The sequence below is a fragment of the Blautia sp. AF34-10 genome, assembly GCF_003477865.1.
In the GTDB taxonomy this organism is placed as follows: domain Bacteria; phylum Bacillota; class Clostridia; order Lachnospirales; family Lachnospiraceae; genus Fusicatenibacter; species Fusicatenibacter saccharivorans.
In genome coordinates, this window is record NZ_QUED01000021.1 from 1 (window position 1) to 57,671 (window position 57,671).

Below are 57,671 nucleotides of genomic sequence, written 5' to 3' on the forward strand. Positions count from 1 at the left end.
GTCCAATACCTTAATGAGTGGACGGGGACACTTTCTTGCGGATGGCCTCTTCGTAGGCGGTGCATTCTTGAGGACAGTGCATTCGCGGGACGGGGTCACCTTTTAGGAAGTGGTAGCGGATGTAATAGAGGGTATCGTCTTCGCCGCGTTCCGAGAGCATGCGCAGCAGAAATTCGAGCTGCGAAAGTGTCTCGGGATGGACGAACCAGAGGTGGCCGATTCCTTTTTTGAGATACTGGTACGACGCCTGATCGGTATAAGCGTCTCCGAGGTAGACGCGGGACGCGCTGATGCGGTCCATAATCATCTCGGCGACGTAGCGGCGCGGCATTGGGACGCCTTTGATGATAGTGTCACAATTGATACCGTAATCAATCCAGTATTCAAAATGATGTTTGTTGCGCCCTTTATGGTGCATCCAGGATTTTGACATGCCGGTGTCTTCGCGCTCGGCGTTATTGGGACTCCGGTCGCCCTGATAGTATTTCATGCCGACCAGAAATTCCGTCGGCGAATATTTCGAGAGGTCGTGGGTCAGTCCCTGCCAGTACAGTCCTATTTTGAAGCAGTACCGCATGACCCACATTTTGTGTGTGGTAATGGTTTTAAAGTGCTGCCATGCTTTCATCATTCTGCCTCTTCTCCTGCTTTCCTGTTAAAATTATGATACTGCGCGGCGGCACGATGACCGTTTTTGCGCTGACTTTTTTCTGATTTTCTTCTGTCAGGAAGACTTCCGGTGTGTTGGTGTCGGCCGTCAGATACCAGACCTTCTGCTCCGGGAGGGACGGCAGTGCCAGCTCATGCGGATTCCAGTGCATGTTGTAGGCAATATAGAGGTCGTCGTCCTTGTTGCCGTCTTTATCCTGGAAATAGCTTCCGCAGTACATGACGCCGATAAAACGGCATGTGTTTTCCATCTGGGAGAACCAGGCTCTCTGGCTGTGGAAGGACATATCCGGGCAGCCGTAGGATTTGTAGTCGATGAGGCGCGGCTCGCGTTCGCCGTGCAGCGCCGGATGCGCCTTCCGGAAGGCGATTGCTGCTTTTACAAAGGCGGCAAACTCCGGATTCCGGGCGGCTGCTTTCCAGTCGATCCAGCCGGTTTTGTTGTCCTGGCACCAGGCGTTGTTGTTGCCCTTCTGGCTGTTGCCGAATTCATCGCCGCCGTAAATCAGCGGTGTTCCCTGGCTTGTCATCAGCATGAGAACGGCATTTTTCAGCTGGCGGAGACGCAGCGCGCGCACAGCCGGTTTCCGGGTCACGCCTTCTGCGCCGCAGTTCCAGGTCAGGTTTTCGTTGGAACCATCCATATTGTCTTCGCCGTTGTCCAGATTGTGTTTCTGTTCGTAGGAAACGCTGTCATACAGGGTAAAACCGTCGTGATCCGCAAGATAATTGATCACACCGTGTGTCTCCGGGCTTCTTCTCAGATAATAGGTGAAGTCGGAAAGGCTGCCCTCATCGCCTTTTAAGAAGCGGCGGATATGGTACTGGTAGCCCTGATTGTGTTCCCCTAAATTCCGGAACCAAGGGCGTTTTCCCTGATAGATCCGTGCGCCGTCAAAACCGAGGAAAATCAGTTTCGTCTTCCGAAGGAGTGCATCTTTGGACGCTTCTTCTGCCAGCGATGCATCGCCGACCAGATGGAAACCGTCGATCTGATAGCGGAGCTGCCAGTGGTGCAGAACCTGCAGGACAAAACCAGAAGGCGTTCCCGGGGCAAAACAGAATTCCATCAGGCATTCGATACCATTCTCATGCAGGGCATCGACCATCTCTGCGAACTCTGCGACGGCATCTGCGGATGCAGCATACGAAGCTTTCGGAGCAAAATACAGGGCCTTTGTGCCGTATCCCCAATAATTCACGCGCTTCTCTTCCGCCGGCGCCGGATATACATAGGCCGGCTCCGTAAGGGAGGTCCACTCAAAAAACTCGTAGGACGGCATCAGTTCTACTGCATTGATACCGAGTTCTTTTAAGTATGGAATTTTTTCGATCACGCCGCGGAACGTTCCCTTGTTCTTTACACGGGAGCTTCCGTCTTTGGTGAAGCCGCGCACATGGAGCTTATACAGAATCGTCTCCTCATACGGCCGGTGCAGTGAGGTGGTGCGCATTACCGGGTACTCCGGGAGAAGGCAGCAGCAGGCGCCCTCTTCTTTTTCCATCGGTGCACCGAAGGTTTCTCTTCCTTCTACTGCTCCCGCATACGGATCCAAGCAGAAAGCTTCGTCCATCCGGTAGGCATACGAAAACTTTCCTACCGTCAGGCCTGTGATTTCCACGGAACTGATCACGCCAGTGCGCTCCTCTTCCGGAAGCGGCACGGTAAGAAACGGTTTCTGGTGACCTTTCCGGTACAGCAGAAGCTCTGCTTTTTTTCCATCTGATACTTCTACGGCAAAATTGTATCCGTCTTTCGTCGCCGATGCGCCCATTTTCTCCGGATTTCCCGGTAAAATTCGATATTTTCCTCTGTTTTTTGTCTGTATCATAATTCCCGCCCTTATTTTTTATAATTTGTTGCAATTGTCATACTATTAATGTAAATCATTTGAATAAAATTGTCAATTGACCAATGTTACCAATTGTTATACCTCTAAATCCAGTTCCACCGGGCAATGGTCGGAACCGAGAATTTCGGTATGGATTTTGGCATCTGCAACTGCATCTTTTAAGGACTCTGATACCATAAAGTAATCAAGCCGCCATCCTGCATTCCGCTGGCGTGCCTGGAAGCGGTATGACCACCAGGAATACGTCACGGTGTCCGGATACAGCATACGGAAGGAATCAACAAAGCCTTTTTCTTTGATCACAGCAAATTTTTCACGCTCCTCTTTCGTAAAGCCGGCGTTTTTCTCATTTGCCTTTGCATTTTTGATATCCATCTCGGTCGCTGCGACGTTCAGATCTCCGCAGAAAATCACCGGTTTTTCCTGCTCCAGTCCTTTTAAGTAAGAAAGAAACGCATCCTCCCACTCCATCCGGTAGGCAAGGCGTTTTAATTCATCCTGCGAATTCGGTGTGTAGACGGTTACAACAAAGTATTCCGGAAACTCTGCCGTAATCACACGGCCTTCCATATCATGTTCTTCGATTCCGATACCATAGCGAACAGAAATCGGCTCCTCTTTGGTAAACAGGGCCGTGCCGGAATATCCTTTCTTTTCCGCATAATTCCAATACTGATGATAGCCGGGCAGCTCAAGGTCGATCTGTCCTTCCTGCAGCTTTGTCTCCTGCAGGCAGAAAATATCGGCATCTGCCGCCTCAAAGTATTCCTGAAAACCTTTTTTCATGCAGGCTCTCAGTCCATTTACGTTCCAGGATATCATTTTTTTCATACGCAATTCATCTCCTTTTCCTGACAGTCTGTTCTCTGCGGTTTCTGTTGCAAAACGCTTGGAACCGACTTCCGTTTTCTTTTATTCCTCTTTCAGAACATACAGCACTTCCAGCGACGCATCCGACGGTCCGTGAAATTCGCAGCCGTCTGCTTTATACTGGCGCATCAGTTCCAACATTTCTCTGCTGTACCGCTCGCCCGGGCAGATGAGCGGGATTCCCGGCGGATATGGGGCTGCCATCTCGGCTGCAATTCGTCCTTCCGCTTCTGCAAACGGAACGGCTTCCTTCTCCGCAAAATATGCCTCGCGCGGTGTCTTTACCATCTCCGGCAGGCTGCGGAACAGCCACTGCTTTTCTGTAAACTTCGTCCGCCCCGTCGTTTTCCCGCTCTCTGCTGCCGAAATTCCTGCCAGCGCATCGATCAGCCGTGTGATATCTTCCTCGCTGTTTGCCCAGGTAATAACGCAGACCACGTTCTCCTCGTCGGCAAGCTCTGTACTGACGCGGTATTCCTCGTACAGACGCACCTGCAGATCGTAGCCGGAAATACCAAGTTCTCTTGCCGAGAATACAAGACGCGTCGGGTCGATCTTCCATACGCCGCACGTTCCTTCCATCTCAGTCCCAAGAGCTTCGATTCCTTTGATCTTTGCAAGCTCCTGCCGCGCCCTCTGGCCGAGTTCCAGCGCGCGTTCCATTCGCTCTTTTCCGTGCAGCGCCATCCCGCGCCGCGCCGCATCGAGGGATGCCATCAGAAGGTAGGACGGCGATGTACTCTGTACCATCTGCAGATTGGCGGCCACTCTTGCCTCATCGAGACGGCCAGAACCGAGTGATAAGAAGGAGCTCTGTGTAAAGGAACCCGCCGTTTTGTGGATACTCTGCGCGCAGGCATCCGCACCACTTTCCAGTGCGCCGAGAGGAAGCTGTTCGGAAAAATAGAGGTGCGATCCATGTGCTTCATCGACAAGAAGCGCTGCGTTGTGGCAGTGACAGATTTCTGCGATCGCCTGCAGATCACTGCAAAGACCGTAGTACGTCGGGCTGACCAGAAGTACGGCTTTCGCATCCGGCGTTTCCGCGAAGGCTTTTTCGATCGTCTCCGGCGTTACGCCGCCCCACATCTGCCATTTCGTGCTGTACTCCGGCATCACATAAACCGGTGTGGCTCCGCTTAAAATCAGGCCCATCAGCACCGATTTGTGCACGTTTCGCGGAACAATGATTTTTTCGCCCTCTTTCACAGACGAAAGCACCATCGCCTCGTTGCCGCATGTTGTGCCGTTGACAAGAAAAAAAGTTTTTTTTGCCTTCCACGTTTCCGCCGCCAGTTTCTGCGCCTCTGCAATCACGCCCTCCGCGTGATGCAGATCGTCAAGCCCTTCTGCCTCCGAGAGGTCATACGCCGCAAGCGACGCTCCGTTTAACGTCTCATCCAGCCCGCGCTCAAACCGGTGTCCCGGAATACGGAAATAGGCCGGTGCTTCCTCCCGGAACTGTTGTAACGCCTCCACAAGAGGCATTCGATTCTGATCCATTCTGCTTTGTTTCCTTTCAAACGATTTCTGAATCTTTTTCTGAAGCGAAAGAATCCTCCCCGCACCGCTGTGCGGGAAGGACCCCCTTATCTGCATTTTTCTGTTTTATATGGTTTATTCTACCGGAGTAGTCCAGCCATATTTATCTTCCAGTTTACCCCACTGGATACCGGTCAGGGTATCGTACAGTTTCTGGGTCAGCTCACCGATCTTGAAGTCATTTACAACAACAGAATCGTCCTTGTATACAAATTCACCAACCGGAGATACAACTGCTGCTGTACCAGTACCAAATGCTTCTTCCAGTGTGCCGTCATGACCTGCTTTCATCAGATCGTCAACCGACAGATGTGTTTCGTTTACTTTATATCCCCAGTCTCTTAAGATATGGATCAGGGAATCACGGGTTACGCCCGGAAGTACGGTTCCTTCCAGCGGTGCGGTGTAGATTTCGCCGGCAATCTTGAACATGATGTTCATGGTTCCAACTTCCTCTACATATTTACGATGTACGCCGTCCAGCCACAGAACCTGGGTGCATCCCATCTTCTCTGCTTTTACCTGGCCTGCGATGGAACTTGCATAGTTACCGCCGCATTTTGTAAATCCTGTGCCACCTTTGACTGCACGAACATATTCATCCTCAACCAGGATCTTAACCGGGTTGATGCCCTCTGCATAGTATGCTCCAACCGGAGTGGTGATGATAACGAATTTGTAGGATTTTGCCATATGTACGCCAAGGCTTGCCTCAGTAGCGAACATGAACGGACGGATGTAAAGAGATGTACCTGGCTCAGACGGTACCCAGTCTTCCTGTGCTTTAACCAGTGCTTTGACAGCCTCTACAAACATCTCCTCCGGTACGCCCGGCATGCAGAGTCTCTCGTTGGATTTAATCATACGGCGTGCGTTCATTTCCGGACGGAACAGCTGGATCTTTCCTTCTGCTGTTCTGTAGGCTTTCAGTCCCTCGAACGTTTCCTGTGCATAGTGAAGTACCATGGTTGCAGGATCCATCGGGATTCCGCCGTACGGTACGATTGCTGCATCATGCCATCCCTGCTCTTTGTCCCAGTCCATGACAAACATATAGTCTGTAAAGTGTTTTCCGAATCCAAGATTTTTCTGATCCGGTTTTTCCTGTAAATGTTCTCTTTTTTCAAATCTGATATCCATTTTTTGCCTCCCCGGCAGTTGAGGATAAGTTTGTTCAGCTGCCTGTATATTTAGATTCAATAGTGATAGTATAAAACTGTACCCGAAAACAGTCAATAGAAAATACGACTAATTTTTCATTTTTTCGTTCTTATTTATTGTATCTTTTCCGTATTTTCCTGTATCAGCCGCATTTTTTCTGCTTTCCCGGCACAGCCATTGTGTTTTTTTTTATTATCTGTTAGAATGTCAGTCAAGAACCTGATAAGACTTGAACACGAAAAAGGAAGGTAATACAAATGAGTGAAGAATTATTCAACAGCGCATCCTGCAGCGGAGACTGCGCAGACTGCGGCAGCGACTGCCAGGATCTGGATCAGCCGACTGTTACCCTGACACTGGACGACGATACCGAAGTAAAATGTGCCGTACTGACCATTTTCCCGGCTCCGAACCAGAAAGAGTACATCGCTCTTCTGCCGCTCGATGAAAACGGCGAGAACGAAGACGGCGAAGTTTATCTGTATCGTTACTACGAAGAAAACGGCCAGCCGAACCTCGACAACATCGATTCCGATGAAGAGTACGAAATTGCAGCAGACGCATTCGACGAGCTGATGGATACCGAGCAGTTCAACGAGATGGAAGAAAATTCCACCGAAGAGTAAGAATCACAGACTTTGAAACGATTGCAGAACCCGGCGGGAAACCTTATTTTCCTGCCGGGTTTTTCTCTCTTTTTCTCTCAAATTCCCATTATTTCTTATTTGTACAGCTTTTCTGCATCTCTCTTTAAGATCTGTTTCTATTCTTTTACAGACGTATAATATATGTGAGTAGCAATTTTCATGCCGCTACATTACATAGGAATACGAGGTATCTTTTTATGAGAGATAAAGATGTGATACAGCACATTCAGGATTTATGCCGCGAGCGCTCCTGGACTTATTACCGTCTTGCAAAAGAGGCGGACATTCCCTATTCTACCTTAAATAATATGGTAAACCGCACCAATATTCCAACCATCCCTACCCTGCAGAAGCTCTGCGACGCTTTCGGCATCACACTTGCCGATTTCTTTCTCGACGAGCCGGATGCCCTGCAGCTTACCGAAGGACAGCAGGAAATCATTACGCTTTACAATAATCTTTCGCTGGAAAAAAAGAAAATCTTAAAGGCTTATATGAAAGGTCTTCTGATGGAAGTCTGACTTTTCCGGCATCATAAGTATCACAGATAAAGAAAGTTCCGTTTTTTGTTTTTCCGAAACAGAGGCGGAACTTTTTTTCTGTCGATAAACTTTTCTTAAATTTTTCTAAAGCCCGGGACTTTTCCCGTATTTCGTTGTAGAATAAAGGACAACTGTTCACATATTAATCACAGAAGGAGTTACCCTTTCATGCTACAGATTCAGCATATCAAAAAAGAATACCGGACCGGGACGCTGGTACAGAAAGCGCTCGACGATGTGTCCTTAAATTTGCGCGACAACGAGTTTGTCGCTATTTTAGGGCCGAGCGGTTCCGGAAAGACGACGCTTCTGAATATCATCGGCGGCCTCGACCGCTACGACAGCGGCGATCTGATCATCAACGGCATTTCCACGAAAAAGTATAAGGACCGCGACTGGGATTCCTACCGGAACCACACGATCGGCTTTGTCTTCCAGAGCTACAACCTGATCCCGCACCAGACCGTCCTTGCAAACGTAGAGCTGGCGCTTACCATTTCCGGTGTTTCCAAAGAGGTGCGGCGCAAAAAAGCAATCGCGGCACTTGAAAAGGTCGGTCTTGGAAAACAGCTCCACAAGCGGCCGAGCCAGATGTCCGGCGGTCAGATGCAGCGTGTCGCCATCGCCCGCGCTCTTGTCAATGACCCGGAAATTCTGCTTGCCGATGAGCCGACCGGCGCGCTCGATTCCGACACCAGTATTCAGGTCATGGACCTGCTGCAGGAAGTTGCCAAAGAACGCCTTGTCGTCATGGTCACACACAATCCGGAGCTCGCCGAGCTTTACGCCAACCGGATCGTCACCCTGCGCGACGGTGTGATCTGCTCCGACACGAACCCGTTTGAGCCGGATTCCGAAACCCTGCTTCCTCCCAAACACAAAAACATGGGCAAATCGTCGATGTCCTTTCTGACGGCGCTCTCCTTAAGTTTTAATAACCTGCGCACCAAGAAAGCGCGGACCTTGCTCACCTCGTTTGCCGGCTCAATCGGCATCATCGGCATTGCACTGATTCTGGCACTCTCCTCTGGTGTCAACGAGTATATTCAGAATATGGAAGAGGAAACTCTCTCCGAATATCCGCTTCAGATCCAGAGCACCGGCTTTGACCTCACTTCGATGATGGTCGGCTCACAGAATGCCGGCAAAGACTCAAAAGATTCCGGCAAAAAGAATGAAATCAAAGTCCAGGAAGTCGTGACCAACATGTTCTCCACCATGAACTCCAACGATCTCGCTTCCCTGAAAAAGTACCTTGACGGCGGTGCGGACGGCATTTCCGACTACACAAATGCCATCGAATATTCCTACTCCGTCACGCCGCAGATCTACCGCGAAGACGGCGATTCCATCCGCCAGGTGCACCCGGACCAGTCATTCCACTCGCTCGGCCTTGGCGCAAACTCCAACAGCATCATGTCATCCATGATGAGCACCAACGTCTTTTACGAGATGCCGGACACCGCTTCCCTGTACGAGAACCAGTACGACTTAAAAGCCGGACACTGGCCGGAAAACTATAACGAATGTGTGCTTGTCCTCACTTCCGACGGCGGAATGAGTGATTTTCTGCTCTACACCCTGGGGCTCCGCGATGCACTCGAGCTGGATGAGATGGTCCGCCAGTTTTTAAATGAAGAAACCGTCGAGACCCCTTCCTCCATCGGCACGTATTCCTACGATGATATCCTCGGCACCACGTTCCGTCTTGTGAACAGCGCCGACTGCTACGAATACGACAGTCAGTATCAGGTCTGGAAAGATAAAAGCGACAACGAAGACTATATGAAAAAGCTCGTTGCCAACGGCGAAAAGCTCACAATCACCGGTATTGTCCAGCCGTCCCCTGACTCTGCCGCCTCTGCCCTGACCGCCGGCATCAATTACCCGGCATCGCTGACCCGCCACGTTGTGGAGGAAGCAAAGAAATCCGAGATTGTGAAACAGCAGATGGCGGACTCCTCCATCGATGTCTTTACGAATCAGGAATTCGGCACCGTGGATCAGAACAGCGGTCTTGATATGGATTCCTTTATCACTGTCGATGAGGACAAGCTGCAGAACGCTTTCCAGTTCGACGATTCCGCACTCTCCGGTGCTTTTTCCGGTGATTCCATGAACCTTGATTTTTCCAGCGCCTTTGCGGACGCCGGAAGCAGCATGGATCTCGCGGGTGCGATTGACCTCAGTCAGATCTCTCTTAATTTCGACGGACTGCCGCAGCTTGATCTTGGCCAGATTTTATCCGGACTTACTCTCAATGTCAGCGAAGACGGCATGCAGGAACTGGTTTCCAGCCTCATGGAGGGCTATCAGGGCTACGCCTCGGAGCACCCGGAGGCGGATTATTCCCATTTACAGGAGGATTTCGTCTCCTACATCAATTCCACGGAAGCACAGGAAATCCTGCGGCGCCACATCCAGACCATCATTGCAGGCGGCGGTGTTTCCATTACACAGGAACAGATCCAGGAACTCATTCAGCGGATCTTCAAAGGGTATCAGGCATACCTGATCAAGATGGGCTACACCGATCCGGAACAGTTTGATGCTTATCTTGCGGAGTATCTGCAGACCGAAGAAGCTGTTCAGATCATCAACGACTGGATTTCCGAGGTGATGCAGAACAACGGCAATATCGAAATTACATCCGACCAGCTCACTGCGCTTGCGACGGAGCTTTCCAACGGTTATCTCGCTTACGTGAAGAAGAACGGCCTGCCGGATCCGACGGAGATGGGCCAGCACTTTATCGCCTATCTGAACACGGCGGACGGCCAGCAGCGGCTGAACAGCGGTATCACAAAAATCGTCGATCTCAACGGACTGCAGTCCCAGGTTTCTTCTGCGCTCACAAACTACATGGCAGGCGTTATGGGAAGCTACTCCGCTTCTGTCGCCTCGGTTCTGCAGACACAGATCACTTCCGCGATGGAACAGATGATGACGCAGATGGCCTCTGCAATTCAGTCCGAGATGGAGCGCGCCATGACGCAGGTCGGTAATTCTCTGCAGGATTCGATGGGCGATGCCATGAAGATTGACACCGATGCCTTTGCAAGTGCCTTCCAGATGAATATGACTGAGGATGATATGAAGGAGCTCTTCGCTTCTCTTAGTTCTTCCGGCTCTTCCACCTATGAGGGCAATCTGCAGAAACTGGGCTACGCTGATTTTGACGAACCCTCTTCGATCAGCATTTACCCGAAAAACTTTGAGAGCAAGGAACACGTTGTCTCCATCCTCGACGGCTACAATGACACGATGGAAAAAGAAGGCAAAAACGAGCAGGTAATCTCGTACACCGATGTGGTCGGCACTCTGATGTCCTCCGTCACGGATATCGTCAACATCATCAGCTACGTGCTGATCGCTTTTGTCGGCATTTCCCTTGTGGTTTCCTCGATTATGATCGGCGTCATCACCTATATCAGTGTTCTGGAACGTAAGAAAGAGATCGGTATCCTGCGCGCGATCGGTGCTTCGAAACGCAATATTTCGCAGGTCTTCAATGCCGAAACTTTCATCATCGGACTCTGTGCAGGACTGATCGGCATCGGGCTCTCGCTGCTTCTGATGATTCCGGGCAACCTTCTGATCCACCATCTGGCGGATACGACGAAGGTCAGTGCTTCTCTTCCGCTCGTCCCGGCGCTTGTTCTGATTGCACTCAGCGTCGTTCTGACCCTGATCGGCGGTCTGATTCCGTCGAAGAAAGCGGCAAAAAGCGATCCGGTTACGGCACTCCGGACAGAATAATCTGATCCTTAAAACACACTTTGCAAGTACGCAAAAAGCGGCCGGCAGAGGCTTTTCAAAAGTCCCGCCGGCCGCTTTTTTCTATCTTAAACTTTTATTTTTCTTCCAGAGAAAATCCATGCTCTGTCCGCACCAGTGTCGTCTCATAAAAGGTCTTTGCGAACTGCACCAGATAAGCAGTATCTTTGGCACCTGCCGTCTCATACGGGGAATGCATCGCAAGCTGAGCCATTCCGATATCCACACTTGTCACCGAGACAAGAGAGTTCAGAATTGCGCCGAGCGTGCTTCCGCCCGGAATGTCAGCGTGGTTTGCGAATACCTGGCACGGTACGCCGGCCTTCTCGCAAATCATCTTTGTTACGGCTTCCGAAACAGCATCGGTCGTGTATTTCTGGTTTGCACTCTGTTTGATGACAACGCCGCCGTTCATGTAGACGCGGCTCTTCGGATCGTATTTCTCCGCATGCGCCGGGTGGAAGGCATGTGCATTGTCAGCAGAAACAAGGAAGCTTCCCGCAAGATCTCTGTGATATGCAATCGTGTCTTTTCCACAGGCTGCATTGATATGCTGCAGTGTCTCTGTCAGGAACGAAGAATCCGCACCCTGCTTTGTGAGGCTTCCTACCTCCTCATTGTCAAAGATTGCGCAGACATTGACCTGGCCTGTTGCCTTTGCAACAAGAAAGCCCTTTAAGGAGCCAAACGCGCTCTGCAGGTCATCCAGACGCCCACTGGATAAAAACTCCCTGCCGGCACCCCAGATGGATCCTTCCACTCGGTTATACAGATAAAGCTCCATGGAGAGAATATCCTCTTTTGCGGTATCCGGCAGAAACAGCTCGTAAAAATGATCTTTCGCTGTCTCATCACCGAGAATCGGGAGCATGTCGGTCTGCACACTGTATTTGATTCCGTTGTTGATGTCACGATTCAGATGAATCGGCAGATTCGGGATCGTCACCAGATCTCGTCCGGCATCAACCAGCACGGATTTCACGCTGTTTCCGTCACGTACCACCATGCGGCCCGCCAGGGAAAGCGGACGGTCAAACCATGGGGAACGGATCATTCCGCCGTAGCCCTCCACGTTCAGGCGGGTGTAATGACCATCCGTCACGAATGGATCCTCTCCCTTTACTTTAAACGTCGGACAGTCGCTGTGGCTTGCGATGATCTGGTAGCTGGAAAATGCGCTCTCCGGGATCTGGAACGCAATCACCGAGGATTCATTTCTCGTCACATAATATTTTCCGCCCGGAACGAGACTCCATTCTTTTGTCTCCTCCAGTTTTGTATATCCATTTTCGTTCAGCAGATCGCCGGCTTCTTTTACCACATGAAACGGGCTTTTGCACCGCATGATAAAATCGAGCAGCTCCTGCGCTGTATTCAGGTATTCCATAGTTTTTCTCCTTTGCATATATTCAAACGCTTCTTCTATTTTATAAAATCCCGCTGTCTTTTTCAAGACCCAAAAACCTGTGGGAACTTACTGTATCACTCGCAATCATCATTTCGAAGCGGATATTCGCAATCCGCTTCGCTACTCGCACATAAAACCAGCCGCTGCTTCGCAAAAAAATCCCGCACAGACAGATTTTTATTTTCTGTCGTGCGGGACTTACTTTTTCCGTTTTTTCTGCTATGCGGAAACCTGATTTCCGGTATACAGCTGGTAATATTTTCCTTTCTGTTCCATCAGCTGATCATGGGTACCGCGTTCAATAATTTGTCCCTGCTCAAGAACCATGATACAATCGGCGTTTCGTACGGTAGACAGACGATGTGCGATAACAAAGGTTGTTCTTCCGCTCATCAGCTTATCCATACCATCCTGAACAATGCGCTCGGTACGGGTATCGATGGAGCTTGTCGCCTCATCGAGAATCAGTACCGGCGGATCTGCAATGGCTGCACGCGCGATCGCAAGAAGCTGCCGCTGACCCTGGGACAGATTCGCACCGTCTCCGGTCAGCATTGTGTCATAGCCCTGCGGCAGACGCATAATGAATCCGTGCGCATTCGCCAGTTTTGCTGCTGCTACAACCTCATCCTCCGTCGCATCGAGCTTTCCGAAGGCAATATTTTCTCTTACCGTTCCCGTAAACAGATGTGTATCCTGCAAAACAATGCCAAGCGATCTTCTCAGGTCATCTTTTTTGATCTTTCCAATGTTGATCTCATCGTAACGAATCTTACCTTTCTGAATATCATAGAAGCGGTTGATCAGATTGGTAATGGTTGTCTTTCCGGCTCCGGTAGAACCGACAAACGCGATCTTCTGACCCGGCTCTGCAAACAGCGATACATCGTGCAAAACAATTTTATCCGGGTTGTAGCCGAAATCAACATGTTCGAATACCACACGGCCCTGCAGCTCGCGGTAATCCACAGATCCATCTGCCTGGTGCGTATGCTTCCATGCCCATTTTCCGGTACGCTCTTTCGTCTCGGTGAGTTTTCCGTTTTCTTCCTTCGCATTGACAAGCGTTACATACCCCTCGTCCAGCTCCGGCTCTTCATCCATCAGTCGGAAAATACGTTCCGCTCCTGCAAGTGCCATAACAATTGCGTTCAGCTGCTGGCTGACCTGGTTGATCGGCATGTTAAAACTCTTGTTGAAGGTCAGAAAGCTTGCTAGACCACCGAGCGTAAAGCCACCGACGCTGCCAAGGGCAAGTGCACCGCCGACAATTGCACAGACAACATAGCTCATATTTCCAAGCTGTGCATTGATCGGTCCGATAACATTTGCAAACGCATTGGCATTGTAAGCACTCTCATACAGATTGTTATTAATTTCTTTGAATTTTTCGATATTCTCCTCTTCATGACAGAATACCTTGACAACCTTCTGGCCATCCATCATCTCTTCGATAAAGCCGTTGACTTTACCAAGATCCCTCTGCTGTTTTACAAAGAAATTTCCGGAAAATCCGGCCACCTTTTTTGTCACTCCCAGCATGATAGATACCATAACCAGCGTTGTAATCGTCAGCGGGATGTTCAGAATCAGCATACTGACAAAGACACTGACAATCGTGATTGCACTGTTGATGATCTGCGGGATACTCTGACTGATCATCTGACGCAGGGTATCAATATCATTTGTATAAATCGACATGATGTCGCCGTGCGCATGGGTATCAAAATATTTAATCGGCAGCTTTTCCATATTGCCGAACAGATCATTTCTCAGATTCCGCAGGGTTCCCTGGGATACATAAATCATGGTACGGTTCTGAACGAACGCAGCCACAATACCGATTCCGTAAAATCCGGCCACCCGCAAAATTGCGTGGAGCAGCGGGCCAAAATCCGGATCCGGCTGGGTCAGCATCGGCGTGATATAGCCGTCAATCAGCGTTTTCATAAACATCGTTCCCTGTACATTTGCCAGGACGTTGACAAAAATCGCAATGACAACAGCGATGCAGTGTACCGTATAATCCTTTAATACATATTTCATAATTCTGGTAAAGATCTTCATCGGATTCTTGACCTGCGGTTTCACCCCTCTTGGAGGTCTTGCTCCCGGCCCCTTTACCTGCTGTACTCTCTCTGCCATTCCTTACTCACCTCTCTTTTCGTCAAAGTCTCCGTCGCCACCGGTCTGAGACTCATATACTTCGCGGTAAATTTCATTGGTTTTCAGTAATTCCTCATGGCTTCCAAAACCATTTACTTTTCCGTTCTCCATGACAATGATGCGGTCTGCGTCCTGCACACTGGAAATACGCTGTGCAATGATCAGCTTTGTCGTTTCAGGGATCTCGGTCAGGAATGCCTTCCGGATTTTCGCGTCGGTTGCGGTATCGACAGCACTTGTACTGTCATCCAGAATCAGCACCTTTGGTTTTTTCAGCAGTGCTCTTGCGATACAGAGACGCTGTTTCTGACCGCCGGATACGTTCGATCCGCCCTGCTCTATGTAGGTGTTGTAGCCATCCGGCATCCGGTCGATAAATTCATCGGCGCAGGCAAGACGGCAGACACGCTTGCACTCTTCTTCCGAAGCATTTTTATCACCCCATCGGAGGTTGTCGAGAATAGTACCGGAAAACAGCACATTTTTCTGCAGAACAACGGCTACTTCATTTCGCAGAGTTTCCATATCGTAGGAACGGACATCCTTTCCGCCGACTTTGATGGAGCCATCTGTTACATCATACAGACGGCTGATCAGGTTGACAAGACTTGTTTTCGCACTTCCGGTTCCACCGATAATACCGATTGTCTCACCCGATTGGATGGAAAGATTGATATCCGAAAGAACCGGCTCGCCGGCTCCTTTTTTGTAGTTGAAATAGACATGATCGAAGGTAATGCTTCCATCCGGAATCGAAAAGTCCGGATTCTCCGGATTATCGAGATCACTCTTCTCATTCAGGACTTCTGAAATACGGCGCGCACTTGCAAGGCTCATTGTGATCATAACGAATACCATGGAAAGCATCATAAGGCTCATCAGAATGTTCATGCAATAGGTCAGAAGGCTCATCAGTTCTCCGGTCGAAAGACTGCTTCCGACAATCATTTTGGCGCCGAGCCAGCTGATCAGAAGAATACAGCTGTACACGGTCAGCTGCATCAGCGGTGCATTAAAGGAAAGATTTTCTTCTGCTTTACAGAAAATTTTATAAATATTTTCGGACGCTTTGTGAAATTTTCCTGTCTCATAATCTTCGCGCACATACGCTTTTACCACACGGATTGCGGATACGTTTTCCTGCACACTCGCATTTAATTCATCATATTTTGGAAATGCCTGCTCGAAATATTTGGTTGCAGACCGCATGATCAGAAACAGACACGTTCCAAGAAGAATAACGGCCACCAGATAAATGCTCGCAAGGCGTGCATTGATGTAAAACGACATAATCATTGCAATGATCATACTCGCCGGTGCACGCATGCACATACGAAGAATCATCTGATAGGCATTCTGCAGGTTGGTGACGTCTGTCGTCAGGCGGGTGACAAGACCTGCGGTGCTGAATTTGTCGATATTCGAAAATGAATATTCCTGAATGTTTTCAAACATGGCCTGACGCAGATTTCTTGCAAATCCGGCAGACGCTTTTGCTCCATATTTTCCGCCCATGATACCTGCAAACAGACCGATGGCTGCTGCTGCCACCATGAACGCTCCCACCACGTAGATGTGATGGAGATCGCCTTTTTCTACACCATCATCGATAATGGATGCCATCATAAGAGGAATGATCATCTCCATGATAACTTCCAGAATCATGAAAAGCGGAGTGGCAATGGAGGCTTTTTTAAACTCTTTTACCTGTGCTCCAAGTGTTTTTAACATGATGTCTCTCCTAACATATTTTTTACATTGCTTTTGAGCTGGTCGATGACACGATAGAAAGTCTCAAGATCTTCTTTTGAAATTCCCGCAACCGTCTGTTCTTCCAGAATATCGATCATATCTTTCGTCTTCTCGTGAAGCTCTCTTCCGGTATCGGTCAGCACCAGTTTCTTCAGACGCGCGTCATAGGGAACGGACTCCCGTCGGATGTAGCCCTTTTTCTCCATGAGCTTTAAAATATTCGTCACGGTGGACCGGCAGATCTTAAACTCCGCCTCGATATCCTTCTGGAAAATATCTTTGTCTTCGTTCCGGCACAGATACCCTAAAATCCATCCGTGCATGGCGGTCAGTTCATCGACCCCCCGCTCTCTGGCGGCTGCCATCAGGTTCCGTGACATCATATTGTCCAGCGTCCGCAGTTCGTGGCCGATTTTTCTTTTTTTACAACACACGCTGCTTTTTTCCTCCTTTCCCCTTTGCTGCCGTCCCCATCTGTTCGTTATAAAACTGTTTGAACAAGGACTGTTCTATAAGCAACTGTTCTATAGATGACTGTTTCATATTAAACAGTTCGCTATGGAACATTCTAGAAGGTTTTGTGAGAAATGTCAACCTGTTTGCGTAAAAAATTTGAAAAAAATGCTCCGGATAAAAGTTTTTCACTTTCCGCCCGGAGCATTCCGCTCATTTATTCTTCGATTTTTCTTCTTAAATAGCTTCCCACCATATGGGAAAAGTTGCGGATGTCGCGCGCATATGCGAAATCCTTGCCGAAAATCTTCTGCTCCGCCATAAGCTCCGTCTCCTCGCCTACAAAGACCCCAAGCACCGAGACACCCTGCTGCCTGAGGCGCCGCACCTCAGTTGCCGTGTCATGCAGCGCATAGTCATCCCGGTACGGCTTTGGATTTCTCGCATTCGGCCGGTTCACCAGCACATCGTACGGCTTTCCGTCGCTTAAGAGAATCAGCAGCTTCCGGTCCTCCTGGCGTTTTAAAAGATCCATCCCCGCCGCCTTGACAGCAAGCCCATCGCGGTTGTTTGAGGATGTGATATACTCAAAAATATTGCTGTTCTTCTCCCGCGGATCGTCGTAATCGCGCATCCGGTGCAGGATCGTGTAATCCCAGAACGTACAGAAGCTCATCACGCGGAACGGGATGTGCAGGCGGCTTAAGGTCTCCGCCAGAATGTACGTCTGCAGTGTCACATTCTCCTGGCGCGGCCGCTGGGAACCGCTCGCATCCACAAGAATATCCACGACAAAATCCAGCGAATTCCGCCGCTGCTCCAGCCGGAACAGATCCGCATTCTGGCTCCGTCCCACCTTCCACATCCGCGCGGGCTGTAAAATTCCGTGGTCTGCATCCGCAAACGACTGATCCTCCTGCAGCAGCATCGCTTTTTTCAGTTCCTGATACAGCAGCGAAATGTTCTGCCGCACCGCGCGGTGCTGGTCGTAATAGGCATGAAGATTTTTATCCTTCTGCTTCTGCGCGTAGGAGAGCTGATAATACTTTCCGACCGGATTTTTCAGCACACCCTCCGTGTAATAGAGGCTGCAGTCGCTGTGGATGCCGCGGCAGAGCTGGTAATTCCGGCTTTTCTCCTCACTCTCCGAGAGCCACGTTTTTCCGTAATTGCGCTGAATGTACTGATACATCCGTGCCAGCGCTTTCTCATCGACGACAACGACCTTTTTGGTATCGCTTCCCGCTGTTTTTTCTTTCTTCTCTTCCGCCTCTTTTGATGTGAAATTTGTCATATCAAGCGAAACTCGCTCCAGATATGTCTCGAGCCCGTCCTCGTACAGTTCCTCCGAAAGGAAATCCTTCCAGGAATACTCGGTGAGCTCCTCGATCGTTACCGCAAGAACCGAGGCAAGATCACCGTGCTTTTTCACAAATGCGGGATCGACGACCTTATTGTACAGCTCGTCCGTCACCCGAATCAGTTCCATTGTATCCGCTGTTTCGGATGCGTGCTTCAGCAGCTCCATCCACTCCCGCGTTTTTCCCGAGTATGAAGGGCTTTTCCCCTCGTCCTCTTCTCTTCTTCCGCGCAGATACTCCAGTTTCAGGCGGCCTGTCTCATTTCTGGATAGAGTTTCAAAAGAGTGGTCCAGTATTTCCTCCGCTGCTCTCCTTCGAAAGCCCTTGACACCGGGGCGCTCGCTTTCGAGCCGCTTCGATACGGCCTCCTCCGTCACCAGCTGGGCGAGCATCATCAGTTCTCCCTCCGCTGCGCCGCTGTAAACCTTCTTCACCAGATACAGGCTGTAGGCTTCCCGATCAAAGTAACACGAAAAGGCACCCTGGCGGATCGTATCGTACAGCACCGTATCCGGCTCTTTCGCATACCGCTCCACGTCCGGGTTCAGCTTCAGCGTATAGTCGCCGCTGACAGTCCAGACGAGATTGCGGATCCGGCTTTCCAGCTCCATCTCATGCGTTTTTAATGTTTCCTCTGTCACCATACGTATTTCCTCTAAAAAACATCCTGCGGCGTCCACTCTTCCGGAATCCGCGTGCGCACGACATCCCGCACGATCTCTTTTTCAAACAGGTCAAAGCATTTATTGACAATGCCGATCTGCACCGCAAGATACGGGGACAGCCCCTGGCGCATCGTGCCGATCGCTCCGAACAGGCCGCGGAGGTCGAGCGCGCGCGTGGTGATTTCCGCCTGTTTTGCCTTTTTCTGCAGATCGAGGTAAAGGCCGGCCAGCGCTTCGCGTGCCGCCGGTTTCAGATCCGGGAATTTTGACTGCATCAGATAAAACAGTGTCTCTTCTGTAAGCGGCGGCATGTCAATCACCAGAAAGCGGGACACCAGCGCTTCATTCAGCTCCCTCGTTCCCGCATAGCCGTAATTCATCGTTCCGATCATCCGCGCCGCCGGGTGAAGCGGAATTTTATCGTAGCCCGGCACATCGATGATGCGGCGGTAGTCGAGCGCGGCGTGAAGAACACTGACCGCATCGTTTTTCGCCATGTTGATCTCATCGAGAATACCAAAGCCGCCTTCCTCGGCACAACGGTAAATGCTGCCCTTCCGGAGTGTGACCTCCTGGTTCTGGAACGTATCGGTTCCGATCAGCTCGGCGCTTCCTGTGTTTACATGGAAGGAAACGTTGTACGTCGGTCTTCCGAAAACATACGCCAGTGTCTCTGCCAGCACGTTTTTTCCCGTTGCCTTCTCGCCGGTCAGCAGCAGATTTTCGCCCTGCAGCAGCGCGGCAATTGCCATCTCCAGAATCTCTTTTCCGAAAAACGGGATTTCCGGCGTGCTCATGCGGTTCTCTAAGCCCTCCGCCACCGGATAGCTCTCGCGGAATTTCTGCACACTCTCAATTAACGCCCCGCTTACGCCCTGTTCCTGTAAAAATGAATCGTTCATCTTCTATTTTTTAATCCTCTCTGTCGTTAAAATATCTTTTTGCTTCTACCAGTATACGGGATCTGCCTTTTTTCTGCAAGACCTGTCGGACTTAGATTGAATTGGATTGAAACATAAAGACACCGGAAAACAGGCTTTATCCCGTTTCCCGGCGTCTTATTTCTGTCATTGATTCAGTTCATGCATCGCATTATCCGCGGATTCCGGAAAGAATTTCCTCTGTGGAAGCTTTTGCCTCCTCGTCCAGGTTCTCTTTCTTATAGTTCTCATATCTCTGTTTGTGATGCGGATTCTCTGCCCACAGCTCGTCTGCGGCTTTTTTCCACTCTGCTGCATACAGGTCGCATTTTCCGCACAAATGCTCTGCGCTCTCCGGGGACTGCAGGTCGGTTGACTTCGCGCCGGTCTTCTCTACCATCTCACGCAGCAGTTCCGGATTTTCGAGCATCGGACATGGGCGCAGGTGGTTGCGGTTGAACGGCTGTCCATCGCGGTATGCCTGGAACAACGGCTGCTGCAGTGCTTCGATCAGGGAAACTTCGTTGATGTTGGCGCCGGAGTAATGGATGAAAACACACGGCTCCACATCGCCGTTTGCATTGATATGGCAGTAGTTTCTTCCTCCTGCGATACAGCCTCCGACGAACTCACCGTCGTTCTGGAAGTCCATAACAAAAATCTGTTTGTCGCTCTTATCGGAACGGATCTCACGCAGTCTGTGATAGATATATTTTCTCTGCTCAACCGTCGGCATCAGCTCCGGTGCTGCATCCATACCAACCGGCATAAAGTGGAAATACCAGCTGTAGCGGCAGCCATGTTCGATCAGCAGATCTAGGAATTTATCACTTGTCACAGTCTCGAGATTGGCTCTTGTATAACAGATGGAGGTTCCAAACAAGAGACCATGTTTTTTCATCAGATCCATGGCTGCCAGAACTTTGTCGAAAATACCTGCACCACGGCGGCCGTCATTTACTTCCTCAAAGCCTTCCAGTGACAGGGAGAAGGAGATATTGCCGAGCTTCTGAACTGCTTCACAGAACTCCTCGTCGATCAGGGTTCCATTCGTGAAGCAGTGGAATTCACAGTCATGATGCTCTTCTGCCAGACGCAGGATATCTTTTTTACGTACAAGCGGTTCGCCGCCGGTGAACATATAAAAATACGTTCCCAGTTCTTTTCCCTGACTTACAATATCGGAAAGCTTTTCATAGGAGAGATTCAGCTTATGACCATATTCTGCTGCCCAGCATCCGGTGCAGTGCAGATTACAGGCACTCGTCGGATCTACCAGCATGGTCCATGGGATATTGCAGTTGTATTTTTCACGGTTCATACGGATCTGTTTCGTTCCGACAAAAGCCGCCTGAAATCCTAAATTTAAAGCAGTCATTTTGATCACCTGCGGATCCAGCTCATCCAGTCCGCGGTTGACGTACTGTACCCATTTGTTGTCCGGATTTTGCAGCATGGTGCGGATGTTGTCGAAGGTTTTCTCCGCAAACATATTTCCGGTAAATTTCTGTACAAAATCCGTCAGATTCAACAGCGCTTTTGTTCTGTCGTCTCCGTGATTCACATATTTTAAAACACCATCGATCGCAGCGCCTGCAGCGGCTCTTTCTACTTTCATTTTTCCATCCATTGTTCACGATCTCCTTTGTAATAGTTTAATATTTTTATGCCTGAGACAGATCTGGTTTTCAATACCACATCTCGGCTTTTTCCCATTATATTCTTCATATTTTGAAAATACAACCCAAAGTTCCGCTGTTTGGGACACATCAAAAAAAGTGTCCCACAAGGGAACACTTTTTCCTGTTTTTCTCTTTCCGTTATATTTTACATTGCATTTTCAGATTCACACAAAGCATTTTCTAATTTTCGATCAGAACCGCGCGGATCGGTCCGCCGTACTGGTGTTTCTTTTTGACCGGAGCAGCCACAAGAAAATAATGACCCGAGGTCACTTTCTCCAGATTCAGATTTTCGACAATCACCGTACCTTTTTCAGCAGCTGCTGATGAACATCATTCCCCGATGTCTCATTTCCGACAGTTTCCTGCTCCACACCGAGCAGCACCAGTTTTTTCTCTGCCAGGTAATCTGCCCCATCGCGTGTAATCTGCGCATCGCCGCGGATCAGGAGACGTTCACAGTCTTCTTCCATGACCTCCTCGAGCACTTCTCTTGTCACTTTTCCCTCAAGCTCCGCCACCTGACAGATGCCAAGTGACCGGTCGAGCGTCGTCTGCGCCGTTCCTTCCTCCGTCATCAGATGGCGCGGCGCGTCCATTGCGGAAAACTGCTCTCCGGAAATGTCATATAATTTCATATTTTCCTATCCTCAAACCGGGAAACTCCCGTCTTTCTTTTTTCCAATATTTGCCGATACTGCCAGATTCTGCCGGCAGCCAAACCTTGTTTAGTATAGCCTATTTTCGGACGCTTTACAAGGCTCATTTCTGCAAAAATTCTGACTTTTATACAGCAATCCTGTCTGCAATAAACAATTTGTCATTTTCACTCCCCTGGTGTATAACAGAAATATCCAAACGGTTACGCTATCTTTCAAAAGGGAGGGAAATCTTATGAAACTCCGGCTAAGCCCGTGAATCTGCGCCACGGCTTCGCCGGAGTTTTTTACACTCTTCTGGTTTACGGAATCAGACGGTGAATGTCTCTTGGAAACAGGGATGCGTTCCGCACATTTTCAAATCCGAGAAGCCGTGCCGTAAACCGCTCCAGCCCAAGACCGAGGCCGCCGTGCGGGGGCATGCCGCAGCGGTGCATCATTAGATAGCTCTCAAACGCTTCAACATGCATGCCGCGGCTTTCGATCTTTTCCACCTGCTCCCGGTAATTGTGGATGCGCTGGCCGCCGGTTGTCACTTCAAGGCCGCGGAAGAGAAGGTCAAAACTTTCCGTCACTGCCGGGTTTTCTCTGCTGTCCATCGCGTAGAACGGGCGCTTGGCGCTTGGATAATGTGTCACAAATACGAAATCACTGCCTGTCGTTTTCTTCACGTATTCGCACAGCAGTTTTTCCTCCTCCGGTTCAAAGTCCAGTTTCTCCGAAAAGGCTCTTTTGTATACGCGGCTCACCAGCTCTTTCGCCTCGGAAAAACGGATTCTCGGAATCTCCGTGATCACCGGCACCTCTGCTTTTAAAGCGAAAGCTCCGCTCCGCATGTCTCCTGCAGCCGTCCAAATGTGTACCGCAGCATTTCCTGCTCCATCGCCATGATGTCCTCAAAATTCTCGATATAGCCCATCTCAAAGTCCACGCTTGTATATTCGTTCAGATGACGCGCCGTGTCGTGCTTCTCCGCCCGGAAGACCGGTGCGATCTCGTAGACACGCTCGAAGACGCCGACCATCATCTGCTTGTAAAACTGCGGGCTCTGCGCCAGATATGCCTGTTCGCCGAAATACGACAGGGAGAAGATATTAGCTCCGCCCTCGGCTCCCGCTGCTACGAGCTTCGGTGTGTGGATTTCGGTGAAGTGCTGTCCATCCAGAAATTCGCGGAACGCCTGACAGATCCTGGCCTGAGTTTGGAAAACCGCGCGCTCTTTTTCATTTCGCAGCGTGATGGGCCGGTAGTCCAGCAGGTTCTCGATGGAAGTGTTGACCCGCTTCTGGTTGATGACAACCGGCGGTACTTCTTCCGGCTCGGAGAGGATTTCCACGTCTAACAGATGCAGGTCATACCCGCTTCTGGAACGCTCTTCACGGATCACCTCCGCGGTAAACCGGACACACGCCTCTTCTTTTAATTCCTCCAATGCAAACCGGGCATACGCCGGCTCGTACACGCACTGTACCATCTGCCGTTTCGTCCGAAGCAGCACAAATGCAAATGAGCTCATTTTTCGGATTTTGTAAATGCTTCCATGCAGCCGCACGATTTCGCCGATGTGTGCTCCTAACTGCTCTGCTTCGAGTTCCTCTGTTTTTCTTACTTTTACGGTATTCATTTCTGTCTTCATAGTCTTTTCTGCCTTTCTGTTCTGATTTTTCTTTATCGCCGCAAAATCAGCAGAAAATCCATATGGACATAATCTGTATGTCCCATACGATCACAACCCTTCTCTGATGTAAATTTCAAGTCATTCCCGCATGGATAAAAAATGGCAAAGAAAAACCACACGGGGTATTTCTTTTTCTCCCAGTGTGGTTTCCCTTTGCCTTATCTTCCACACAGGTACAACACAATCAGCGCCTGTACCTGTGAAGTATAGTAGTCTTCACTTTGATACAAGCGCTATCAATCGTCGTCCCTGTGCATCTGTACGCTGTGCATCTCGTTCATCGTTGATAACCTCTGTTTCGTAGTTTTGTTGTATTATAATTCTGCGTTCCGGTTTTGTCAACCCTTATTTTCCGTAATCGATCATCACCACTTCCGCTTTCGTCCCGATCCGCATCGGCGGTCCCCAGAGACCCACGCCGGATGTGACGATGCTGTACATGTCTCCGACTTTCTTCATCCCGCAGGCATTCTCCCACATCAGGCCGGTAAGGATATTGCCTGGGAAGAGCTGTCCGTCGTGCGTATGGCCGCCAAGATCAAGGTCTGCGCCTGCCTCTGCCAGCTCGGTCAGCTCCGACGGCTGGTGGTCAATCACAAAAACTGGAAGCGACTGGTCCAGTCCGGTAAGCAGTTCGGACGGCGTGTCGCGTGTCTCCTGCGTTTTGCGGATCCGGTCGGGATCTTTTCGGCCCGCCAGATAAAAGGCATCATCGATACAGACCACATCATCCTCCAGCAGATGAATCTTCGCGCGGTCCAGAAACTCACCGAACCGGCGGTCGGCGATGCGCTCCTCCTTCGTCTCAAACGTAAAGCCCGCGAGAATCTTCTCATCGAGATCGTGGTTGCCGTAGCAGGCGTACGTGCCGTACCGGCTCTTTAAGCCCGCCAGAAGATCCGCCACGCGGTCCGGCTCATAGATGGCATCGTACTCATTATCAAAAATATCCCCGGCAATCACAACGACATCCGGCTCCTCAGCATTGATTTTTCCACCATCTCTTCCATCTGATGACTGCCGATGCTGTACCCCAGATGAAGATCTGCGACGAGCGCAATTTTCAGATGTGCATCCTTTTTCGATGGAACCTCATATCGTGTCGTGTAAATATGGACTGCATGCACCATTCCGTAGATGCACATTCCCGTCACAAAAAGGATCGCGCCAAGGCCGACCGCTTTCAATCCCATCGGAGAATACAGCCAAGTTTTCGTCAGTGCCGTATGCGCAAAAATGAAGCGCAGCAGCACCAGAATCGCGGTGAAGCCAAGAAAATACAGATACATGCCAAGCCAGCAGTTGCTGATGACCTTTAAAATCCGGTGAACGGGATCTCTTTTGATCAGAAAGCTCGTCAGCAGGGAAAGTGCAAAAAATGCATACAGCACCAAAATGACACCCAGCACGGCCGGATGGCGGAACAAAGGATGCACCTCCTTCATCCACCGCAGCAGCCAGTAGGCGGTAAATACATTTGCCAGTATGTAGACCGGCGCAAGAAATATTGCAAGCATACGTATGTTTCCTCTCTTTTTCGATTCAAATACAGGGCAGGAAAAAGCGTGCCGAACGAAACGTTTCCGGCACGCTTTTTTGCCAGGCATTCATCAGAGTTTTTTCTCTATGATATCAAACAGCTCACGTCTCCGCTTCCGCCAGCGCCAGCCATTTGCAAGTTTGTTGTAGAAATAGAACGAATCCACAAGCACCATGTTCAGGCGGCCGATCCGGTCTTTCGTCGTTCCGTTGTAATGTTCGCCGCCGCATTCGATCTGCGGGCACGTTTTTACGTAGGCGATCAGATCATCCTCACTTCTGATAGTATCCGGCAGCTCGGTATACGCTTTTCCGATGCAGTCCAGCCGGTGCGCATCGCTTCCGCCAAAGCCGGGCTTATTGAATTTCTCCGCCAGCCGTTTCGCTTTTGCGTTCGTCCCCGCGCTCTCACACGCATTGAAAATTTCAACAAAATCGAACTGCGGGAGAAGCTGGGCAATCCGCTGCTGATACTTTTTCTTCCGTTCATTCGTGCTGATCATGCTCATAAATTTTTCGCCGTACGGATGCGCCGGTCCTAAAATTCCGCCGTACGCATGGACGATCTTGACAAGGATCGATCCCGGCAGGCCGCGCAGCTCCAGAATTTTTAATTTTACGCCGAACGGCATAATCACAAGAATGTGGCCGCAGTCGCACGTATCGTACTCAACACCTTTTAATACCACAAAATCCTGGTGTGCTCTTCCCTTGATGGCATTCTTCCACTCGCGGTATCCGTCATAGGAATCGTGGTCGGATACCAACATTCCTCCAAATCCTTTTCGTTTCAGTGTTCGGATGTACTCCTCAATCATGACTTTTCCATCCATCGAACCCTCTTTTGTGTGGCAGTGCATATCAAATTTCATGCAAAACGCCTCCTTTTATCTTCCATGTTCGAAAACCATTTCGTTTTTCCTATTTTTCTGGAATTGTTTCGGATGGTTCCGCCGCGTTTTTGGCGCGGCAGAATCGATAGTTTGCACCATCTAACTTTATTTTACCACTTTTTCCACAAAAGAAAAAGAAATTTCTTCTGAAGATCTGGTAAATTTTCCTTAAGGAATGGAGTTTTTAGACAATTCCTGTTCTTTGTCCCTGTTTTTACCGTGTTCTTTTTGCTATGATAAAAACAGCTTATTTTACTTGATCGGAGGAACACATTATGAATTCACAGGACATCACCCGCGCACTGATCGACACAACAGTTGCACGCGCGATGGTGGAGATGGACGCAGATCCGAAACGCAGCGTCCGCAAGCTCTGCGATCTTGGCCGCCAGTTTTCCCGCGGCCGCTTTCAGAATCAGATTTTTGCCATTTTTCAGGATCTTCTGCGCAACGATGAAAGCCCGTATTATCAGGCAATCGACTTTCTGCTGCGCAGCAACGATCCGGAAGCGCTTCGTCAGTTCGGCATCAACATCGGCTACAACAGTTTTACCTACGGTGCGCAGATTCTGCGCCAGAAGCAGAAAGAACTTTCCTTTGCTGTTCCCTGGGTTGTCAAGCTCCGTCTCGACAGCCGCATCCCGGACACTTACGATTCCTCGTTTTTTGCATCCGTGGTCAGAACCGGTCTGACATACGGCATCTACTCTTATCAGCTCCGCTCCATGGATCATCATGAGGATATGGAATCCTACCTTGCCGTCATCCAGTCGCATCCGGAATGCGCGTTTCTTTGGTTTCTTTCCGATACGCCGCTTACCGAAAAACAGCAGAAACTGCTTTTATCCTGCCCGAACCTGATGGTTTCTCTTCCAATTGATGCCCCCTCAACGGTTTCCATGGCAAAAGCCCTGCGCCGTCAGAAAACGCTGTTCGGTATGCACAAAGTCTATCAGGATGCAGATGCTGCCGCTTATCTGCTCTCTTTTGACCACCTGTATTCCCAGATGGAACAGAGTGTCTTTTTCTTTCTGGTCGCAGATGATTCGTGCTCAAAAGAAAGTATCCGGGCTGTTTCCGATGTTGTTCAACAGTACCGCTTCACCCCCATACAGCCATTCTTCCCGATCGAAGTGCAGGAAGACTCCCGCAAAATTGAGCAGATTATCACCGCCAATCCGGCGTATCTGCTGCTTCTGCCGGATCACATGGCCCGCACACTCGATACGCCCACCGTTTCCTTTGAAGAGTTGTCTCTTCGGAATATATTTTACCGTGAACTGCTCGCAGATGCATAAAAGTACAGCCAAAGCGGAATTTTATTTCTTTGGTTCCGCTTTGGCTGCTATTTTTTCTGATGATCTGTATATCACTTCTTTCAGTTCTTCGACAAACGTTTCCGGTTCCAGCTCGCTTTCCATGGAAACCAGCGCAGAACCGCGGTCAGGAAGGCATCACAAAAGAACGTTACAAACAGTTTCTGATTCTGTACCTGAAAGAGATCCTGTACAAAAAACGCCATGACCGGCTCGAGCATCTCGTAAAAGTAATCCTTAAAACTGTTCTGCCCTTCGATCCTCAGGGCACTCTGGTAAAATGCTTTATTCTGATAGAAAATATTGCAGACCGCCACCAGCACATCCCATTCATTCTCAAAGTTCTTTCCGCCCATGTTTGTCAGAAAGTCCACATAAAAGATCCAGTTTACCAGATCGTATTTATCTTTAAAATGATAATAAAAGCTTTTCCGGTTCAGACCGCATTCCTCGCAGAGATCTGAAATACTGATTTTCGCAAAAGACTTGCGTACCATCAATTTTTTCATTGCATCTGCAAGCGCACTCTTTGTACTGTTGGAATCCGCCATCTCTTCTCTCCCTCTCTTTTCGACCGTTTGTGCTATTATTCTACACCATCTTTTTCCTTTATGCAAGAAAAGCGCACCAGGAAAAGGCTGTATTTCCTTTTTCTGGCACGCTTTTTGCAATCATGCTTCTTCCGTTTTTCCATCTGCCTCCAGTGTGAACCAGAATGCCACACCGTTGTCGTAATTCTGGCAGCCGCACTGCTGCTGGAAGGAATCCATAATGGCTTTTACGATGGAAAGGCCGATGCCGCTTCCGCCGTATTCCCTTGTTCTCGCTTTGTCCACCTTGAAGAATTTCACCCATACCTTGTCGAGATCCTCCTCCGGGATCGGGTCCCCGGTATTGAAAACGGTTGTTTTTACGACATTCCCTTCTTTTTTGCAGCTGATCTCAATCGTGTGGTCGTAGTCCAGATGGTTGAGGGCATTCGTCAGATAGTTGGTGATAACCTCCTCGACCTTGAATTCATCGCCCCAGACATAGAGCGGGTCGCCGCCGGTAAAGAGCACTTTTGCCTCTTTCTGGCGGATCAGGATGTCGGAGGACTGCAGCACGCCTTTAATCACGGCGTTCAGATCGAACCGTTCCATATTGACCTGATCCTCACCGAACTCGAGTTGGTTCAGGTTCAGGAGTTTTTTGACCATCTCGTTCATCTTTGCCGCCTCGTCGATGATGACATCGCAGTAGAACTCGCGGCTTTCCTCATCGTCGTTAATGTTGTCTTTCAGGCCTTCCGCATAACCCTGAATCAGAGCGATCGGGGTTTTCAGCTCATGTGTAACATTTGAGAGGAACTCGCGGCGCATTTCATCAATCTGCGTTTTTTTGTCAATATCTTTCTGCAGCTCAACGTTCGCACTTTTCAGCTCGGAAATCGCCTGCTCAAGCTGTTCGGACATGACATTGAAGTTGTTTCCAAGCTCGCCGATCTCGTCTTTTCCGCCGCTCACGTAACGGGCATCGAAGTCAAGGGCTGCCATTTTTTTCGAAATTTCGGTCAGCTCCTGCACCGGACGGACGATCTGGCGGGTGATGATCCAGATCACAATGGCACCGATGATGATGATCGGAATGCCGATAAAGAGGTAAAACTGGTTGGAAAGGCCGACCGCATCCGTGATGCTCTCCAGCGGGCATCTTGCAAAGTAGCAGTTTCCATTGTCAAACCAGCCGATGATCTGCAGATACTCGGCATCGGCGTGGCTGTCGTAGAATTTCTGGATCTGATAGTTGTCTTTGCTGTCAACGACTTTGGTATTTGCCTGCTCGTTTCCGCTGATCAGGCCGAAGATCAGGGTCTGGAGGCTCTGGCGGTCGGTTGCGTTGGAATAGACGAAGCTGCTGAGCTCCGGTCCGGTAATAATGACTTTCAGGTTGTTGGTAGCGCAGAACTGCTCGAAGGTATCAGGGATATTGTCGCTGTCTCCGCCTGTCGCATTCAGTTTCTGAAAGCTCTCTGCCAGAATGTGTTCTTTATCCCGGATATAAAAGGACCCGAGAAAGAAGTAATTGATCAGGCCGATGATAAGCAGGGTAGCCGCCATGGTCGCAATAAAAGTGTAGGCAATTCGTTTTTTGACGGAGTGTTTTCTTCCCTTTTGTGGCATTTTCAAGTGAAACCGGTGCTTTTTCTCCGTCTGGTTTCCCATTGTCACACGGGAATCTTCTGCAGGTATCTCCATGGAAGTCTCATTTTGTTTTTCTGTTCCGTTCATGATTCGTCCGCCTCGAATTTATAGCCCATGCCCCAGATGGTCTTGATTAAATCGCCTTTGTCGCCCATTTTGCTGCGGAGTTTTTTGACGTGGGTGTCGATGGTGCGTGCGTCGCCGTAGTAGTCGTAGTTCCAGACGTTGTTCAGGATTTTTTCTCTGGAGAGGGCGATTCCCTGGTTTTCGAGGAAGTAGGTGAGGAGTTCGAATTCTTTATAGCTTAACTCCATTGGTTTTCCGTCAATGGATGCCATGTGGGCGGCTTTGTCGATGCGGATGCCGCCGGCTTCTAATACGTCGTCTTCGCCGGTTTTGCCACTGCGGCGCAGGATGGCTTCGACGCGGGCGACGAGGATTTTCGGGGAGAATGGTTTTGAGATGTATTCGTCTACGCCGAGCTCAAAGCCGAGGAGTTCATCGCGTTCTTCGCTTTTGGCGGTGAGCATGATGATCGGGACTTTGGAGTTCTGGCGGATTTCGCGGCAGACCTGCCAGCCGTCCATTTTGGGCATCATGACGTCGAGGATGATGAGGGCGATGTCTTTCTGGGCGTAGAAGGTGTCTACAGCCTGTTCGCCGTCACCGGCTTCGATGACGTCGTATCCGGCTTTTACTAAGAAATCTTTGACGAGTTTGCGCATGCGGCTTTCGTCGTCTACTACTAGGATTTTTAATTTTTCCATGAGTTTTGTCTCCTTTATATGACGGACGGAAAACGCCCGGCTGCCCGCCCGCTCGTGCTTTTTCCTGATCTCGTTGTGTTTTTATGTTTGATATTTTTACCATTTTACTTTAACATGGGTTTATGTTTTTTCTGTGAAATGGGGTGAGTTTATTTTAACATATAGGAAGGGAGTTGGAAACTTCTATTTTTTGTATTGATTAAATTTGGGTATGAAAAAAGATCTCCTTGGGTTGGCAGGAGATCTTTTTTCATACGGGTTATTCTTCTTCGTCGAGATAGTATCTACCGTAGGCGTCGGCTGCTTTAATGGCGGCGAAGACGGTCTCCGGGGTTACTTCGAATGGCATATTGTGGAGGGTGTCGGTCTCTGCGCATGCGGTTTTGGCTACTTCCATGAGCTGGTCGTCGGTTACGTTTCCGGCACCGAGTTCAGCCAAGGTGACTGGGAGACCGACTTCGATGCACCATAAGATGATGTCTTCGAGTTCATCGAGCGGTACGTTTTCCAGGACGAGCTGAGTCAGGGTTCCGAAGGCTACTTTTTCACCGTGGTACATATGATGGCACTCTTCGAGTACGGTGAAGCCGTTGTGGATGGCGTGGGCTCCTGCGAGGCCTGCGCTTTCAAAACCGATTCCGGAAAGGAGGGTGTTGGCCTCGATGACTTTCTCGACTGCCGGGGTGCATACGCCGGCTTCAAGAGCGATTTTGGCTTTTACACCTTCTTCCATCAGAGTGTCAAAGCAGAGTTTCGCGAGTGCCATCGCTGCCTCGGTTGTTTTTCCACCGGCGCAGGAAGTAGCTCCGCTTCTCTGGCAGGCTCTTGCTTCAAAATAGGTGGCAAGTGCATCACCCATTCCGGCTACGGTCAGGCGGACTGGAGATTTTACGATGATGTCAGTGTCCATCAGAACCAGGTTCGGGTTTGCCGGAAGGAAGAGGTATCTCTCGAATACACCCTCTTCTGTGTATACAACAGACAGTGCGCTGCACGGTGCATCGGTCGATGCAATGGTCGGGCAGATGAATACTGGTGTTTCTGCGTAGTAGGCAACTGCTTTTGCGGTATCAAAAATTTTGCCTCCGCCGACACCGATAACCAGATCACAGCCTTTTTCTTTCACGATAGCAACCAGACGGTTGATCTCACTCTCACAGCACTCGCCGTTGAAATAATCAAAAACAACGTCGCAGTCGCTTCCCGCAAAGCTTTCTTCGATCATTGCTCCGATCCGTCTGTAGCCTCCCTGGCTGATCAGAACCAGTGCTTTCTTTCCGTATTTTGCCGCATATGTTCCGATGTTTTTCATTTCCCCTGCGCCCTGTAAATATTTAGAAGGCTAATTAAAATTTTTGCCATTTCTCTTACGCTCCTTTTTTGTTTTTTGAACGTCAGCCTCCGCTTCTGGCGTTTTCTGCGAAAAATGAGTTTACCGCAGAACTTGTCTTTATTATAATAACTGCGCTGTAAAATTGCAAGAATATTTCCATCCAAAATGAACCCCGGAAGTTCACATATTTCCCCGGGATTTTTCGGTTTATTCTGCCTGATCGTAAATGATTTTGCAACGCAGCAGTCCTGTGCGTCGTTTGGGTAGGTATACGGTGCAAACAGATAGACAACTGTCGGGGCATCGTAAAAAGCATTCTGGATTGTGCTGTCATCAGCGATGCTGTCGGCTTCGAGAATTTTGTCCAGTTCTTCCTTTTTGATCTTCTCCGGCTGGTAAAACGGGTGGAACGTCTGGCTTTGATTAAAGTAACCGCCCCTCTGATACGTTTTCACGTAAATTGGCTAAGGGTTGGCTGTGTTGACGATCGCATCGGCATGAACTTTTGTGATGTCGTTTCGGATGATTTTAAATGGCATGGGGATCACCTTCTTTCGTGGGATTTATAGCTGTTTTAATTTATAAGTTGCAAACAGCGTATAATGGCATATTTACCATCCGCTCCTGCTCTTTATACTTCAATGTTGAAAATCGAACTGCTTCTTCCGGCTGGAATTTTTCGCAATATGTTTTAAGACTATGGGATCGAATGTTCTGTTCCGCCTTTACTTCAATCGGCACAATACTCTTTGCCTTCTGAATCAGAAAATCCTGCTCGAAAGTTGCTTTTTCATTTCCATAATAATATGGCGTATAAGGGGTATCTGAAATCAACTGCTGCAGAACGTACTGTTCTGTAAGCGCGCCTTTAAATTCAACAAAAATATCGTTACCCTCCAATATGGATTCTGCTGGCAGTTCACTCATTGCTCCGAGCAGTCCTACATCCAGTACGAATAATTTATATGCATTCATATTTTTATACGCCTTCAGCGGCATATGAGGCTCATTTACCCGGTTGACTTTATATACTAATCCACAATCCAGAAGCCACTGAATTGCTATTTCAAATTCGCTGCTTCTGGCTCCTTTCTTTATCTGTCCAAAGAAAAATTTTTTATTCTCCTTCGCCAGCTGCCTCGGAATAGAATCCCATACCATTCGTATTCTTGGGAGAACTTTTGCTTCAATATGCTTTCCAAAATCACCCTCATACTGCCGTACAATATCACTCTGTATCTGTCGTACTTCTGCATAATCTTTGTTCAGCCGAAATGCATCCACAACTGCTGGCATGCCTCCTGTATAATAATAATTTTTTAACCAGAACAAATATTTATCCGCAAAATTGTCAATTAAATTGTAATCCTTTGTTTCCAATGCACTTTCCAGCCCTTCTTCGTCCATAGCGCACAGGAATTCTCTAAAATTGAATGGATATAAATCCAGTAAATCTACTTTTCCCACCGGATAGGATATTCCCTCATGAAGCGCCACGCCAAGAAGTGAACCTGCTGCTATTACATGATATTCCGGTGCTTCTTCGCAAAAATATTTCAAAGATTCCAACGCTTTCGGTGCATTTTGAATTTCATCCAGAACAATCAATGTATTCTCTGGGGTAATCGCTACACCTGATTCAATATTGAGGTTCATAATAATACGTTTTATATCGAAATCCGTATCGAAAACCGCCTGCATTCTCTGATTATTGTAAAAAGAAATGTAGGCGGTTTTTTCATAATATGTCTTACCAAATTCTTTCATTAACCACGTTTTACCAACCTGCCGGGCTCCCATTAAAATCAGTGGTTTTCTGTTACTTTTTTTCTTCCAGTCTAATAGTTTATCCATTGCAAATCGACGCATGCTGATCTTCCTCCATTTCTCTTTTTTATTATTTCACATTTTTCCTGTGTTATTCTTACCCTAATTTAACATTTTTCCCGACTTAATTCAATATAAAATCAACATTTTTCCCGACTTCACCGGAACAGAATCTGCTGCGAAACCTTCTCTTAAGACAAACATAATCTCTCTACGGAAAAATACGACGGCCAGCCACCGTCGTATTTTTCGTTATCGAATATTTTTATTTTTCTTCTCTGATCAGTCTGAGTCCGTCTTTTTCCAGCAGATACTCCTTCCCGCACACCTCTCCGATATACTTCCTGTCATGCGAAATGCTGATGATGGCGCCTGGAAATTCGCGGAGCATTTTTCTTATGACCGGTCCCGATAAGGGTGAAAAGTTTCGGGTTGGTTCATCCAGAATCAGCACATTGGCATTGCCAAGGCTCATTTTCAGAAGCAATACTTTTGCCTTCTGGCCGCCGGACAGTTCGCGGATGGGGTGATCCATCTCGTCTGCCGTGTACTTCAGCGATCCGAGATACGTCCGAATCTTCGTCCTCTCACTCTTCTCCCCGGTGGAATCCAGAAAATCGACCGGCGTCATGGAAAGATCCAGCTGATCCTCATAATTCTGCGGCATATAATCTACGCGGAGATCCTCCCGTTCTTTCAGCTCTGCTGCAATCTTTTTCAGCAGTGTCGTTTTACCTGCCCCGTTCGGGCCGACAATGCATATTTTTTCCGGTCCTCTTATCTTTAAGGTGATATTTTCCGCCAAAACCCGCTCTCCATCCGGCGTTTCCAGTTTCGGAAGCTGATATTCGATGACCGTTTTCCCGGCCGGCATGGCTGCCTCTGCTCCTCCAAGCTGGAAGTAAATCGCTTCCTCCTGCTCCGGCATTTCTGTCATGCGGGCATCTTCTTTTTCAAATCTGCGGTTCATCGCCTTTACGGTATGCATTTTGTCCTCAGATTTTTCGCCACGGACGGTGCCTGACGGGAACAGTTGCTCAAGGCGTTCTGCACGCTCTGGTATACCTTTCGGTATTTCTCATCGCGCAGCGCTTTCTCTCTCCTGTCACTCTGCGCCTTCTGTTCCTGGCGCCCGAAATTCTGCAGGCGCTCCTCTACATACGTCCGATAGGGAAGTTTCGCAACCGTGTATCTCGATTTTGTCTTCCGCACAATCTGTTCAATATGAATGACCATATTTGCCGTGTTTTCAATCAGCGTTTCATCGTGCGAAATGAAAACAACAATATGCTCCCATTCGCGGATCAGTTTCTCCAGAAGTTCCAGTGTCGCAAGATCAATATCATTTGACGGCTCATCCAGCAGAAGGACCGTGGCATCCTCCATGAGAAGACGCATCATCTGCGCTTTCACCTTCTCGCCGCCGGAAAGCTCACTCATCTGCTGATCCCGGTAGAAAAATTCTTCCGTCAGACCAAATTTTCTTGCCAGCACCGCCAGATCCTTCGGTGTCTGATCCCAGAACTTTTCTTTTTCATAGAAATACTCATACACCGTCTTCGTTTTCTCCGCCTCCGGAAGTTCCTGCGGCAGATATCCAAGCCGCTCCTTTCCGATGATGCGCTCGCCTGTGGATTCGATGTAATCTTCCGTCAGTGCGGGATCGTACATCCACTTCAGCAGCGTCGATTTTCCGTTTCCCTCCTCTCCAATGATAACGGCCTTATCACCGTCATTCAGTACAAGCTGAAAATCTTCGAGAATCACCCGCAGATCTTTTTTATGTGTCAGTGTTAATTTTTTTATCTGCATCATACAGAAGCCCCCTTTGCTCCGGCAGCCTCTTTTCTGCTTTTTTACGCAAAACGAGCCTGTCCTGCGTACGCAAAACAGACCCGCAAAAAAATATCCCTGTTCTATTCTCATAAAAAAGGGAAATGATTCAGCGATTCTCGTCTTTAAGCGTACACGAAAAACAGGCCTGTTTTCCAGGCTGTCCGTTCTTTGTGTTTTTCTTAAAGTCGATTATCGCAGAAACATTCCCTCACCTTTACACCAATGGTGCTCTTTCTTTTTATTTTCTGTTCCCTATTATAGGACAACTTACAGATAAATGCAATCCGTTTTTTTACAAATTGAGAAGTTCCTCTGCCAGCGCCTGTGCATGCTCCAGATACCAGCCGTCTTCGTCCTCTTCTGCTTCCACAAACTCGATATACTCATTCAGCGTGGCCAGCTTCACATCCAGATTGAACTGTTCGCGTGAAATCTTTGTCTTTAACGCTTCATACATCCGATCCAGAAACAGCTCTTTCTGTGCATTGTTCATGTAGAACGGGAAAGTACTCCGTGTCTCGGTCGCATGTGCCAGGAATCTTGCAATGTCCAGAGAATACGGCATCATTCCACCAAATCCCCAGTCAATCATGACAACATTTTCGCCGTCATAGATCACATTCCACTGCAGGAAATCACCGTTTGACATCGTACATGGACAGGTCAGCTGGCGGTCCAGGAACATCTGATACGCTTTCCGCAGAATTGGATCATCCGCTACGGACGATGCTCGGCGCAGAACGCGTTTCCAGTATTCGACAAATCTCTGCTCCACTTCATTTTCCGGCGCTTTGTCCATCGACGGTGTCCAGAAATACGACTGAATTTTACTTAAGGTTTCTGCCGCTTTTTCTGTTGTCTCGTCCGTCATATCCCGCATGTCGTTTCCTTCTACATACTTCATGCAGATCCAGTCCGCATCCTCTGCCTGCCGCATACCGACATACTGCGGTACGTGAAACTCTCCTTTTGACAGATACTGCGCATAAATCTGCGCTTCTTTGCTGCCGGTTTTCTTCAGTGTATATTTTCCTGCATCTGTCTCGATCACATACACATCGTACTCCCGCACTTCATCTTCCGCCTCGCCCCACTGCTCGCAGATGCGGGAAACTGCTTTTACCGGTTCTCCGATGATTTCAAATGCCATTGTTTTGATTTCATCTGAATCTACTGATTTCTGAAAATTTCCTAACTCCATCTCTTTTGTCAAATCCTTCTCTTTTTCACATTATTCTACTACTATATCACATCTGTGACACTTTTGTCATTCTATCTTTCTGGCTTTTAAAAGCTTTGGAAAGTTTTTTCACAAAAAAGCAGGCGCACCAGACATTGCCGTCTGATGCGCTCGTATCTGTCAATTTTATGATCCAATCGAGTATTCCATCGATGCCACGCTTAAGATAACGGTTGCGCTTTCATCCCCTTCCGTAAAAGCCGTCAGCTGCAGAACCGTATCCTGCTCCCCCTGCCACTGATAAATCTGATTTCCGAGTCCAGTTGCAATTCCTCCGCCGTATAAAGAATTCAGTTCGTCTACTTCTTTCTGAATCCATGTATTGGCATCCTGTTCGATGTCAAAAGTAAAGGAAACCTGACTCAGCTGACCGTCCGAAAATTCCAGATCCATGTTAGATTCTGCATTTTCCAGGGAAAATTTTTCTTTGCTCTCGTATGTCTTTGTGCTGCTCTCATCACCCTGTCCCAGATCTTTTTCATCAAACTTCAGGAAGCTCTGTTTGAAAAGCTGTTCCGAATCCGTTCCCCATTCAAAATCCGCATACTGGAAAACCTGCTCCTCTGTACAGAGTTCCTTTAAATCCAGATCTCTGCTCTGTGATCCTCCTGCAGATGCGCAGCCCGCCAGCAAAAACAAAGGTAATAAAAAGATTGTCTGTCTTATCTTCATAAACTTCCCCCCTTCTGTTTCCTGATTTTTTAATTAATACTGAATATTCTATCGTTTCTTTATTTTTTCTGTAAATTTATGGTATCATACTTTATTCTGCTGCGCAATACTTTTATCATGTTTCTATTTGCATCAAAGGAATGGCCGCCTCATGATATGCATAGAAAAAGACCGGTAACCCGATCTTTTTCCATACACCTTTTATCCAATTACACTCGTGCCAAATGGCATAAACGAAAGCCTTGCCATCTTGAAAAACTGCCGTCCAAACGGAATTCCAACAATCGTAATACACCAGATGCATCCTGCAAAAATCCATGCAAGTCCGCCGAACATGCCTCCAAATATAAACCACAGAATATTTCCCAAAGTTCTCATATCCGCATCTCCCCTGACGCCATTCCAGACACCACCAGCTATCCATTATTTTGTGAACAGTTTGCCGCATCGATCGCCAGCACCAGTAATAATGCCGGAATTTCATTGCTCGGATTATCATATTCGATGACATACATGTCACCCCAGCTCAGAAGTTTTTTATGTACGTGGACGACTGCACTGCAGGCTTCATATACATCGTAATCCCATCCCATGAAGTCACCTTCTGCACGCCATCCCATGAAATCTACATCGTATTTGGGGCGGAACAGTGCAAAACGTTTTTCGATATGTCCCATTAACTGCCCGTTCCATTCAATTTCGAAAGTCGGAAGAAAGCAAAATAATTTCTGTTTGATAAACCCAATTTCATTATGCGCCGCATCGTACACATGCAGACGGTGTCCCAGCGAGATAAATTCATTTTTCACAAAATACTTTTGGTTCCCCTGCTCGTCATAGATATCATACGTGTCTGACCAGGAAAATACACGTTGTTTGATTAGTAACTGCATATCTGCTCCCCTTTTCATTTTTCTATCAGATAATCAACTTTTTTATGGAAAATTTTTCCTTTTCCCCTTAATTTTCGACCGCGATTTTGACCCCATTTTTTTCGGTCTGAAACAGTCTATAGCAAAACCTCCATATATCGCAGCACCTTTGGCTTCACACGAAGCTGATCTGCGTACTGCATCAGTCTGTGAATGTTCTTATCCTTGGATGCTGCATAGCGTTTCATAGCTTCTCCGACAATCTGTATATCACTGCCGCTGCCGCGCAGGATGTCACACAGCGTCCGTTCCAAATTGTAAACACGAATTGGATTGCCGGATGGGGATTTCATTTCAATTCTGCCAAGTTCATAGTTCTCCGGCACAACGCGCTTGACAATTAGATTTTCCCGTTTCAAGGATGAAGCATTGTAGCCTTTGGGAAAGGTCATCGTATATTTTGCCGGGGTACGATCCGAATAGCCCCGCAGATACAAAGCAGTATCGTGCGAATAAATTCCGCGCCCATACTTTCGCTGTAAAAGGTAGAAATCATCCTCCCATACGTCGCTCCACACATACAGGCCACGCCCGAAGCGGTATATCTCGCCGCTCTTGACAAACTTCTGTAAAACGCTGCGGTGCAGTCCGGCTTCTGTTACTTGCGCTGCGGTAATCGTACCGTCCTCTGACGCTTCTCGCAGTTCTTCGATTTTCTCCTTAACATTCATGTTTCTCACCCCTCTTTGACAATCACACATTATATTATATTGAAATAATGTGTGATTGTCAACTGTAAAGCGACGAACACACATTAAATTACGTAAAAATAATGTGTGATTGTCAGATATCAGGGAATTTCTAACATGTACTTAAGTAAAAAACAAAGAACGGCATAGCCGTTAAGCTATATCGTTCCTTGTTTCCATATTTTTTAAATTACCACCGCATTACTGGCGTTTTTTCTGCGGACGGTTTCTTCCAGCACACCGAAAAATCCTGCCACCAGCGCCATTAAAATGCCGGTCAAGGTCGCATCTCCTGTTTCTAGGCTTCCGGCTTTGGTGATAGTCGTACATTTTTCATTGTCATTCACAATGTTTCCAGTTCTTACGATTAGGACCGTAGTTCTTATGAAGCGGTTATGGCATAATCAATATATAGAAGCAAATGCAATTGATAAGTTACGGAATATATTGGGCTACAATGCGAAAGGTATCATGACGCATTATTCGGATGACAATGTGTTTTAAAGCCTGTATAAATCGACACATGCATAGAACATAATGAAACAGCCTCACCCCTGAAAGTCCCGGTAGTGAGGCTGTATTCTTTTCCTTAATCTTTTTCTGTTAATTTCACCCGTTCTCCATTTGTCAGTTCTGATGTGCTTACGACCATCGGTTCGTCTACTTCTGATAAAAGTACCACGAAATCTGAATTTCTATTTGGAAAACATGTCACAGCTTTTTCTTCCAGAATATTTTCATACCCCCAGGCTCCCTTCTGACGCTTAATATAATAGACACACGTTTTTCCAAAGTCTCCTTCATGAATCGCCTGCCGTGTGATCACTTTTGGAAAAACATCTTCAGAAGTGATTTCGATTTTTCCCTCAACGTTTTCACTAATCGAATGTTTTTCATACAGATCTACCGTAAGCTCATACAAATCATCCTTCGAATGACAGAACACACTTTTCCAACCAGAAGATCTCTGCCCTCCTGCAGCAAAGATTCCGGAACGTTATCATACACGCTGATATAGCCAATTGCCTGATCAGCTGCGCTTACTTCCAAATCAACTGGAAATTCATACTCAATGCTGCCTTCCTGTGCCTCCTCTGTCCAGACGGAAGGAAGCGTTTTGTTCTCTTCTTTGACCGACCAAAACGTTGCGGCAGTTAAAAACAGAAACCACAGAGCGATTAACCCTATACTTATTTTTTTGAACTTCATCGTACTTTCTTCCCCTCTACGCTTTCACACCGGACATACTGATTCCCTGTATCAAATAGTCCTGTCCCATTAAGAATATCAATAAAACTGGTACTGCGTAAAAAACGGACGCTGCATAAAAGATATCCGGCTGTTCCTCTAAAATCTGGCAAAGATACACGGATAACGGCTGCTGATATGGCTCTCTCAAAAAAATGACCGCCTGGTCTACAATATTCCAATTGTCAATAAAAATCAGGATTAATGCAGCAGCAATGGCTGAACTCAAATTAGGCTTTACAATGGAACGATAAATTCTGTATTCGCTGGCTCCGTCCAGTCTGGCTGCTTCTAACGTTTCCTGCGGAAAATCCTGTATCTGCTGACGAATCAGAAATACCCCCAATGGCTGAAACATTGCCGGAAGAATAATTGCCAAGGACGAATTTTGAATGCCCAGCCAATTCGCCACTAAATAATTTGGCACTAAAGTCAGCTGCAGCGGCATAAGCATGACAATCATGTAAAGATAGAACAAAATCTCCTTGTATTTCCACCTGCATTGCCAAAAGCCGTATGCGGCAAGCGGTGCAAGCAAAAGCTGTCCAATCAAAACCGGAATAGTAATAATCAGGGAATTCCACATCATCCGCAAATACAAAGGTCTCTTAAAGAGCAATATAAGATACTCTTCTGGAACTTGTACCGACTTTCCAGCCACAAACAACAACGGAATGACTGCCAAAATGACAGCTCCCATGCAGATCAGCTTTTCGAAAAAATTCGAATATCTCTTTTTCATAAAATCACCCACAAAAGATCTTTACAAATAATCCAGATTCTTCCTCTGGACCCGATAAATGATGCCCAGAAAGATTCCCAGTATGAGAAACATACACCATGCTGCAGCAGACAGTTTCTGCATATTAAGTGACAAAAACTGGTTATTCATATAGTGCTGCAGCATATAAACATACGGTGATGGATAGGCCCCATACAGCATATAGATCTCTTTAAAAACCTTAAAAGAATTCACGATCGACATCAACAGCACAACTAACGTCGTTGGTTTTAATAAGATCCATGTAATATATTGGAATTCCTGCCGCCCTGTAGCTCCATCCAGCTGGCACTGCTCATGATAGATCTGCGGAATCCAGTTTATCCCGGACCAGAAAAGGACAATCGAAAAACTGATATTTTTCCACAGATACATCAGGATAATAATCAAAATGGCCCATCTGGAATTCTCAATATCGAACATGTTTTTTCCAAAAAGCTGTAAAAACCCATCCAGAAAACCATTTCTCTCAAACAAATATTTCCAGAAAGCAATCACCGTTCCAGATGGAACGATTAATGGGATCAGGAGCAGGATAAGAAGAATTCGACCTCTCCTCTGCTTTTTCAAAACCAGTACCAGAAGCAAAGCAATCGCCATTCCCAGCGGTATTGCAATCCCGCAAAAAATTCCGGTATTACGGAGTGCTGAAAGGAATAACTCATTTTCGAATAACAGTTTAAAGTTTTTAAGACCCACCCATTCCTTGTTCATCATGTTGTCAATCACTGCAAAATACAAAGACAGAAGAAACGGCACGATGTAAAAAGCCATGATCCCGATAAAACTTGGAAGGATAAAACACATATAAATAAAATTTCGTTTTTTCATTTCATATACCTGATTCCATGGATTAAGGACAGCTTCTACTCATTAACATAAAGCTCTGCTCTTTGCTGAAAAGCTTCGCACATTCCTCTGGGGTGATTTTCTGCTCCATACATTCGTTTCGAATTTCAGTCAAAATACTGTCTAACTGTAAATCCCGAAAAGCTTTTGCAGAAACTTTTTCATTGTATGCTTCCCATTTTTCTGCTGTGTCGTCATCATTTTCCAATTGATACGCAACAAGCTGCCGTGTGTTTTCTTTGTTCAGCATACTGCCATAGGTAAAGAAATTTCTGTAGTAAGAATCACTGTTTGCATCTTCGAACTCAAATTGTTTCTGACCAATGCAGAATTTGATAAATTCCCATGCAAGCGCTTTATCTTTGCAGCCTGAACTCATGGAAAAGTCCTCACCACTTCTCCAGAAAGGAATTTTTCCATCCGTTGATTTCAACAGGATCGGTTTTGTTGCCGTATCGGTTTCTTCAAACATTCCGCTCGGAGAACCTTCGAGTAAATTTGTAAATGTATTCAGCAGGACACTCTTTCCGGAAAAGCTTTTAATATCCGTGAATGCATGGGTCGCATAGGATGGTTGATATTGATACAGTTCCTGCATTTTTCTCAGAAAATCCACATAATTTTCTGAATCAAAATTTACTTCTTCCTTCTTCAAATAAGCTCTGTCCTCTGTCATCGGCAGAAACACGTAAATATTGTTTTGTACATCAATCGTAAAATCATCATCTGCAATTGGCTTGGCCTGCTGATATAACTCATATAAATCATTGATATCCATTTCGTCCGGGACTTCATAATTCAGTTCATCCGTTATGTTTCTATTCAACCGAAGCATAACATAATAAAAACCTCCGGAATTTGATACAGTTTTCCATCGACTTCTGCTGCTCGCAGGATATTATCGTAATAATCATCTCTGTTAAAATTAGGATCTGCATCAATATACTGATTTAAGTCCTCGAAATAGCCGCTGCCTTTCGTCTTAATTTCCGATGGTAAATACGTTGCATCATAAATATCCGCCCGTTGATCCGATGCAAGTTCTGTAAGCAAGGTATTTAAGCCTTCATTATACTGTTCATCCGTAACATCATTGTCAAAAACAACCTTTGTTTCAATTTTTACGCCTGGATGCTCCTTCATAAATAAATCAATCATATGCTGGGTCTGCGGCTCAATAAATAAGGTTCCATATGTAAGCGTTCCTTCCAAATCAGCTCCCTCTTCATAGACAGAAATATCATTTCTCACATCTTTTTCATCTTGGGACCACTTTGTGTGCTTCCACAGGCGCCAATCGCTGCTGCACATAGCATTCCAATTACCACGCAGGATACCTTTTTACCATATTTTCCGAGTTTTTTCATAGGCACTTTTCCTTTCAATTTTTCTCACCGCTTATATTTCTATATTTTATTATATACCTCCGTTTCATTTGACAATATGCTTATTTTTACTATATTTTCAGAATTATTTTTATTAGTTTTGCACCTAAAAATGCCCTGACACTTTTTCCTTTTTGAAAAATAGCATCCGGGCATATCTCCTAATATTATCAAATCACTTTATTTCACTCTCTGATAATTTTATCTTCTAAACTCTTTTCCTTCTTTCTCCTGTATCATCCCTAACATTTTTTTCAAAAGACTGTTCAAATCCCTCAGTATCCGCCTTTTTTTCGCTTCTTTGTCCTTCTGACACGATGATGCGGGTATTTTTTCACTTCGTTGTTTAAATAACGCTCCATGAGAATGATTAATCGCATAAGAACCTCTTCCCAACGCTATCGCCGTCACACCATAATCCTGCGATACGACAATATCGCCTTTATGACAGACACGGATCAGTTCATAATCCACAGCATCTGCTCCATCACCAACCACGACTATTTCGCTATAATCCGATATCAAATATCAAATCATGATTGGTATCGCACAACAGTGTTACCGGAACACAATGCTCTTTTGCAATTTTCTCAACCGTCTCAATTACCGGACAGGCATCTGCATCGACCAATATTTGCATTCTTCTGTTTCTCCTACTTTATGATTACCCAATTCGATTTTCTGTTTGTTCCATTTTGTACCAACACACCATTTTGCTGTAAAGAAACAAATATTCGTGAAACAGTTCTTTTGGACACACCGATCTGTTCCGCATAATACGCCTGGGTTGCAAATGGGTTCTTTTCTATAGCCTGTAACAGTTTTTCTATCTGAACCTGTTCCTTCGTTCGTGATATTTTAACGCCATCAATGCCATTTTTTATATCATTAACGCCATTTTTTGTTTTCTTGGCGTTGATTCTGGCGTTATTTGTATCGTTTTGTCCTCGATAGATATTGATACGCAAGTCAACTTCTCCACCAATAAACTCCGGTTCCTGTAGTCCAGCAGATTTTACCTTGTCTATAATTCTCGGAATCCCGCTTCCCCAATGTTCAATCAGATTCATATACGAAAAGGCATGTGCAAGGGCTTCATTCCTGATTTTGGAATAGCCTTCTTTCATACGCTCCAACGTTTGTCCCATCGGCAATTTCCCCGGCGATGTGATTTCCAGTCGGTTGTCATACACCGCAACCTGTATTGTACCATGATCCAGATAGCTGCGATGCACCACCGCGTTGATAATCAGCTCACGAATTGCATCCGGCGGGATTTCATAAATATCCTGACGGTAAATGCCGACAAGCGTAGCTCCCAGATGAATATTTCGCAGAACAAACTGAAATGCTTCCTCTATTTGTTCCCACAAAGGACCCGTATATTCCCTTCGATCAACAAAAACCGCTTTCGTTGTTCCCTTAAACACACCGCACTGAATGGCAACATGAAGCCCTCCACAGCCCGTTAAGATAGCATAAGCGTTAGAAGGGTAGTCTTTTCCATCACGTTCAATCAAAATACCCCAGGACCGAAGCTGCTGCTTTCCAACGTCTTTTACCGATGCTTTCTGCTCCTCATTATGGGCATTTTTGACTGCCTGCTCCTTCATCGCTTTACAAAGCGTATCAATTTCTTCTTCTGTAACACTCAGTCCAGTACATAACGCCTGATCAAAATAACGATTGCTTCCCTCAAGCATCAGCTCTTTGATCATATACTCGTCAGCAAGCCGGGTTGTTCCAGCAACACGGACATATACGCCTCTCTCTCGTCCAAGCGCTTTAATGTAATATGGCCGCTGTCTGCCTTCAGAAATTTCTGCCACAATAACCGTCTTGCCATCAACTGTCTGCAGCGTAATATCTGGAATAATTGCCGGTTCACAGCTATCCGAGACGGCATTGGCAATCGCATCCATCTTTTTGAATACATCTTCCTTGTCAAAGCCAACCACTTCTCGGGTTTTATCCGCAATTCCAAAAATAATTTTTCCTCCGGTTCCATTTGCAAAGGCAACCACAGACTTCATATATTTGATGCTCTTTTCCGGCAGGTTCTCTTTGAATTCTACGTTTTTGGATTCTCCTGCAAGAATTTCTTCTATGGTCATAAATACACCTCGCTATCCGTGTTTATTTTAATAAATCAATGCTTAAAGTTCTCTTTATATCTGTTACCTTAACATATAATTCTCATTCAAGCAATGCAGTACTTTTAAAAATCGTAATTCATTTTTTCAAGTCTGTCAATTCTATTATTTTCCTTTTCTCGCGCATGATCAGATTCAATCATAGGGCGAAAAGTACAGAATCTATTAGTCCCTTACCAACTCAAAACATCCTTAAGCATTTGTTTTACCGCTTCAAAAGTTAACCTGCTGGATATTTTTTTATATTGTGAACAGAAATCTTTGTTATAAGGAGCCACCGTTTTTAAATAGTGCATATGCACTATTTTCTTACCGAGATGACGATCTTGATGAGGATGAATTTGAAGAAGGCTTTTACATTGACTTCTTTTAATCTATCGTCTGTTTGCCATGCCCGCCTTTGTGCGGGCTCTTTTTATCAAGAGTTCGACGGAAGTCGAACTTTCCTATTGTACAAAAAAGCAGGCACATCAAGTATCTCTACTTCATGTGCCTGCAGCACTTTGAAACGGTCTCTTTTACGTTCTTAACAGTGCGAATAAAGATAAAGTTTGACAAAATTTCGAATTTTTCCTTTCTTTTTTGACCAAAATTCATGCGGTTTTAAACGGTCTGAAACGGTCTAAAGCGGCATTTTTGCCCTGTTTTTTCCATCAAAAATGTAACAAAAAACCGCTAAACACTGGATTTTAGCGGTTTTTCAGGTATGGACCTGAGGGGAATCGAACCCCTGTCCGAAAGCCTATTCATTCAGGCATCTCCCATTACAGTCATTCTATTAAAGGTTCCCCCATCGGCACGCCGGATGACAGGCTTGCCGCTTCGGTAGCTTCATAAAATCTTTCATCTCCGCAAAGCTTTGGAAACGAAGTGCTCCGCATCTGTTTGATGCCAGGAGAATAGCCGCGGAAAACTATTCAGCTGACAACGCCGCACTTAGGCAGCGTACGCTACGTAATTATCGTCTGCGTTTAAATTTAGGTTCCAGGTTGATGACGCGGTCCCGGAGTCCACGAATGGCTTCCCAAACTTCAAAACCCCCGTCGAAACCAGTACAAGCCCGTGCTGGCTCTACAGACGCTTTTCTTTGATACGGGGACGCAAACAGATCGTCCCGGTGCAGTGAAAACTCTCTTTCAACTGCCGTATATTGTATTATAGTCTTTCCCCATACTTTTTGTCAAGGATTTTTAATACAGATTTTTAACTTTGAAATCTCTCTCCGCCTCACGTCTCTGATCCTTCTTTGCGATATCCTGCCGTTTATCATACAGTTTTTTACCGCGTGCCAGACCGATCTCGACTTTTACGAGGCTGCCTTTAAAATACACCTGCAGCGGAACGAGCGTGTAGCCTTTTTCCTTGATCTGCGCCTCAAGTTTGCGGATCTCATAGTCGTGCAGCAGCAGTTTCCGGATGCGCAGCGGGTCTTTATTGAATATGTTGCCCTTCTCGTACGGACTGATGTGCATGCCGTAGATGAATACCTCATCACGCTCAATGCGGATGAAGGACTCCTTGATGCTGCATTTTCCCATGCGGAGGGATTTTACCTCGGTACCGGCAAGGGAGATGCCGGCCTCGTATTTATCCTCGATAAAATAGTCATGATATGCCTTTTTATTGTTGGCAATCATTCGATTTCCTTTTTGTTTTGCCATAACTTTTTCCTCCAGGGATTTATTCTGTCTCGGTTTCTTTTTCTACATACGTAAAATCGATTGTCCGGTTGGCAGGCTCGGCGTTTCGTACACGGACACGCACCGGCTCACCAAGGCGGAATACTCTTCCGTGCTGCTCTCCGACCAGACGGTAATTTTCTTCATCAAAATTATAATAATCGTCTTTCAGTGTCATGATGTGAACGAGTCCCTCAACGGTATTTGGCAGCTCCACATAGAAGCCCCATCCGGTCACGCCGGAAATGACGCCGTCGTACTCTTCGCCGACATGCTCCAGCATATATTCGGCTTTCTTCAGCTTCACAGCCTCTCTTTCTGCCTCTGCAGCACGCTGCTCCATCGCACTCGACTGCTCCGCCACATGCTGCAAAATGGACGAATATTTGCCGATTCTGCCGCCCTTGTCGAGACGTCCCCGCAGATCATCCTTGATAATGCGGTGGATCTGCAGATCCGGGTAACGGCGGATTGGTGAGGTAAAATGGCAGTAATATGACGCTGCCAGTCCGAAGTGGCCGCTGCATTCCGGGGTATAAATGGCTCTTGCCATCGACCGGAGCAGCAGGCGGCTGATCAGCGGCTCTTCCGGGGTTCCCTCGATGCTGGTGAGAATCTTCTGCACCTCACCCGGCGTAATCTCATGGGAACGCTTTTCGACTTTGATGCCCTGTTCACGGATCAGCGTCAGCGTTGCCTCCATGCGGTCTCCGTCCGGCTTGTCATGCGTCCGGTATAAGAACGGGATTTCGCGTGTGCAGTATTCCTCTGCCACGGTCTCGTTCGCCATCAGCATGAAGTCCTCGATCATCCGTGTTGCCACGTTCGACGGATACGGGCGGATCTCCACCGGCGTCCCTTCTGCATCAAGAATTACTTTGCTCTCCGGGAATTCAAAATCAATTGCTCCGCGTTCTTTCCGACAGCTCCGGATCAGTGCAGACAGTTCCTGCATCTGGCGGAACATCGGAACCAGCTCATGATATTCCTCCAGCAGCTCCGGATGTGCTTCCGGCTCGGTCAGGATTGCATTGACGGCGGTGTAGGTCATGCGGCGGTCCACGCGGATCACCGTCTCAGCGATCTGATGGCCGATCACACGGCCTTTCTCGTTGATCGTCATAATACAGGAGAGTGCCAGGCGCTCCTGTCCTTCATTCAGGGAACAGATGCCGTTTGACAGACGCTTCGGCAGCATCGGAATGACGCGGTCCGGCAGATAGACACTGGTGCCGCGCTTTAACGCCTCACGGTCGAGGGCGGAATTTTCCTGCACATAGTTGCTGACATCAGCGATATGAACGCCAAGCGTCCACGTATCGCCCGCTTTTGTGACGGATACGGCGTCATCGAGGTCTTTGGCATCCTCGCCGTCGATTGTCACCATCTGCCAGCTTTTCAGATCGAGGCGGCCATTGTAATCGTTTGGAATTACTTCCTCCGGGCATTTTTCTGCCTGTGTGATCACGCGTGCCGGGAACTCCTCCGGGATCTGGTAAACGTCCACGACTGCCTGGATATCGACAGTCTGGATACGCGGCTTCTTCTCTGTGTCGCCGTCCTTTCCATTCTTTCTACGGAATCGGTCATCGCGTCCTCTTCTGCCCTGCTCTCCGGCGCGGCGGTCTCTTTTTTCCCGTTTTTCCGTCGTTGTGGATGCACCGCGGCTCTTCTGGTAACGGCCGTCGGAGATCACATCGATTTTTCCTTCTTTTACCAGGATTTCCATAACCTCCGCAAGCTCCGACCGTTTTGCTTTCGGCACCTGCAGCAGCATGGCAATGTCTTTCAGACGCATCGGCTCATAGTTTTTCGAGCTTACGAGATCCATGAGCAGCGTCTTGCGGTTTTTCAGCAGTTTCGAACTTCTGGAACGCGGATGGCCCGCATGACCGCCATGGTTCCCGCTGTTCTGTCCTGCATGGGACGCCGCACTGCCCTGCGGATATTTCCTCCGATCTTTTTTCTTCTTATTATCTTTCATCTATTATCTCCTCTTTGTAGAAAAAGACACCCTTACGCCTTCTCGTGGGAATAAGGATGTCTTTACTTTGCTAAAAATTCATGTTTAATACAACCGACAGTACAATAAACAGAACTGCCATGATTTTTGTTGCACGGATCAGAGTTCCTTCTGCAGAACGGCTTTTGTTTCTTCCCCAGTAAGTGTCTGAGATACCTGCGATAGCACCGAGACCCTGCTGTTTTCCTTCCTGCATCAATACAACAACGGTTAAAGCAATACAATCAATGACATAAATGACTGTCAAAATCGTTCTTAAAATTTCCACAATTACACCTCCTACGGCCAACTTATATTATTTTACCATAGCGGAAGAACGATTTCAACTGTTATTTGCCTATTTTACGCCGTTTTTCACCATTCTCTTACGCCGGTTCCCTTTTGCGGGAACGGATTCCGGTATTTCGCTTCCTCACCGAGGCGTTCCTCGATGCGGAGAAGCTCATTGTATTTCGCATTCCGCTCCGACCGGCACGGTGCTCCGGTTTTGATCTGGCCGGCGCCTGTCGCGACGGCAAGGTCTGCCAGAAAATCATCCTCTGTCTCTCCGGACCGGTGGGAAATGACGGCGCGGTACCCTGCTCTCTGCGCCATCTCCACCGCATCCAGCGCCTCAGAGAGCGTTCCGATCTGGTTTACCTTGATCAGAACCGCATTTGCCGTGCCAAGTGCAATGCCGCAGGAAAGCCTTCTTACATTCGTCACAAACAGATCATCCCCGACCAGCTGTACTCTGTTCCCGAGCGCTTCCGTCATCTGTTTCCAGCCTTCGAAATCGTCCTCGCACAGCCCGTCTTCGATGGATACGATCGGGTATTTTTCGATCAGTTCCTCATAGTAGGCAACCATTTCTGCGGTATCCCGAAATACTGTCTTTCCGCACTGACGGGATTCCCCGGGAAAGTAGTAGACGTTCCTGCTCTCCTCGTAGAGCTCGCTTGCCGCCGCATCGATCGCGATCATCACGTCGTTTCCGGGCGCATAGCCGGCTTTCTGGACCGCATTGACAATGAGCTGCAGTGCTTCATCGGAATCCTTTAAATCCGGCGCAAAGCCGCCCTCATCGCCGACAGAAGTCGAGTATCCCTTCTCCTTCAGGAGCTGCTTCAGCGTATGGTAAATCTCCGCGCACATGGAAAGACCCTCCCGAAATGAGGGAGCGCCGCACGGCATAATCATAAATTCCTGCAGATCGACGGTGTTGTCGGCATGACGGCCCCCTTGTGTCAAGCTAATGACACAAAATTTTTGTAATTTGTCCATCATCACTTCAACTGCAGATTTTCTGCACCTGCTCTACATACTTCACCAGCTCATCAGCAAAATTCCATTCAATTTCTATTCGCTTATCATTATATACCTTGATACCACGAATAAAAGTTACTGCTATCTCTCTGGTTAATTGCTTATTTCCTTCGATCAGGTCTGTCAGGCACTGTCTGCCATCGGGCGGAAGTTCAAATAAACGTTCAGCCGCTTCACTCTGTTCTGTCTCCATTTGCGCTATCGCTAAGGTTTCTTTCTCAATTTGTTTATCCAGCTTGTCATTTTTTCTGGTGAACTCTTCTTCTGAGATTTCTTCCATTGCATATCGCATATATAGTTCAGTCTTCTGGTGCTTGTATCTGCTAATACTGTCTTTGGCATCCCGAATCTTTTTTGCAGCTCCATTCACTTTTGATTTTAATTCTGCTTTCTGTAATTCGAGTACCGGTTCAGCATCATCACTGATCTTTGCAAACAGCTTAATTGCCCTGAAAATCATCTCATTGAACTCGTCATCATATAAATTGTCTGTTACACAATCTTGATTTGCCGCATTAAATTTCCTTGGGCACTTAAAGTGCGGATTGCATCTGGTTACATGCTGTAGATTCTGACCGCATCCCCCACATTTTACCAATCCTTTCAGCGGATAATTATTATTGTGGGTTTTGCTCCTCTTTCTGGAATTTAATTCCAACTTTTCCTGTACAGCATCAAACATCTCTTTAGAAACAATCGCTTCATGCGTACCCTCAACCACAATCCAGTCTTCTTCTTTTGTTTTCAAATGCTTATTACTTCCTACCGAAGCAACTTTCCACTTGCCGCCAATCGTAGTTCCCGTATACGTTTCTGTCATCAGTATCAGTCTTACAGTTACCGGATACCAGATATATTTTTCTGTTGTTTTCTTCACACCAGTTTTCAGAACTTCTCTTTTATATTGACCTGGACTCATAATTTTCTGCTCATTCAGGTAACGTGCCAGCTGAGTAATATTCATTCCATCAAGATATTTCTGAAATATCATCTTCACAACAGGCGCTGTCTCCGGATTAATCACGAGGCTGGTCACATCTTCATCAGGCTTCAAATATCCATACGGTGCTCTCGCTCCCATATATTTTCCAGCTTTCTGACGCTGTATCAAAGTTCTTTTTACTTTAACGGAAGTATCAATGCTATGATGTTCGTTAATAATATTTCTGAAACCAACATCTATTCCCGGCATACCAGATTCATATTTCATACTATCAACATTATCATTGATCGCTATGAATCTCACATTCATAAATGGAAAAATTTGTTCCAGATATGTGTCAACCTCTATATGATTCCTGCCGAATCGAGAAAGGTCTTTCACTATAATTGTGCTGACTTTTCCATCTCTTATTAATTCCATCATACTTTGGAATCCTGGGCGATCGAAATTCGTTCCACTATAGCCATCATCTTTGAATTCTAACACTTCCGTATTTTTGAACTCATTTTTACTGGCTATGTATTGCCCAATCACAATTCTCTGATTGGTAATACTATTGGATTCATCCAGCATATCCTCATCTTCCAGCGACAATCTTAAATACTTTACTATGCACTTACCATCTGACATCTGATCACCCCCTCCTCTAAAATTTCTGATAACGCCTGTATTTCATCTTGAAATTTAAATTCGATCTCTATACGTTTGTCTTCATATAGAGAGATTTTCTTTATATAAGAACGGACAACATCTTTTGTAAGGAATTCCAAATTCTTTCCTTTACTGAATTCAGCAAGCCACGAGAAGTTCTTTTTACACAATTTTTCTGTAATTTTTCTACTCTTCTCAATTTCTTTCTGTCTTGTAACCAGGTCTTTTTCGACCACGGTTATTCTTTCTGTCATACGATTATATGCATCCGTATCAATCTCGCCCGAAACATATTGCTCATATAATTCAAATCGTCTTGCTTCGTTCCTTTTATTGAGCTGAACAATCTTACTCTGTTCCCTGTTCAAATATTTTTGGAATGTTTCAAAATATTCATCATTAAAGCGTTTCAGTTGCGTTTTTAATTCACATACTGTTTTTAGCTGCATGATAAGTGCCCGATACACCAGTTCATCAATTACTTCTTCTTTCCAGCGATTACAGTTATATTTTTCCTTGGAAATTTTTGCATAATTACCACAAATGAAATAGTAATTGTAATACAAAACACCATTCTTTTCGCTGTAATAGTATCTCCGAACCATATTAGCGCCACAGTCACCACAGTATATCAATCCAACATACTTATTATCCTGTTTTCCATGAGTCTGCATATTCGATAAATCTTTTTTGGGTAATGCTTTCTCCTGCTTTAATTTGATTACATTTTGTACTTTTTCAAATAATTCAGCACTCACTATAGCCTTATGGGTATTCACATGTTCAATCCATTCTTCTTTATCCAACATTACATTTTTTTCTTTTGTAAGAAGTGAGGTTCTTGTTTTATGTGAATAAGTATTTCCCAAATAGTGCCTATTTTCCGCAATCTGTTTAATTACAGATGATTGCCAATGCATATCCGTTTCGTCAATTCTATCCAAGAATAACTTCCCAGTTCTTGCGTATACCCTTGGCGAAGCCAGCAGCATGGTATTAAACTCTCTCGAAATTTTCAAATATGACTGCCCTGCAGCAAGTTTTTCAAATATTTCTACTACATACGGTGCAGTTAAAGGATCGGGAACAGTAGTAGATTTTCCTTTTTCATCTCTAGCTCTCTTATACCCATAAGGAGCATCTCCACCACAATATTCACCTGACTCCATCTTAATTTTCATAGCACTTGTCATCTTTACTGATGCATCTTTTGCGTACATATCATTTGCAAGATTCGATATCATGATTCCCAGCATCTGATTGTCACATTCTGGACTGATACTGTCATAGTTATCATTGACTGATATAAAGCGCACCTGCATAAATGGAAATATTTTTTCCAGGTATTTTGATACTTCTTCCAAATCTCGACCAAATCGTGATAAATCCTTTACTATGACCGTATTTATTTCTTTTGTTTTGATGTCACCAAGCATTCTCACAAAGTCATCTCGATCAAATTTCGTACCTGATATACCGTCATCCTTATAAAACTTTACAACTTCAATATCCGGATGAGATTCTGCGTAAGAAAGAGCGATCAGTTTCTGTGTCTCCAGTGAATCTCTCTTCTCACCATTGATATCTACAGATATTCTGGTATAAATACCGGCTTTCCAGATTTTCTGCGGTGATGCCTGTACGAATGCTTCAGCCTGTTTCATCTGGCGATTTTTTGTTCTTGCCATTATACAGCCACCTCCTGTTTTGTTTTTCCAATCTGTTCTGCCAATCTTGCAGCTGTTACCAATTCATCTTGGAATCGGTAAACAATCTCTATTTTTCTTCCTTCAAATACATTTATTTTTTCCACATACTGAAGAAGCATATCTCTGTCAAGATCTCCCAGCGACGGTTTCTCAAGAAATGTATTCACCCATTCTTCGCACAGCAGTTTATTTTCAAGGAGATCTTCCATATACTCTTCCTGCTTTTCAATATTGCTTTCCAGACTTTTAATTTCTGTCTGATACCGTTCTCTAAGCAAAGCGTAATCATCCCTAGAAATAACTCCTGACGCAAGATTTCCCGATAATGAATGTAACAACTTATAATATTTATTGACTTTGTTTCGTAATTCAAGTATCTGGTCATCATGCTGTATCAACGTCTGTGTATCCAAAGAATTTTCTTTCAAATACTCCACTGCATTTCGTATGGCATCCGTCATCTTACTGTACATTTTCAAAGAATCCATCACCAGCTGAATCAGCACATCTTCTCTGATGCTATGTCGGGAACATTGATCCTTCTTTTTATTGTAAGAAGAACAGATATAAAAAACTGTCTTTTCTCCTTTATAACTGTTAGTTCGCCGGATCAGATTACTTCCACAGTCTCCACAGGATAATAACCCACCAAACAAATAAAGTCTGTTTTCTCCGGGTGCTATCCTGGTATCCTTCGCAAGCAACATCTGAACTGTTTCATATTCTTCTTTTGTAACGATACCTTCATGATGATTTTCAAAAATCACCCATTCTTCCTTTGGTAATGCCCTCTGCACCTTAACTTTATAGTTAATTCTTTGGGATTTTCCCTGTTGAAGCACTCCATAGTAGATTGGATTCTTTAAGATACGGATAATTGCTACTGCTGACCACCTGGATGTCAGATGTGTCTGAAATGACGATTTGAAGTTTACTCCGGTCGCACGTTTGTAATCAGCCGGTGCAAGAACTCCCAGTTCATTCAGTTTATCTGCAATCAGCTGATTGCTCATGCCCTCCATCTTCCAGGTGAAAATATCTCTTACATGCTTTGCAGCAACCGGATCAATTTCTATCTGACTTTTATCAGCATTACATTTTCTATACCCATATGACACATAATTTCCAACATATTCTCCAATATTCCGTTTTGCGCTTAAATGACTTCGTACCTTTTGGGAATTCTGTCTGCAATATGTGTCATTGACAAAAGATTTTACCGGTAATACAAGATGTGTATCGGTAATGTTTGCTGTTTCAGAATCATAATTATCATTGATTGCTATAAATCGTACTCCCAGTTGTGGAAATACTTTTTGAATATACCGATCAACATCTATATGCTCCCTACCAAATCGGGATAAATCTTTTACAATGATACAGTTGATTTCCTTATTTTCAATTGCTTTGAGCATTGCCTGAAAACCAGGTCGATTAAAATCTGTACCTGAAAAACCATCATCTTTAAATGTCTCAACAATAGTAATATCAGACGTCGATTTCATATAGTTATCAATCAAAATTGACTGATTTACAATAGATTCACTTTCAGCCTTATCTCCGTCCTCAATACTGAGACGAAGGTACTTGGCTGCTATCCAGATATTTTTTTGCATAAAAAACACTCCTATCCAAAGATTCTGCCAAAACAGAACCCTTAAATAGAAGTGCTCTATTCAAATTTAGTCCTGTTAGCATTATAGCACACTTCGTCTTCTGTGTGAATATGAAATTTTGTTGTTCCAGTTATTCCCTTATGCCAATCCAGCTTTCTTTGCTACAAGCTGTTTTGTACAGTCTATATAGGAAAGGGAAGCAGCTGTATTAAAAACACTTTTTACGACATAGCCCATATCTTCATATACATACGGGTTATCAGAGTGATTAAGCAGCACTTCCATCTTATTGCTTTTCCTGCTATCCAGCTCTGAAATCAAATCCTTGTACTTTGGCAAACTATCTCGGTCAATCTCTTTGATATCAACCGTTTTCAACGCTTCTAATCTTTCAACTGCTGTCATGGACATCGCCTCCTTTTCCTATAGTTACCATTATCGAAATTAAATATTCGTAACAGCTATGTAGTCTTCTCTTCCATTCCCATCTGAATCCGTACTGCTTTCAGTACCCGATCCAGGCTCCACTTGTTCACTCTTCCGCATTTCTCAATAATACATTTCGTAGAAATGCTCATAACCTGTTCAGCCAGTGCCAGGCTTCCTTTTCGGATTCCTGTCATATCATATTTGCTGATAAATACATGTGTTGGCAAATACCGTTTCTTATAAATTCTTGATGTCAGCGGAACTACCGTTATGACTGAACTGTATGTATTGGCTTTATTATTACTCACTACGATCACTGGTCTTACTCCACCCTGAACAGATGTTGTAGGAAACATACCGAGATCTGCCCATAAAATATCTCCTCTGCGGATTGTCATTTGTCCTCTCTCCAATCTATTATTTTTATTTGTAAAACATCCATAGCGCTATATTGGCTCCACAGGAATACGGCAGAGTTTCTTTCCCATAAGGAAAGCTCTGCCGCATAACCTCTATAGCCAATTTGATTATTAAACAGTGCTCGCTCGATTCTATTTATCCTCGATACCCCAAATCGTTACTCCCGCATATGCAGGAAGGGAATAATAACCTGCCCGAATGCATACTCCGGACCACAACCCGAAAACTCTCGTTTCCAGGCTCCAGCAGTTCATAGGTTTACCAGTTACAGACTTCTCAGGATCTGCAAGTGTATCGCATCTCATACATATCATCGCATCACCAGCCTGCCAGCTGGCTTCGGTCAGTGCTTTTTCGCAGCATTACAGACTGAACTAAAAATCTTGGTTTTGGCTTATAATCCTATAGCGGCATCTTCCTCGTGCTCTCTGCATGAAATGTCACGTCAGTTATTATTGGATATTCAGTTATCATGGTTCATTTTAGGAAGTCCTTTAACTTCCTCTAATTACTAAAGTCAAATGACTTTGGCAGATGCAAAAGATTTTGAAAAATTTTTAAAAAAATTTATTCATATACATTTCACGCATCTTATTAAGAGTGGATTTCAGCTTGTATGACAGCATCTGTCTGGAAATCCCCATAATCTCCGCCATCTGTGTCTGTGTCTTGTTTTCAAAGAAAATGCCATAAATAATCATGCGTTCCTCTGAGTTCAGCTGATTGATCACTTTGTGAATATCCTGCTGTTCCATTTTTGTCAGTACATAGTGCTCCACATCACAGTTCAGATCTGGAAAATCCTCAATCATGAAGCCTTCTCCATCAATGGACTGACCGCTGTAAGGTACTTCTCTCAGCATCTTATCCACAACCTCACCCAGTTCATTCTTAATCTCAACTTTTTTTGCCTTGCTGCTTCTGTAAAAATTATTCATCGCATACGCAACTTCTTTTGTAATCTCGATCATTTCTCCATCAATATTTGCGTAATACTTTCCTTCATAAAAATATGGATGTTCAATATACATATCCGTTCCTCCTGAATTTGAAATCTTGTTGCTCGTTTCAAATCCAGAAGGCGGACCTCTGTTTAGGATCATGCCTGCTCCGCCTTTATCCTGCCGGGATACGCCCGCAGTTATTGACTGAGAAATTCAGGCACAAAAAAAAGCCCCAGTAGTTTTTTCTTAACTACTGAGGCTTTCGTCTCTTTATTGTATTCAGTTATCTATGCCTTCTTTCATCAGCATAATCATTGTATCAGGATAAAGTTCACAAAGTATCCGCAATATGTTCCCATAAGTTCATATCATTATTGGAATCGTACATATTTCAGTATAAAAAGTTCACCGTGTTATTCTTCTACTTCTTTTCCATCTATATATAGTTGAAATTTATCAGGATTATTGACTACATCATAGTCCTTTCCGTATTCTACAGGTCTA

At 46.3% G+C, this 57,671-nt stretch carries 49 protein-coding genes, 1 other RNA gene and 4 pseudogenes (1 of these 54 running past the window's edge); 4 read left to right on the forward strand and 50 right to left on the reverse strand.

Annotated elements, in window-relative coordinates; translation table 11 throughout:
• Positions 1-10 precede the first annotated feature (10 nt).
• From DWZ60_RS12420 to DWZ60_RS12440, 5 genes are all read right to left on the reverse strand, one after another.
• Positions 11-628 (reverse strand): DUF5662 family protein, encoded by a 618-nt coding sequence (locus tag DWZ60_RS12420; RefSeq protein ID WP_243038321.1) that lies wholly within the window; start codon positions 626-628, stop codon positions 11-13.
• Positions 606-2,501 carry an alpha-amylase family glycosyl hydrolase gene (locus DWZ60_RS12425; RefSeq protein WP_118594717.1) on the reverse strand — a complete coding sequence of 632 codons (1,896 nt, stop codon included), beginning with the start codon at positions 2,499-2,501 and terminating at the stop codon, positions 606-608. The genes DWZ60_RS12420 and DWZ60_RS12425 overlap by 23 nt, the downstream gene beginning before the upstream one ends.
• 96 nt (positions 2,502-2,597) lie before the next feature.
• Positions 2,598-3,353, reverse strand: coding sequence for an exodeoxyribonuclease III (locus DWZ60_RS12430; protein ID WP_117509068.1), 756 nt, complete (start codon positions 3,351-3,353; stop codon positions 2,598-2,600).
• An 81-nt stretch (positions 3,354-3,434) separates the two neighbouring features.
• Complete coding sequence (locus DWZ60_RS12435) at positions 3,435-4,895, reverse strand: aminotransferase class I/II-fold pyridoxal phosphate-dependent enzyme (RefSeq protein ID WP_158576401.1); 1,461 nt, start codon at positions 4,893-4,895, stop codon at positions 3,435-3,437.
• Positions 4,896-5,009: 114 nt separating this feature from the next.
• Entirely contained in the window at positions 5,010-6,074 is a 1,065-nt protein-coding gene (locus DWZ60_RS12440) for a branched-chain amino acid aminotransferase (RefSeq protein ID WP_117509070.1), read from the reverse strand.
• A 278-nt stretch (positions 6,075-6,352) separates the two neighbouring features.
• Here DWZ60_RS12440 and DWZ60_RS12445 point away from each other — a divergent pair, with 278 nt between their 5' ends.
• The 3 genes from DWZ60_RS12445 (at position 6,353) to DWZ60_RS12455 (ending at position 11,043) form a co-directional block, all read left to right on the forward strand.
• Complete coding sequence (locus DWZ60_RS12445) at positions 6,353-6,721, forward strand: DUF1292 domain-containing protein (RefSeq protein ID WP_117509071.1); 369 nt, start codon at positions 6,353-6,355, stop codon at positions 6,719-6,721.
• Between the two features lie 218 nt (positions 6,722-6,939).
• The gene (locus DWZ60_RS12450) at positions 6,940-7,263 is read left to right on the forward strand and encodes a helix-turn-helix domain-containing protein (RefSeq protein ID WP_117800904.1); all 324 of its coding nucleotides are present in this window, start codon (positions 6,940-6,942) and stop codon (positions 7,261-7,263) included.
• A 189-nt stretch (positions 7,264-7,452) separates the two neighbouring features.
• Complete coding sequence (locus DWZ60_RS12455) at positions 7,453-11,043, forward strand: ABC transporter ATP-binding protein/permease (protein ID WP_119221723.1); 3,591 nt, start codon at positions 7,453-7,455, stop codon at positions 11,041-11,043.
• 94 nt (positions 11,044-11,137) lie between these two features.
• On the opposite strand, the gene DWZ60_RS12460 is transcribed toward DWZ60_RS12455, so the two are convergent.
• From DWZ60_RS12460 to DWZ60_RS12510, 13 genes and pseudogenes are all read right to left on the reverse strand, one after another.
• Positions 11,138-12,448 carry a M18 family aminopeptidase gene (locus DWZ60_RS12460; RefSeq protein ID WP_117804035.1) on the reverse strand — a complete coding sequence of 437 codons (1,311 nt, stop codon included), beginning with the start codon at positions 12,446-12,448 and terminating at the stop codon, positions 11,138-11,140.
• A 240-nt stretch (positions 12,449-12,688) separates the two neighbouring features.
• Positions 12,689-14,614 (reverse strand): ABC transporter ATP-binding protein, encoded by a 1,926-nt coding sequence (locus DWZ60_RS12465; RefSeq protein WP_117509074.1) that lies wholly within the window; start codon positions 14,612-14,614, stop codon positions 12,689-12,691.
• Between the two features lie 3 nt (positions 14,615-14,617).
• Positions 14,618-16,366 carry an ABC transporter ATP-binding protein gene (locus DWZ60_RS12470; protein ID WP_117804034.1) on the reverse strand — a complete coding sequence of 583 codons (1,749 nt, stop codon included), beginning with the start codon at positions 16,364-16,366 and terminating at the stop codon, positions 14,618-14,620.
• Positions 16,360-16,821, reverse strand: a complete 462-nt coding sequence (locus DWZ60_RS12475; protein ID WP_243002015.1) for a MarR family winged helix-turn-helix transcriptional regulator — start codon at positions 16,819-16,821, stop codon at positions 16,360-16,362. The genes DWZ60_RS12470 and DWZ60_RS12475 overlap by 7 nt, the downstream gene beginning before the upstream one ends.
• Positions 16,822-17,057: 236 nt before the next feature.
• A complete protein-coding gene (locus DWZ60_RS12480; RefSeq protein ID WP_055218171.1) occupies positions 17,058-18,845 on the reverse strand; it encodes a cobaltochelatase CobT-related protein in 1,788 nt (595 codons plus the stop codon).
• Between the two features lie 11 nt (positions 18,846-18,856).
• On the reverse strand, positions 18,857-19,768 hold the full coding sequence (locus tag DWZ60_RS12485) for an AAA family ATPase (RefSeq protein ID WP_119221725.1): 912 nt from the start codon (positions 19,766-19,768) through the stop codon (positions 18,857-18,859).
• Between the two features lie 190 nt (positions 19,769-19,958).
• Positions 19,959-21,416, reverse strand: a complete 1,458-nt coding sequence (locus tag DWZ60_RS12490) for a radical SAM protein (protein ID WP_118697212.1) — start codon at positions 21,414-21,416, stop codon at positions 19,959-19,961.
• A gap of 232 nt (positions 21,417-21,648) precedes the next feature.
• On the reverse strand, positions 21,649-21,771 hold the full coding sequence (locus tag DWZ60_RS18705) for a hypothetical protein (protein WP_256372628.1): 123 nt from the start codon (positions 21,769-21,771) through the stop codon (positions 21,649-21,651).
• Positions 21,768-22,106: a hypothetical protein gene (locus DWZ60_RS12495; protein WP_117812861.1), complete on the reverse strand. Its 339-nt coding sequence runs from the start codon at positions 22,104-22,106 to the stop codon at positions 21,768-21,770. Before DWZ60_RS12495 ends, DWZ60_RS18705 begins: the two co-directional genes overlap by 4 nt.
• 323 nt (positions 22,107-22,429) lie before the next feature.
• Positions 22,430-23,751, reverse strand: a pseudogene (gene aspS, locus DWZ60_RS20895) (aspartate--tRNA(Asn) ligase).
• A 399-nt stretch (positions 23,752-24,150) separates the two neighbouring features.
• The gene (locus DWZ60_RS18265) at positions 24,151-24,768 is read right to left on the reverse strand and encodes a metallophosphoesterase (protein WP_243038318.1); all 618 of its coding nucleotides are present in this window, start codon (positions 24,766-24,768) and stop codon (positions 24,151-24,153) included.
• A complete protein-coding gene (locus DWZ60_RS18270; RefSeq protein ID WP_243038319.1) occupies positions 24,765-25,322 on the reverse strand; it encodes a hypothetical protein in 558 nt (185 codons plus the stop codon). Before DWZ60_RS18270 ends, DWZ60_RS18265 begins: the two co-directional genes overlap by 4 nt.
• A 93-nt stretch (positions 25,323-25,415) precedes the next feature.
• Positions 25,416-26,216, reverse strand: coding sequence for a PHP-associated domain-containing protein (locus DWZ60_RS12510; RefSeq protein ID WP_118697210.1), 801 nt, complete (start codon positions 26,214-26,216; stop codon positions 25,416-25,418).
• Between the two features lie 296 nt (positions 26,217-26,512).
• Here DWZ60_RS12510 and DWZ60_RS12515 point away from each other — a divergent pair, with 296 nt between their 5' ends.
• Positions 26,513-27,535, forward strand: coding sequence for a hypothetical protein (locus DWZ60_RS12515; protein WP_117760382.1), 1,023 nt, complete (start codon positions 26,513-26,515; stop codon positions 27,533-27,535).
• A gap of 80 nt (positions 27,536-27,615) precedes the next feature.
• On the opposite strand, the gene DWZ60_RS12520 is transcribed toward DWZ60_RS12515, so the two are convergent.
• The 32 genes and pseudogenes from DWZ60_RS12520 to DWZ60_RS12685 all read right to left on the reverse strand — a co-directional run.
• Entirely contained in the window at positions 27,616-28,104 is a 489-nt protein-coding gene (locus tag DWZ60_RS12520) for a TetR/AcrR family transcriptional regulator C-terminal domain-containing protein (protein WP_119221727.1), read from the reverse strand.
• A gap of 120 nt (positions 28,105-28,224) precedes the next feature.
• Positions 28,225-29,823, reverse strand: a complete 1,599-nt coding sequence (locus DWZ60_RS12525) for a sensor histidine kinase (RefSeq protein ID WP_243038320.1) — start codon at positions 29,821-29,823, stop codon at positions 28,225-28,227.
• Positions 29,820-30,503: a response regulator transcription factor gene (locus DWZ60_RS12530; protein WP_117804030.1), complete on the reverse strand. Its 684-nt coding sequence runs from the start codon at positions 30,501-30,503 to the stop codon at positions 29,820-29,822. Before DWZ60_RS12530 ends, DWZ60_RS12525 begins: the two co-directional genes overlap by 4 nt.
• A gap of 259 nt (positions 30,504-30,762) precedes the next feature.
• Positions 30,763-31,865 (reverse strand): annotated as a pseudogene (locus tag DWZ60_RS12535) (glycerol dehydrogenase).
• A 550-nt stretch (positions 31,866-32,415) separates the two neighbouring features.
• Complete coding sequence (locus DWZ60_RS12550) at positions 32,416-33,705, reverse strand: ATP-binding protein (RefSeq protein WP_118639913.1); 1,290 nt, start codon at positions 33,703-33,705, stop codon at positions 32,416-32,418.
• Between the two features lie 223 nt (positions 33,706-33,928).
• On the reverse strand, positions 33,929-34,651 hold the full coding sequence (locus DWZ60_RS20195) for an ATP-binding cassette domain-containing protein (protein ID WP_330422321.1): 723 nt from the start codon (positions 34,649-34,651) through the stop codon (positions 33,929-33,931).
• Complete coding sequence (locus DWZ60_RS20200; RefSeq protein WP_330422322.1) at positions 34,639-35,478, reverse strand: ATP-binding cassette domain-containing protein; 840 nt, start codon at positions 35,476-35,478, stop codon at positions 34,639-34,641. The genes DWZ60_RS20195 and DWZ60_RS20200 overlap by 13 nt, the downstream gene beginning before the upstream one ends.
• Positions 35,479-35,791: 313 nt before the next feature.
• Entirely contained in the window at positions 35,792-36,700 is a 909-nt protein-coding gene (locus tag DWZ60_RS12560; RefSeq protein WP_147397750.1) for an aminoglycoside phosphotransferase family protein, read from the reverse strand.
• Between the two features lie 165 nt (positions 36,701-36,865).
• Positions 36,866-37,411, reverse strand: a complete 546-nt coding sequence (locus DWZ60_RS12565; protein ID WP_117509083.1) for a hypothetical protein — start codon at positions 37,409-37,411, stop codon at positions 36,866-36,868.
• A gap of 201 nt (positions 37,412-37,612) precedes the next feature.
• Positions 37,613-37,789 carry a YccF domain-containing protein gene (locus DWZ60_RS12570; RefSeq protein ID WP_082424435.1) on the reverse strand — a complete coding sequence of 59 codons (177 nt, stop codon included), beginning with the start codon at positions 37,787-37,789 and terminating at the stop codon, positions 37,613-37,615.
• 38 nt (positions 37,790-37,827) lie between these two features.
• Positions 37,828-38,304 (reverse strand): LURP-one-related/scramblase family protein, encoded by a 477-nt coding sequence (locus DWZ60_RS12575; protein ID WP_117509084.1) that lies wholly within the window; start codon positions 38,302-38,304, stop codon positions 37,828-37,830.
• Positions 38,305-38,420: 116 nt separating this feature from the next.
• Positions 38,421-39,014, reverse strand: a complete 594-nt coding sequence (locus DWZ60_RS12580; RefSeq protein ID WP_022463308.1) for a type IV toxin-antitoxin system AbiEi family antitoxin domain-containing protein — start codon at positions 39,012-39,014, stop codon at positions 38,421-38,423.
• Positions 39,015-39,621: 607 nt separating this feature from the next.
• Entirely contained in the window at positions 39,622-39,954 is a 333-nt protein-coding gene (locus tag DWZ60_RS12585) for a hypothetical protein (protein WP_119221731.1), read from the reverse strand.
• Entirely contained in the window at positions 39,936-40,241 is a 306-nt protein-coding gene (locus DWZ60_RS12590; RefSeq protein ID WP_119221733.1) for a hypothetical protein, read from the reverse strand. The genes DWZ60_RS12585 and DWZ60_RS12590 overlap by 19 nt, the downstream gene beginning before the upstream one ends.
• 16 nt (positions 40,242-40,257) lie before the next feature.
• Entirely contained in the window at positions 40,258-41,022 is a 765-nt protein-coding gene (locus DWZ60_RS12595; RefSeq protein ID WP_147326093.1) for a carbohydrate ABC transporter permease, read from the reverse strand.
• A 21-nt stretch (positions 41,023-41,043) separates the two neighbouring features.
• A complete protein-coding gene (locus tag DWZ60_RS12600; RefSeq protein ID WP_055266562.1) occupies positions 41,044-41,892 on the reverse strand; it encodes a carbohydrate ABC transporter permease in 849 nt (282 codons plus the stop codon).
• A gap of 22 nt (positions 41,893-41,914) precedes the next feature.
• Entirely contained in the window at positions 41,915-42,745 is an 831-nt protein-coding gene (locus DWZ60_RS12605) for a hypothetical protein (protein WP_119221735.1), read from the reverse strand.
• On the reverse strand, positions 42,733-43,161 hold the full coding sequence (locus DWZ60_RS12610; RefSeq protein WP_158576402.1) for an extracellular solute-binding protein: 429 nt from the start codon (positions 43,159-43,161) through the stop codon (positions 42,733-42,735). Before DWZ60_RS12610 ends, DWZ60_RS12605 begins: the two co-directional genes overlap by 13 nt.
• Positions 43,162-43,503: 342 nt before the next feature.
• A pseudogene (locus tag DWZ60_RS20900) lies at positions 43,504-43,935 on the reverse strand (DUF188 domain-containing protein).
• A 13-nt stretch (positions 43,936-43,948) separates the two neighbouring features.
• Positions 43,949-45,409, reverse strand: a complete 1,461-nt coding sequence (locus DWZ60_RS12620; RefSeq protein WP_117760391.1) for an RNA-binding domain-containing protein — start codon at positions 45,407-45,409, stop codon at positions 43,949-43,951.
• Positions 45,410-46,152: 743 nt separating this feature from the next.
• Positions 46,153-46,510, reverse strand: a transfer-messenger RNA (tmRNA) gene (ssrA, locus tag DWZ60_RS12625).
• A gap of 128 nt (positions 46,511-46,638) precedes the next feature.
• Positions 46,639-47,109 (reverse strand): SsrA-binding protein SmpB, encoded by a 471-nt coding sequence (gene smpB, locus DWZ60_RS12630; protein WP_022463315.1) that lies wholly within the window; start codon positions 47,107-47,109, stop codon positions 46,639-46,641.
• Positions 47,110-47,128: 19 nt separating this feature from the next.
• Complete coding sequence (gene rnr, locus DWZ60_RS12635; RefSeq protein ID WP_243001829.1) at positions 47,129-48,958, reverse strand: ribonuclease R; 1,830 nt, start codon at positions 48,956-48,958, stop codon at positions 47,129-47,131.
• Between the two features lie 223 nt (positions 48,959-49,181).
• Positions 49,182-49,418 (reverse strand): preprotein translocase subunit SecG, encoded by a 237-nt coding sequence (secG, locus tag DWZ60_RS12640; RefSeq protein WP_055226503.1) that lies wholly within the window; start codon positions 49,416-49,418, stop codon positions 49,182-49,184.
• Positions 49,419-49,504: 86 nt separating this feature from the next.
• Positions 49,505-50,374 (reverse strand): annotated as a pseudogene (gene eno, locus DWZ60_RS12645) (phosphopyruvate hydratase); the annotation flags it as partial.
• 46 nt (positions 50,375-50,420) lie between these two features.
• Positions 50,421-52,028: a recombinase family protein gene (locus DWZ60_RS12650; protein WP_119221739.1), complete on the reverse strand. Its 1,608-nt coding sequence runs from the start codon at positions 52,026-52,028 to the stop codon at positions 50,421-50,423.
• Positions 52,007-53,737, reverse strand: coding sequence for a recombinase family protein (locus DWZ60_RS12655; RefSeq protein WP_119221741.1), 1,731 nt, complete (start codon positions 53,735-53,737; stop codon positions 52,007-52,009). The genes DWZ60_RS12650 and DWZ60_RS12655 overlap by 22 nt, the downstream gene beginning before the upstream one ends.
• Entirely contained in the window at positions 53,737-55,374 is a 1,638-nt protein-coding gene (locus tag DWZ60_RS12660) for a recombinase family protein (protein ID WP_119221743.1), read from the reverse strand. Before DWZ60_RS12660 ends, DWZ60_RS12655 begins: the two co-directional genes overlap by 1 nt.
• 138 nt (positions 55,375-55,512) lie before the next feature.
• A complete protein-coding gene (locus DWZ60_RS12665) occupies positions 55,513-55,779 on the reverse strand; it encodes a DUF6870 family protein (RefSeq protein WP_119221745.1) in 267 nt (88 codons plus the stop codon).
• A 56-nt stretch (positions 55,780-55,835) separates the two neighbouring features.
• The gene (locus DWZ60_RS12670) at positions 55,836-56,201 is read right to left on the reverse strand and encodes a type II toxin-antitoxin system PemK/MazF family toxin (protein ID WP_055053836.1); all 366 of its coding nucleotides are present in this window, start codon (positions 56,199-56,201) and stop codon (positions 55,836-55,838) included.
• 579 nt (positions 56,202-56,780) lie between these two features.
• On the reverse strand, positions 56,781-57,254 hold the full coding sequence (locus DWZ60_RS12680; RefSeq protein WP_181984799.1) for a sigma factor-like helix-turn-helix DNA-binding protein: 474 nt from the start codon (positions 57,252-57,254) through the stop codon (positions 56,781-56,783).
• A gap of 326 nt (positions 57,255-57,580) precedes the next feature.
• Positions 57,581-57,671, reverse strand: partial view of a hypothetical protein gene (locus DWZ60_RS12685; RefSeq protein ID WP_117649045.1) — the 3' portion only. Its footprint extends 341 nt past the window's final position; the window shows 91 of its 432 coding nt (coding positions 342-432); its start codon lies beyond the right edge, outside the window; the stop codon is at positions 57,581-57,583.

Coding starts and splice junctions, on each gene's coding strand:
- DWZ60_RS12420 (WP_243038321.1), bottom strand. CDS start 628: ATGAAAGCATGGCAGCACTTTAAAACCATTACCACACACAAAATGTGG.
- DWZ60_RS12425 (WP_118594717.1), bottom strand. CDS start 2,501: ATGATACAGACAAAAAACAGAGGAAAATATCGAATTTTACCGGGAAAT.
- DWZ60_RS12430 (WP_117509068.1), bottom strand. CDS start 3,353: ATGAAAAAAATGATATCCTGGAACGTAAATGGACTGAGAGCCTGCATG.
- DWZ60_RS12435 (WP_158576401.1), bottom strand. CDS start 4,895: ATGGATCAGAATCGAATGCCTCTTGTGGAGGCGTTACAACAGTTCCGG.
- DWZ60_RS12440 (WP_117509070.1), bottom strand. CDS start 6,074: ATGGATATCAGATTTGAAAAAAGAGAACATTTACAGGAAAAACCGGAT.
- DWZ60_RS12445 (WP_117509071.1), top strand. CDS start 6,353: ATGAGTGAAGAATTATTCAACAGCGCATCCTGCAGCGGAGACTGCGCA.
- DWZ60_RS12450 (WP_117800904.1), top strand. CDS start 6,940: ATGAGAGATAAAGATGTGATACAGCACATTCAGGATTTATGCCGCGAG.
- DWZ60_RS12455 (WP_119221723.1), top strand. CDS start 7,453: ATGCTACAGATTCAGCATATCAAAAAAGAATACCGGACCGGGACGCTG.
- DWZ60_RS12460 (WP_117804035.1), bottom strand. CDS start 12,448: ATGGAATACCTGAATACAGCGCAGGAGCTGCTCGATTTTATCATGCGG.
- DWZ60_RS12465 (WP_117509074.1), bottom strand. CDS start 14,614: ATGGCAGAGAGAGTACAGCAGGTAAAGGGGCCGGGAGCAAGACCTCCA.
- DWZ60_RS12470 (WP_117804034.1), bottom strand. CDS start 16,366: ATGTTAAAAACACTTGGAGCACAGGTAAAAGAGTTTAAAAAAGCCTCC.
- DWZ60_RS12480 (WP_055218171.1), bottom strand. CDS start 18,845: ATGGTGACAGAGGAAACATTAAAAACGCATGAGATGGAGCTGGAAAGC.
- DWZ60_RS12485 (WP_119221725.1), bottom strand. CDS start 19,768: ATGAACGATTCATTTTTACAGGAACAGGGCGTAAGCGGGGCGTTAATT.
- DWZ60_RS12490 (WP_118697212.1), bottom strand. CDS start 21,416: ATGGATGGAAAAATGAAAGTAGAAAGAGCCGCTGCAGGCGCTGCGATC.
- DWZ60_RS12495 (WP_117812861.1), bottom strand. CDS start 22,106: ATGAAATTATATGACATTTCCGGAGAGCAGTTTTCCGCAATGGACGCG.
- DWZ60_RS18270 (WP_243038319.1), bottom strand. CDS start 25,322: ATGCTTGCAATATTTCTTGCGCCGGTCTACATACTGGCAAATGTATTT.
- DWZ60_RS12510 (WP_118697210.1), bottom strand. CDS start 26,216: ATGAAATTTGATATGCACTGCCACACAAAAGAGGGTTCGATGGATGGA.
- DWZ60_RS12515 (WP_117760382.1), top strand. CDS start 26,513: ATGAATTCACAGGACATCACCCGCGCACTGATCGACACAACAGTTGCA.
- DWZ60_RS12520 (WP_119221727.1), bottom strand. CDS start 28,104: ATGGCGGATTCCAACAGTACAAAGAGTGCGCTTGCAGATGCAATGAAA.
- DWZ60_RS12525 (WP_243038320.1), bottom strand. CDS start 29,823: ATGAACGGAACAGAAAAACAAAATGAGACTTCCATGGAGATACCTGCA.
- DWZ60_RS12530 (WP_117804030.1), bottom strand. CDS start 30,503: ATGGAAAAATTAAAAATCCTAGTAGTAGACGACGAAAGCCGCATGCGC.
- DWZ60_RS12550 (WP_118639913.1), bottom strand. CDS start 33,705: ATGCGTCGATTTGCAATGGATAAACTATTAGACTGGAAGAAAAAAAGT.
- DWZ60_RS20195 (WP_330422321.1), bottom strand. CDS start 34,651: ATGCATACCGTAAAGGCGATGAACCGCAGATTTGAAAAAGAAGATGCC.
- DWZ60_RS20200 (WP_330422322.1), bottom strand. CDS start 35,478: ATGATGCAGATAAAAAAATTAACACTGACACATAAAAAAGATCTGCGG.
- DWZ60_RS12560 (WP_147397750.1), bottom strand. CDS start 36,700: ATGGAGTTAGGAAATTTTCAGAAATCAGTAGATTCAGATGAAATCAAA.
- DWZ60_RS12565 (WP_117509083.1), bottom strand. CDS start 37,411: ATGAAGATAAGACAGACAATCTTTTTATTACCTTTGTTTTTGCTGGCG.
- DWZ60_RS12570 (WP_082424435.1), bottom strand. CDS start 37,789: ATGAGAACTTTGGGAAATATTCTGTGGTTTATATTTGGAGGCATGTTC.
- DWZ60_RS12575 (WP_117509084.1), bottom strand. CDS start 38,304: ATGCAGTTACTAATCAAACAACGTGTATTTTCCTGGTCAGACACGTAT.
- DWZ60_RS12580 (WP_022463308.1), bottom strand. CDS start 39,014: ATGAATGTTAAGGAGAAAATCGAAGAACTGCGAGAAGCGTCAGAGGAC.
- DWZ60_RS12590 (WP_119221733.1), bottom strand. CDS start 40,241: ATGAAGTTCAAAAAAATAAGTATAGGGTTAATCGCTCTGTGGTTTCTG.
- DWZ60_RS12595 (WP_147326093.1), bottom strand. CDS start 41,022: ATGAAAAAGAGATATTCGAATTTTTTCGAAAAGCTGATCTGCATGGGA.
- DWZ60_RS12600 (WP_055266562.1), bottom strand. CDS start 41,892: ATGAAAAAACGAAATTTTATTTATATGTGTTTTATCCTTCCAAGTTTT.
- DWZ60_RS12605 (WP_119221735.1), bottom strand. CDS start 42,745: ATGCTTCGGTTGAATAGAAACATAACGGATGAACTGAATTATGAAGTC.
- DWZ60_RS12620 (WP_117760391.1), bottom strand. CDS start 45,409: ATGACCATAGAAGAAATTCTTGCAGGAGAATCCAAAAACGTAGAATTC.
- smpB (WP_022463315.1), bottom strand. CDS start 47,109: ATGGCAAAACAAAAAGGAAATCGAATGATTGCCAACAATAAAAAGGCA.
- rnr (WP_243001829.1), bottom strand. CDS start 48,958: ATGGATCTCGTAAGCTCGAAAAACTATGAGCCGATGCGTCTGAAAGAC.
- DWZ60_RS12650 (WP_119221739.1), bottom strand. CDS start 52,028: ATGTCAGATGGTAAGTGCATAGTAAAGTATTTAAGATTGTCGCTGGAA.
- DWZ60_RS12655 (WP_119221741.1), bottom strand. CDS start 53,737: ATGGCAAGAACAAAAAATCGCCAGATGAAACAGGCTGAAGCATTCGTA.
- DWZ60_RS12660 (WP_119221743.1), bottom strand. CDS start 55,374: ATGCAAAAAAATATCTGGATAGCAGCCAAGTACCTTCGTCTCAGTATT.
- DWZ60_RS12665 (WP_119221745.1), bottom strand. CDS start 55,779: ATGACAGCAGTTGAAAGATTAGAAGCGTTGAAAACGGTTGATATCAAA.
- DWZ60_RS12670 (WP_055053836.1), bottom strand. CDS start 56,201: ATGACAATCCGCAGAGGAGATATTTTATGGGCAGATCTCGGTATGTTT.
- DWZ60_RS12680 (WP_181984799.1), bottom strand. CDS start 57,254: ATGTATATTGAACATCCATATTTTTATGAAGGAAAGTATTACGCAAAT.